At 50.5% G+C, this 57671-nt stretch carries 57 protein-coding genes and 3 pseudogenes (1 of these 60 running past the window's edge); 52 read left to right on the top strand and 8 right to left on the bottom strand.

Going from position 1 to position 57671, the window contains the following annotated elements:
• The 5 genes and pseudogenes from DS743_RS04030 to DS743_RS04010 all read left to right on the top strand — a co-directional run.
• Nucleotides 1-64, top strand: the end of a protein-coding gene (locus DS743_RS04030; protein ID WP_003616592.1) for a TetR/AcrR family transcriptional regulator. The gene continues 485 nt to the left of window position 1, outside the view; 64 of the gene's 549 nt are visible here — the last part of the coding sequence; the start codon falls outside the window, past its left edge; its stop codon occupies nt 62-64.
• 127 nt (nt 65-191) lie between these two features.
• A complete protein-coding gene (locus DS743_RS04025; protein WP_002879531.1) occupies nt 192-731 on the top strand; it encodes an NAD(P)H-dependent oxidoreductase in 540 nt (179 codons plus the stop codon).
• Between the two features lie 15 nt (nt 732-746).
• Nucleotides 747-1295, top strand: a complete 549-nt coding sequence (locus tag DS743_RS04020; protein WP_002879530.1) for an NADPH-dependent FMN reductase — start codon at nt 747-749, stop codon at nt 1293-1295.
• A gap of 93 nt (nt 1296-1388) precedes the next feature.
• Nucleotides 1389-2172, top strand: a pseudogene (locus DS743_RS04015) (tyrosine-protein phosphatase).
• An 11-nt stretch (nt 2173-2183) separates the two neighbouring features.
• The gene (locus tag DS743_RS04010) at nt 2184-3143 is read left to right on the top strand and encodes an FAD:protein FMN transferase (protein ID WP_035184958.1); all 960 of its coding nucleotides are present in this window, start codon (nt 2184-2186) and stop codon (nt 3141-3143) included.
• A 45-nt stretch (nt 3144-3188) separates the two neighbouring features.
• Here DS743_RS04010 and DS743_RS04005 read toward each other — a convergent pair whose 3' ends face one another.
• Nucleotides 3189-3713: a CvpA family protein gene (locus DS743_RS04005; protein ID WP_013440258.1), complete on the bottom strand. Its 525-nt coding sequence runs from the start codon at nt 3711-3713 to the stop codon at nt 3189-3191.
• A gap of 171 nt (nt 3714-3884) precedes the next feature.
• On the opposite strand from DS743_RS04005, the gene rsmG reads away from it, so the two are divergent.
• The 23 genes from rsmG (at nt 3885) to DS743_RS03890 (ending at nt 27690) form a co-directional block, all read left to right on the top strand.
• Nucleotides 3885-4604, top strand: coding sequence for a 16S rRNA (guanine(527)-N(7))-methyltransferase RsmG (gene rsmG / locus DS743_RS04000; protein ID WP_072544288.1), 720 nt, complete (start codon nt 3885-3887; stop codon nt 4602-4604).
• An 18-nt stretch (nt 4605-4622) separates the two neighbouring features.
• The gene (gene noc / locus DS743_RS03995) at nt 4623-5447 is read left to right on the top strand and encodes a nucleoid occlusion protein (RefSeq protein ID WP_013440256.1); all 825 of its coding nucleotides are present in this window, start codon (nt 4623-4625) and stop codon (nt 5445-5447) included.
• A 1-nt stretch (nt 5448) separates the two neighbouring features.
• Nucleotides 5449-6228, top strand: a complete 780-nt coding sequence (locus DS743_RS03990; protein ID WP_035184964.1) for a ParA family protein — start codon at nt 5449-5451, stop codon at nt 6226-6228.
• Nucleotides 6206-7096: a ParB/RepB/Spo0J family partition protein gene (locus DS743_RS03985; RefSeq protein ID WP_003613278.1), complete on the top strand. Its 891-nt coding sequence runs from the start codon at nt 6206-6208 to the stop codon at nt 7094-7096. Before DS743_RS03990 ends, DS743_RS03985 begins: the two co-directional genes overlap by 23 nt.
• The gene (locus tag DS743_RS03980; protein ID WP_013440255.1) at nt 7089-7352 is read left to right on the top strand and encodes a DUF951 domain-containing protein; all 264 of its coding nucleotides are present in this window, start codon (nt 7089-7091) and stop codon (nt 7350-7352) included. Before DS743_RS03985 ends, DS743_RS03980 begins: the two co-directional genes overlap by 8 nt.
• A 76-nt stretch (nt 7353-7428) precedes the next feature.
• The gene (ychF, locus tag DS743_RS03975; RefSeq protein ID WP_002879521.1) at nt 7429-8529 is read left to right on the top strand and encodes a redox-regulated ATPase YchF; all 1101 of its coding nucleotides are present in this window, start codon (nt 7429-7431) and stop codon (nt 8527-8529) included.
• A gap of 14 nt (nt 8530-8543) precedes the next feature.
• A complete protein-coding gene (locus DS743_RS03970; RefSeq protein ID WP_035184967.1) occupies nt 8544-9323 on the top strand; it encodes a DUF1129 domain-containing protein in 780 nt (259 codons plus the stop codon).
• A gap of 130 nt (nt 9324-9453) precedes the next feature.
• Complete coding sequence (locus DS743_RS03965) at nt 9454-11181, top strand: ABC transporter ATP-binding protein (RefSeq protein ID WP_035184970.1); 1728 nt, start codon at nt 9454-9456, stop codon at nt 11179-11181.
• 10 nt (nt 11182-11191) lie between these two features.
• Nucleotides 11192-13036 (top strand): ABC transporter ATP-binding protein, encoded by a 1845-nt coding sequence (locus tag DS743_RS03960; RefSeq protein ID WP_035184974.1) that lies wholly within the window; start codon nt 11192-11194, stop codon nt 13034-13036.
• Nucleotides 13037-13164: 128 nt separating this feature from the next.
• Nucleotides 13165-13851, top strand: coding sequence for a response regulator transcription factor CroR (gene croR, locus DS743_RS03955; protein WP_035184976.1), 687 nt, complete (start codon nt 13165-13167; stop codon nt 13849-13851).
• A complete protein-coding gene (locus tag DS743_RS03950; RefSeq protein WP_035184979.1) occupies nt 13841-15049 on the top strand; it encodes a sensor histidine kinase in 1209 nt (402 codons plus the stop codon). Before croR ends, DS743_RS03950 begins: the two co-directional genes overlap by 11 nt.
• Before the next feature lie 36 nt (nt 15050-15085).
• Complete coding sequence (locus DS743_RS03945; protein ID WP_035184981.1) at nt 15086-16636, top strand: UDP-N-acetylmuramoyl-L-alanyl-D-glutamate--2,6-diaminopimelate ligase; 1551 nt, start codon at nt 15086-15088, stop codon at nt 16634-16636.
• Between the two features lie 13 nt (nt 16637-16649).
• Nucleotides 16650-17399, top strand: coding sequence for an aspartate/glutamate racemase family protein (locus tag DS743_RS03940; protein ID WP_003613284.1), 750 nt, complete (start codon nt 16650-16652; stop codon nt 17397-17399).
• A 162-nt stretch (nt 17400-17561) separates the two neighbouring features.
• Nucleotides 17562-18311, top strand: coding sequence for a DeoR/GlpR family DNA-binding transcription regulator (locus tag DS743_RS03935; protein ID WP_035184988.1), 750 nt, complete (start codon nt 17562-17564; stop codon nt 18309-18311).
• Nucleotides 18311-19225 carry a 1-phosphofructokinase gene (gene pfkB, locus DS743_RS03930; protein ID WP_002879506.1) on the top strand — a complete coding sequence of 305 codons (915 nt, stop codon included), beginning with the start codon at nt 18311-18313 and terminating at the stop codon, nt 19223-19225. The genes DS743_RS03935 and pfkB overlap by 1 nt, the downstream gene beginning before the upstream one ends.
• A 48-nt stretch (nt 19226-19273) precedes the next feature.
• The gene (locus DS743_RS03925; RefSeq protein ID WP_035184990.1) at nt 19274-21244 is read left to right on the top strand and encodes a PTS fructose transporter subunit IIABC; all 1971 of its coding nucleotides are present in this window, start codon (nt 19274-19276) and stop codon (nt 21242-21244) included.
• A 265-nt stretch (nt 21245-21509) separates the two neighbouring features.
• Nucleotides 21510-22274: an HAD hydrolase family protein gene (locus tag DS743_RS03920; protein ID WP_035184992.1), complete on the top strand. Its 765-nt coding sequence runs from the start codon at nt 21510-21512 to the stop codon at nt 22272-22274.
• Between the two features lie 25 nt (nt 22275-22299).
• Nucleotides 22300-22953 carry a metal ABC transporter ATP-binding protein gene (locus DS743_RS03915; RefSeq protein ID WP_035171662.1) on the top strand — a complete coding sequence of 218 codons (654 nt, stop codon included), beginning with the start codon at nt 22300-22302 and terminating at the stop codon, nt 22951-22953.
• Entirely contained in the window at nt 22953-23750 is a 798-nt protein-coding gene (locus DS743_RS03910; RefSeq protein WP_035184994.1) for a metal ABC transporter permease, read from the top strand. Before DS743_RS03915 ends, DS743_RS03910 begins: the two co-directional genes overlap by 1 nt.
• A 136-nt stretch (nt 23751-23886) precedes the next feature.
• Nucleotides 23887-24219, top strand: a complete 333-nt coding sequence (locus tag DS743_RS03905; RefSeq protein ID WP_072544324.1) for a zinc-ribbon domain-containing protein — start codon at nt 23887-23889, stop codon at nt 24217-24219.
• Nucleotides 24137-24541 carry a DUF3804 family protein gene (locus DS743_RS03900; protein WP_035184996.1) on the top strand — a complete coding sequence of 135 codons (405 nt, stop codon included), beginning with the start codon at nt 24137-24139 and terminating at the stop codon, nt 24539-24541. The genes DS743_RS03905 and DS743_RS03900 overlap by 83 nt, the downstream gene beginning before the upstream one ends.
• A gap of 253 nt (nt 24542-24794) precedes the next feature.
• Nucleotides 24795-26333: an L-lactate permease gene (locus DS743_RS03895; protein WP_035184999.1), complete on the top strand. Its 1539-nt coding sequence runs from the start codon at nt 24795-24797 to the stop codon at nt 26331-26333.
• Between the two features lie 130 nt (nt 26334-26463).
• Nucleotides 26464-27690, top strand: coding sequence for a (S)-2-hydroxy-acid oxidase (locus DS743_RS03890; RefSeq protein ID WP_003613205.1), 1227 nt, complete (start codon nt 26464-26466; stop codon nt 27688-27690).
• Between the two features lie 69 nt (nt 27691-27759).
• On the opposite strand, the gene pepF is transcribed toward DS743_RS03890, so the two are convergent.
• Both pepF and DS743_RS03880 read right to left on the bottom strand, forming a co-directional pair.
• On the bottom strand, nt 27760-29562 hold the full coding sequence (gene pepF, locus DS743_RS03885; RefSeq protein WP_035185001.1) for an oligoendopeptidase F: 1803 nt from the start codon (nt 29560-29562) through the stop codon (nt 27760-27762).
• 321 nt (nt 29563-29883) lie between these two features.
• The gene (locus tag DS743_RS03880) at nt 29884-31182 is read right to left on the bottom strand and encodes an RNA-guided endonuclease InsQ/TnpB family protein (RefSeq protein ID WP_035185003.1); all 1299 of its coding nucleotides are present in this window, start codon (nt 31180-31182) and stop codon (nt 29884-29886) included.
• 339 nt (nt 31183-31521) lie between these two features.
• On the opposite strand from DS743_RS03880, the gene DS743_RS03875 reads away from it, so the two are divergent.
• The 5 genes from DS743_RS03875 to DS743_RS03855 all read left to right on the top strand — a co-directional run bounded on the left by DS743_RS03875 (nt 31522) and on the right by DS743_RS03855 (nt 36018).
• Entirely contained in the window at nt 31522-32661 is a 1140-nt protein-coding gene (locus DS743_RS03875; protein WP_035185006.1) for an LCP family glycopolymer transferase, read from the top strand.
• 118 nt (nt 32662-32779) lie between these two features.
• Complete coding sequence (locus tag DS743_RS03870) at nt 32780-33157, top strand: hypothetical protein (protein ID WP_035185007.1); 378 nt, start codon at nt 32780-32782, stop codon at nt 33155-33157.
• 14 nt (nt 33158-33171) lie between these two features.
• Entirely contained in the window at nt 33172-34716 is a 1545-nt protein-coding gene (locus DS743_RS03865; protein WP_003613219.1) for an ABC-F family ATP-binding cassette domain-containing protein, read from the top strand.
• Nucleotides 34717-34768: 52 nt separating this feature from the next.
• A complete protein-coding gene (locus DS743_RS03860; protein ID WP_035185009.1) occupies nt 34769-35524 on the top strand; it encodes a threonine/serine exporter family protein in 756 nt (251 codons plus the stop codon).
• Between the two features lie 2 nt (nt 35525-35526).
• Complete coding sequence (locus tag DS743_RS03855; protein ID WP_013440234.1) at nt 35527-36018, top strand: threonine/serine exporter family protein; 492 nt, start codon at nt 35527-35529, stop codon at nt 36016-36018.
• 225 nt (nt 36019-36243) lie between these two features.
• On the opposite strand, the gene DS743_RS03850 is transcribed toward DS743_RS03855, so the two are convergent.
• Entirely contained in the window at nt 36244-36678 is a 435-nt protein-coding gene (locus tag DS743_RS03850) for a hypothetical protein (protein ID WP_258316538.1), read from the bottom strand.
• A 489-nt stretch (nt 36679-37167) separates the two neighbouring features.
• On the opposite strand from DS743_RS03850, the gene DS743_RS03845 reads away from it, so the two are divergent.
• Both DS743_RS03845 and DS743_RS03840 read left to right on the top strand, forming a co-directional pair.
• Nucleotides 37168-37683, top strand: coding sequence for a hypothetical protein (locus DS743_RS03845; protein ID WP_002879488.1), 516 nt, complete (start codon nt 37168-37170; stop codon nt 37681-37683).
• A 2-nt stretch (nt 37684-37685) separates the two neighbouring features.
• A complete protein-coding gene (locus tag DS743_RS03840; RefSeq protein ID WP_072544289.1) occupies nt 37686-38312 on the top strand; it encodes an LVIS_2131 family protein in 627 nt (208 codons plus the stop codon).
• 50 nt (nt 38313-38362) lie between these two features.
• Here the strand turns inward: DS743_RS03840 and DS743_RS03835 are convergent, their stop codons facing one another.
• Together DS743_RS03835 and DS743_RS03830 are read right to left on the bottom strand one after the other, a co-directional pair.
• Nucleotides 38363-39901: an O-antigen ligase family protein gene (locus DS743_RS03835; RefSeq protein ID WP_035185013.1), complete on the bottom strand. Its 1539-nt coding sequence runs from the start codon at nt 39899-39901 to the stop codon at nt 38363-38365.
• 63 nt (nt 39902-39964) lie between these two features.
• Entirely contained in the window at nt 39965-40294 is a 330-nt protein-coding gene (locus DS743_RS03830; protein WP_002879482.1) for a DUF2187 family protein, read from the bottom strand.
• 89 nt (nt 40295-40383) lie between these two features.
• Here DS743_RS03830 and DS743_RS03825 point away from each other — a divergent pair, with 89 nt between their 5' ends.
• The 8 genes from DS743_RS03825 (at nt 40384) to DS743_RS03790 (ending at nt 47223) form a co-directional block, all read left to right on the top strand.
• Entirely contained in the window at nt 40384-40926 is a 543-nt protein-coding gene (locus DS743_RS03825; RefSeq protein WP_002879481.1) for a guanylate kinase, read from the top strand.
• Nucleotides 40927-41050: 124 nt separating this feature from the next.
• On the top strand, nt 41051-41536 hold the full coding sequence (locus tag DS743_RS03820) for a C40 family peptidase (RefSeq protein ID WP_141372451.1): 486 nt from the start codon (nt 41051-41053) through the stop codon (nt 41534-41536).
• A gap of 284 nt (nt 41537-41820) precedes the next feature.
• Nucleotides 41821-42867, top strand: a complete 1047-nt coding sequence (locus DS743_RS03815; RefSeq protein ID WP_035185015.1) for a 2-hydroxyacid dehydrogenase — start codon at nt 41821-41823, stop codon at nt 42865-42867.
• Between the two features lie 169 nt (nt 42868-43036).
• Nucleotides 43037-43510 (top strand): C40 family peptidase, encoded by a 474-nt coding sequence (locus DS743_RS03810; RefSeq protein WP_035185016.1) that lies wholly within the window; start codon nt 43037-43039, stop codon nt 43508-43510.
• A gap of 187 nt (nt 43511-43697) precedes the next feature.
• Nucleotides 43698-44480 carry a C40 family peptidase gene (locus tag DS743_RS03805; RefSeq protein WP_035185018.1) on the top strand — a complete coding sequence of 261 codons (783 nt, stop codon included), beginning with the start codon at nt 43698-43700 and terminating at the stop codon, nt 44478-44480.
• Between the two features lie 153 nt (nt 44481-44633).
• Nucleotides 44634-45347, top strand: coding sequence for a C40 family peptidase (locus DS743_RS03800; RefSeq protein WP_035185021.1), 714 nt, complete (start codon nt 44634-44636; stop codon nt 45345-45347).
• Nucleotides 45348-45639: 292 nt separating this feature from the next.
• Nucleotides 45640-46398: a C40 family peptidase gene (locus DS743_RS03795; protein ID WP_035185024.1), complete on the top strand. Its 759-nt coding sequence runs from the start codon at nt 45640-45642 to the stop codon at nt 46396-46398.
• A 45-nt stretch (nt 46399-46443) separates the two neighbouring features.
• Nucleotides 46444-47223 (top strand): C40 family peptidase, encoded by a 780-nt coding sequence (locus DS743_RS03790; RefSeq protein WP_035185027.1) that lies wholly within the window; start codon nt 46444-46446, stop codon nt 47221-47223.
• 48 nt (nt 47224-47271) lie between these two features.
• Here DS743_RS03790 and hflX read toward each other — a convergent pair whose 3' ends face one another.
• The gene (gene hflX, locus DS743_RS03785) at nt 47272-48552 is read right to left on the bottom strand and encodes a GTPase HflX (RefSeq protein WP_035185030.1); all 1281 of its coding nucleotides are present in this window, start codon (nt 48550-48552) and stop codon (nt 47272-47274) included.
• A gap of 327 nt (nt 48553-48879) precedes the next feature.
• Here hflX and DS743_RS03780 point away from each other — a divergent pair, with 327 nt between their 5' ends.
• The 9 genes and pseudogenes from DS743_RS03780 (at nt 48880) to DS743_RS03740 (ending at nt 57303) form a co-directional block, all read left to right on the top strand.
• Complete coding sequence (locus DS743_RS03780; protein ID WP_035185032.1) at nt 48880-49914, top strand: LCP family protein; 1035 nt, start codon at nt 48880-48882, stop codon at nt 49912-49914.
• Nucleotides 49914-50801, top strand: a complete 888-nt coding sequence (locus DS743_RS03775; RefSeq protein ID WP_035185034.1) for a YveK family protein — start codon at nt 49914-49916, stop codon at nt 50799-50801. Before DS743_RS03780 ends, DS743_RS03775 begins: the two co-directional genes overlap by 1 nt.
• A gap of 9 nt (nt 50802-50810) precedes the next feature.
• Nucleotides 50811-51587 carry a CpsD/CapB family tyrosine-protein kinase gene (locus DS743_RS03770; protein WP_035185036.1) on the top strand — a complete coding sequence of 259 codons (777 nt, stop codon included), beginning with the start codon at nt 50811-50813 and terminating at the stop codon, nt 51585-51587.
• A gap of 3 nt (nt 51588-51590) precedes the next feature.
• Complete coding sequence (locus DS743_RS03765) at nt 51591-52367, top strand: tyrosine-protein phosphatase (RefSeq protein ID WP_035185039.1); 777 nt, start codon at nt 51591-51593, stop codon at nt 52365-52367.
• 30 nt (nt 52368-52397) lie between these two features.
• A pseudogene (locus DS743_RS03760) lies at nt 52398-53074 on the top strand (sugar transferase).
• Nucleotides 53075-53126: 52 nt separating this feature from the next.
• Nucleotides 53127-53915, top strand: a complete 789-nt coding sequence (locus tag DS743_RS03755; protein ID WP_035185044.1) for a glycosyltransferase family 2 protein — start codon at nt 53127-53129, stop codon at nt 53913-53915.
• Between the two features lie 260 nt (nt 53916-54175).
• Nucleotides 54176-55108, top strand: coding sequence for a glycosyltransferase family 2 protein (locus DS743_RS03750; RefSeq protein WP_035185047.1), 933 nt, complete (start codon nt 54176-54178; stop codon nt 55106-55108).
• An 18-nt stretch (nt 55109-55126) separates the two neighbouring features.
• On the top strand, nt 55127-56209 hold the full coding sequence (locus DS743_RS03745) for an EpsG family protein (protein WP_035185050.1): 1083 nt from the start codon (nt 55127-55129) through the stop codon (nt 56207-56209).
• A 14-nt stretch (nt 56210-56223) separates the two neighbouring features.
• Nucleotides 56224-57303, top strand: coding sequence for a glycosyltransferase family 4 protein (locus tag DS743_RS03740; protein WP_072544291.1), 1080 nt, complete (start codon nt 56224-56226; stop codon nt 57301-57303).
• 158 nt (nt 57304-57461) lie between these two features.
• On the opposite strand, the pseudogene DS743_RS09270 reads toward DS743_RS03740, so the two are convergent.
• Nucleotides 57462-57671 (bottom strand): annotated as a pseudogene (locus DS743_RS09270) (IS4 family transposase); the annotation flags it as partial.

The raw sequence follows: 57671 nt of genomic DNA, 5'->3' as shown, positions 1-57671 counted from the left end.
CTATGACCAGGACAACTTCGTCCGGATCATCAAACGGCAGCTGGAAAGCCTTTTTGACCGCTGATCCATTTAAAAAATCAAACTATCAATCGGGCATTTCTATCCTTGTAATTTATTCACAAAAGCCCTGCTGAAATCCCTTTAATTTGGGTATAATAGGGAAGTAATGGAAAATCTGAAAGGTGGTTTTTATGAAAGTTTTAGCTCTTAACGGATCTAACGCTGACAAGTCTTACAACGAAATGCTGCTGAAGTTCATTGCCAAGCACTTCGCTGATAAGTATGATTTTGAATTCGCGACCGTGAAGGGGTTGCCGATGTTTAAGGAAGGCCAGGAAGACCCGGCTGACGTGGCCAAATTGAGTGACCAAGTTGCCGCTGCTGACCTGGTTTTGATCGGGTCACCGGAACAACAGCACTCAGTAACCAGCGCTTTGAAGAGCGCCCTGGAATGGCTGTCAACCAACACTCACCCCTTCAACGGCAAGCCAGTCGTTATCGTGTCAACTTCACCGCTGGCCCAAGGGGCTGCCCGGTCACAGACCAAGCTGAAGACGATTTTGGCTTCCCCAGGCCTGCGCCCGGTTGTCTTCAACGACGATGAATTCATGATGGGCGGGGCAGCTACTGCCTTTGACGAAAACGGCGATTTGAAGATTCCCGGTACCGTTGACTTCCTGGAACACTTCTTTGACGAAGTCGACGCCTGGTACGCACAAATCACGAAGTAAGTGGGGGATTGCCAAATGAAATTATTAGCTATTGTCGGAACTAATGCCGATTTTTCTTTCAATCGTCTGCTCTGCCAGTTCATCGCCAAGCGCTTTGGCGATAAGGCGGAAATCGAAGTCGCTGAAATTGGCGACCTGCCAGCCTTCTACAAGGAAGGGCAAGCTGATGCCCGCGTTGCGGCATGGCGGGAAAAGGTTGACCAGGCTGACGGCTTGATCATCGCTACTCCAGAATACGACCACGCTATTCCAGCTGCTTTGAAGAGCGCTTTGGAATGGCTGGGCAGCCACGCTGGCAGCAAGGTTATGGCCTACAAGCCAGTCTGCGTTGTAGGCGTGTCCTTGGGCGGCCAAGGCGCTTCCCGCGCCCAGGAAGATGCCCGGGAAATCCTGCTGTCTCCGGACATGACGGCCAACGTTTTGCCAGGCAACGAATTGCTGATCGGCCAGGCTTACAGCAGCTTTGACAAGGAAAGCGGCGACCTGGTTGACGAAGCTTCAATCGCTCAGCTGGACAAGGTTATGGAAGCCTTCTTTGCTTTCGTTACCCAAGCCAAGAAGTAATGTAAAAGAAAAACTGCAAAATAAGGCGGATAGCTTGGCGCTTCCGCCTTGTTTTGTTTTAAAATTGTAGGGAGAAGTGAAGGAGGAGAAAAGATGGCAGAGGAGCTTTTACCCTTGAAAACAGTCCGCAATCCCCGGGACCTTGGCGGCTATACCGGCTTTGCCGGCAGGAAGATCAAGGCCGGACTTTTGCTGCGGACCGGGACGGTCGCAGCGATCAGTGAAGAAGATGGCAATTATTTGCGGGCTCGCGGGGTGAAAACCATCATCGACCTCCGTTCTCCGCAAGAATGCCGCAAGCGGCCGGATAAAAAGATAGCCGGGATCCAGAACGTCAATATCCCCGTTAACAGCCGGGACCAGACCAAGGCCGGAGCCAGCCTGGCGGAATTAGCCAGGCAGTACGGCCTAGACCCCCTGGCGGGCTTCCGCCCATATGGTGGAGAGCTACCGGCTGATGGTGACGGAAGAGCACGCCCAGGCGGCTTTTGGCCAGGTTTTAGCCTATCTGGCTGAAACTGAAGGCGGAACTATTTATCATTGCTCGGAAGGCAAGGACAGGACGGGCCTGGTGACTGTCTTTTTGCTGACAGTTTTGGGGGTTGACCCGGAAACCATCCGCCAGGACTATCTTTTATCCGCTCCCTACCTTAACGACTACCGGGCCAAAAGGGACAAGGAAGCCCGGGAAAACGGGGAAAGCCTGGTGCAGCGGGCCAACCTTAGGTCTCTGGGCACGGTCAACAATGAGTACTTAGACAGCGCCTTGATCACCATCGACCAGGAATATGGCGGCATGGAAGCCTTTTTGACTCGGCAATTGGGCGTAACGCCCGTCCTTCGTGACCAGCTCCGGGCCAAGTATCTAGAAGAGTAAGGATTTAAAAAATGGGAATCATCAAATACATATCAACTGACCAAGTCATGGCCCAGCACAAGGCCATGGGGACCCACATCAGCCTGCAGATCTACGGGGCAAGGGAAGACCCGGAAAAGATCCTGGACCAGACCAAGGTCCTAATCGACCACTTTGAAGACCTGCTGACGGTCAACCGCAAGCCGGACCACCCCCGCTACGGCCTGTCCGAAGTAACCCGGGTCAACGCCCAGGCGGGCAAGGAGGCCGTGCAAGTTTCCAGCAGCGTTTACGGCTTGATCAAGCTGGCCGTTGAGACCAGCCGGGAAAACTTCGGCTTCAACGCCTTAATCGGCCCCCTGGTTAAGCTCTGGTCCATCGGCTTTCAGGATGCCCGCGTGCCAGGTGACGCGGAAATCCAGGAGAAAATGAAGCTGATCGACCCCTGGATGGTCGAATTAAATGACGATGACCACACGGTCTTTTTGAAGCAGGAAGGCATGGAGCTGGACCTGGGCGGGATCGCCAAGGGCTGGACGGCCGACCGGATCAGGGACCTCTGGCGGGCTTACGGGGTCGAAGCCGGCATCATCAACCTGGGCGGCAATGTCCTCTTCGTCAACCCTTGCCCGAAGCGGGCCAACGGGATGTGGACGGTAGGCGTCCAGGATCCTTTGAAGCCGCGGGGAGAAAACATCACGGCCATGATGATCCCGGAATGCTCCGTGGTCACCAGCGGGACTTACGAGCGCTTTTTGGAAGTGGACGGGCACAAGTACCACCACTTGATCGACTCCCGGACCGGCTACCCGGTGGAAACCAACATCGCCGGGGTGACGACCTTCACCAAGAATTCCGTTGACGCGGAAATCGAGTGCAAGCGCTGCTTCTTTGCCGGCCAGCCAATTGCCAACTGGGTCAATGACCGCCGCTTAGGCGCCATTTACGTGTATAACGATGAACGGGTGGAAAAAGTCGGCCTGGATTACTAAAGTAAAGCAAAAGCAGCCTCACCTTCTGGTGAAGCTGCTTTTTCCTTAGGCCGTGGTCCGGCTGACGCTGAAGAGAGTCTTGAAGACCCCGGTCGACAGACCTGGCGTGTCGTTGACGATGAAACTGAGCAGCTGTGAATCGCTGATCAGCTGGCTCAGCTGGCTGATGCCGACTGAGTTGAGGATGGACAAGACCACGTACATGAAGAAGTAGGAGGCCACGAAAGAAACGATGGCCCCGGCCATGTGGTCCAAAGTGGCCGTGAAACCAGTCTTGGTCTCCTGGGCGGGTAGCCAGGCCTTGAAGATCTTGGATATCTGCTTGAGGATGAAGAAGAGGGCGAAGAAGGCCCCGAAGCGGCAGGCATGCAGGACCAGGCTGGAGTCGCCCGCCTGCCCCTGGACGAACTGGGTGTAGATCAGGTCGCCGACCGGATTTTGCAGCATGATGGCCAGCATGAAGACCAGACCGGCGAAGATCAAATTGACGATCCGCTTGGAGAAACCCACATGGTAGCCTTTGTAGGTCTGCCAGGCGATGTAGAGAATGACGAAAATAACTAAGAGCATCTTTATATCCTTATATCCTTTATTTTTAGCTGTAATTTTCCATGGATTCTTTTTGACCTTCAAGCAAAAATAATCCATAATTGTTAAGATAGTTTGTGTAACATTTTTTTGCGCAAGATTGCTTTTTGCGTTACATTTAAGGGTGTGAAACACGGTTTCACAGGTGAAAGAATGAATCCTGAACTTTTTGCAGAAACATTGTCAAAATATAATTTTAAGTTGTCTCCTGTCCAAGAGCAACAATTTAAAACATATTTTAAGGAATTGGTCCGGGTCAATGAACACGTCAACCTTACCCGGATCACGGACGAAGACGAGGTCTACCTCAAGCACTTCTACGACAGCGTGACTCCGCTCCTGATCTGGCCAGAGGTCTTTGCAGAAGGAGCCAAGCTCTGCGATGTCGGGGCCGGAGCCGGCTTTCCGTCACTGCCGATCAAGATCCTCCGCCCGGACCTGGAAGTCACCATCGTTGACTCTTTAGGCAAGCGGCTGAACTTCTTGTCTGACTTGCTGGAGAAGCTTGGCATCGAAGGCGTGAACCTGGTGCACGGCCGGGCTGAAGATGTGGGGCAAAACCCGGACTACCGGGAGAAGTTTGACCTGGTAACTGCCCGGGCCGTGGCCAGAATGAGCGTTTTGAGCGAATACTGCCTGCCCCTGGCCAAAGTCGGCGGCAAGTTCCTGGCTTTAAAGGGGCCGCGGGCTAACGAAGAATTGGAAGACGCCAAGAGTGCCCTAGAGAAATTGGGCGGCGAAGCTGTCTTCAGCCGGGTCATCACCCTGCCAGGCCGCGCTGAAGAGCGGACCCTTGTCCTGGTTGACAAGGTCAGGGCAACTCCGGGCAAGTACCCGCGCCAGGCAGGCACGCCAAACCGGAAACCCTTGTAGTTTTTTGGAGGTGCCCAAATGGCTTTTGGTTTTTTTCATCGAAATGAAATTCCCCAAAACAAGCAGGTCCAGGACCTGCCTTTAGCGGAAATCCATCCGAACCGCTACCAGCCAAGAAGGACTTTTAGCGATGATTCTATCCAGCAACTCGCCCAGACCTTGCAAGAAGAAGGGCTCTTGCAGCCGATCATCGTCCGCCAGGACCAGGGCGGCTACGAAATCATTGCCGGCGAGCGCCGCTTCCGGGCGGCCAAGAGCCTGGGCTGGGAAAAGATCCCGGCTATCGTGAACAATCTCGATGACCAGCAGACCGCTTCTTTGGCCTTAATCGAAAACCTGCAAAGGGAAAACCTGAATCCGATCGATGAGGCCCAGGCTTATGAGCAGCTGATGCAGCTCAACGACTTGACCCAGACCCAGCTGGCCCAGGATATTGGCAAGTCCCAGTCCTACGTGGCTAACAAGCTCCGCCTGCTCAAGCTGGCTGAACCTGTGCAAGAGTATCTGGCCAAAGGCGGGCTCAGCGCCCGCCATGGCCGGGCCATTTTGGGCTTAAGCGAAGAGGACCAGGTTAAATTGGCTGAAGAGATTGTCGAAAAAGGTCTCAGCGTGAAAGAGACGGAAGAGCGGGCGGCCAAGCTGGCCAATCCTAAGCCAGCCGTTAAGAAGAAGGCGGTGGTCCGCTATGGCCGGGACATGCAGCTGCAGATCAACACGATCAAGCAGGCGGTTAAACTGGCCAAGGAGTCCGGCGTGAAAGTCAAGGTTACCGAGGCGAAGAGCCCGGATGAGTACCAGATTACTATCGTGATGAAGAATCAGAGAAAGAAGAGGGAGGACTAGCATGGGCAGCGTCATCGCAGTCGCCAACCAGAAGGGTGGCGTTGGCAAAACCACGACGACCATCAATTTGGCCGCTTCCATTGCTAAAAGAGGCTACAAGGTATTGATTGTCGACATTGACACGCAGGGCAATGCCACCTCAGGCTTGGGGATTGAGAAGTCGACCATCGAGTATGATATCTACAATGTTCTGATCGATGAAATCCCGATCGCCTCAGCCATCAAGCCGACTAGCAGCAAGAAGCTGGACATCGTGCCGGCCACGATCAATCTGGCCGGGGCGGAAACCGAGCTGATCAGCATGATGGCCCGGGAAACCCGCTTGAAGGGGGCCATTGAAGACTTGGGCGATAAGTACGACTTCGTCTTTATCGACTGTCCTCCTTCTTTGGGGCAGTTGTCCATCAATGCCTTTACGGCCAGCCAGTCGATTTTGATTCCGGTCCAAAGCGAATACTACGCTATGGAAGGATTGAGCCAGCTGCTCAACACCATCCGCTTAGTCCAGAAGCACTTTAACAAGGACCTGGGCGTGGAGGGGGTCTTGCTGACCATGCTGGATGCCCGGACCAACCTGGGGGCCGACGTGGTCCAGCAGGTCAAGGAATATTTCGGCGACCGGGTCTACAAGACGATCATCCCGCGGATCACCAAGCTGGCTGAAGCTCCAAGCTACGGGGAGGCAATCACGGAATACGCGCCAAGTTCGCGCGGGGCCAAGGTTTATGATGACTTAGCAAAAGAGGTGCTGAAGGCTCATGGCAAGAGACTCAAGAAATAAGAAACAGGAAAAGAAGGGCGGCCTGGGCCGGGGCTTGGGGGCGCTTTTTGAAGAAGAACCCCAGGTAAAGCCGGCCGAAGAAATCGAAGACCTGCCTTTGGCAGAAGTCCGGCCCAACCCTTACCAGCCGCGGAAGAATTTTGATGAAAAGAAGCTGGCCGAACTGGCTGAATCCATCAAGGAAAACGGGGTCCTGCAGCCGATCATCGTCCGCCGGTCAGTCGGCGGCTACGAGATCATCGCCGGTGAGCGCCGCTGCCGGGCTTCCGAATTAGCCGGCCAGGCCACCATCCCGGCCATCATCCGCCAGTTTGATGAAAGCCAGATGATGGAAGTGGCAATCTTGGAAAACCTGCAGCGGGAAGACCTGACTCCTTTGGAAGAAGCCCAGGCTTATGAAATGCTGCAAAAGAACCTGGGCTTGACCCAGGAAGAGGTTTCCAAGAAGATGGGCAAGTCCCGCCCTTACATCACTAACTACCTCCGTCTGCTCACCCTGCCGCAGAAGACCAAGGGCCTTTTGCAAAGAGGGGAATTGTCCATGGGCCAGGCCAGAACCCTTCTGGGCTTAAAGGACAAGGACAGGATCGATGAACTGGCCAAGCGGGTGGTTAAGGAAGGGATGCCGGTCCGCAAGGTCGAGGCGCTGGTCGCCAAGATGAACGAGCGCGGGCAGAAGCAGAAGAAAAAGAATGCCGGCAAGTCAGCCTTCGTGCGGGCCAGCGAAAGCCAGCTGGCCGCCAAGTTCGGCTCGCCGGTAAGCATTACGGAAAACAAGACGGGGAAGGGGCACTTGTCAATTGACTTTGCTTCCCCGGATGAACTGAACCGGATTCTGGATTTGTTAGGTGTGAATCTCGATGACTAAAAACATTACTTTTGACTTGGCGGATACGGTTGAAATGAAGAAGCCCCACGCTTGCCAGACCAACAACTGGGAGGTCCTGCGCCTGGGCGCCGACATCCGCTTGAAATGCATGGGCTGCGGGCACGTGGTCATGATGCCGCGGGCTTATTTCAACAAGAAGGTCAAGAAGGTCCTGGCCAAGAGCAATGATCCCGTCAACTTGAAGAACGATTTTTACGTGGCCAAGGAAGACATCGCCCGGCCAAATTTCGGCTAGGCATTGACTAATCTGGCCAAAAGGCCAAGAATTAAACACGCAAGCAAGAAAAAACAAGAAAGAGGAATTAAAAAATATGGCTTTAACTGCTGGTATCGTCGGTTTGCCAAACGTCGGCAAGTCAACTCTTTTTAACGCAATTACCAAGGCGGGCGCGGAAATGGCTAACTACCCATTCGCGACCATTGAACCGAACGTGGGGATGGTTGAAGTGCCGGACAAGCGCCTGGCCAGAATCCAAGAACTGATCCCGGCCAAGAAGGTTGTCCACACGACTTTTGAATTCACCGACATTGCCGGTTTGGTCAAGGGGGCTTCCAAGGGTGAAGGCCTGGGCAACAAGTTCCTGGAAAACATCCGCCAGACCGACGCTATCGTACACGTGGTCCGGGCTTTTGACGATGAAAACATCACTTCCGTCTCCGGCAAGGTTGACCCGGAAGAAGACATCGACACCATCAACCTGGAACTGATCTACGCTGACCTGGACTCAGTTGACCGCCGGATCGGCAAGGTGCAGAAGATGGCCCAGCAAAAGGACAAGGAAGCCATGGCTGAATACAATGTCCTGCAAAAGATCAAGCCAGTTCTGGAAGCCGGCGACCCGGTCCGGTCCATCAAGTTCACTGATGACGAAGCCAAGATCGTCAAGGGCCTCTTCCTCCTGACTTCCAAGCCGGTCATCTACGTGGCCAACATCGCGGAAGAATCCATGGCTGATCCGGAAAGCGACAAGTACTACCAAATCGTCAAGGCCCACGCCGACAAGGAAGGGGCTGGCTGCCTGGGCATCTCCGCGGCTATCGAAGAAGAAATTGCCGGCCTGGACGATGAAGAAAAGGCAGAAATGCTGGCGGCTGAAGGGGTTGAAGAATCCGGTTTGGACCGCTTGATCCGAGCTGCCTACCACCTGCTGGGCCTCAGAACCTTCTTTACGGCCGGGGGCAAGGAAACCCGGGCCTGGACCTTCCACCAGGGCATGAAGGCGCCGCAAGTTGCCGGTGTCATCCACTCCGACTTTGAACGGGGCTTCATCCGGGCCGAAGTCGTTTCCTTCGAAGACCTGGACAAGTACGAAAGCATGCAGAAGATCAAGGAAGCCGGCAGAGTCCGCCTGGAAGGCAAGGAATACGAAGTCCAGGACGGCGACATCATCGAATTTAGATTTAACGTATAAGGCAGGAGACAGAAGTGAGCGAAGAAAAGCAAGTTAAGAACGCTTCTCAAGCCGAGCTGCAAAAGCAGGGGCAGGCAGAAGCCAAGACGGAAAGCATCAAGCAGGAGAACCCGGAAGAACTCCGGGGGAAATTGTCCAACAAGAACAAGGACTACATCTACCGCTTGAAGAAGGAACTGGTTGCCGGCGGCATGAGCGAAGGCGACGCTGACGCCCAGATCGACGGCCTTTTGCCGGAAATCTACGACGCCCAGATCAAGGGGCAGCCGGCCAACGTTTTGTTTGGCGCCGCGCCTAAGCTGAAGGCCAGCCAGATCCTGCACCCGGTCGTTAAGCCGGAAAGGGTGCCGGACAAGCTGGTAGCCCTGGACGGGGCCCTCTTCTACACGGCCATGCTGACGGTTCTGTTTGGGGTCTTGCAATTGTTCACGGACAACAGCAAGTCCACTTCCTCCGGTTCCGGGATCCTGACCTTGATCGTGATGGGTCTGGCCATGGGCTGGTACTTCACCAAATACAACACCTGGATGCAGCCTGACCCGAAGACCGGCAAGCCGGCCTGGGGCAAGGTGATCTGGGGCCTTCTGGGGTCACTTTTGATCATCATGCTGATCGTCTTTGTCCTCTCAATTCCGGCCCTGTCCGTCATCAACCCGGTTCTGCCAGGCTGGGCTGACATCCTGGTGGCCGCAGCCGCTTACGGGATTCGCTGGCTGGTTCGCCGTCACTACGGGATTGAAGGGACTTCTCTCAGCCCGGATAAGCTGACCATGAAGAAAAAAGTAAATCAATAGCGTGCTTTTTAATCCTAATGGGTGTAAAATAAGCTGATAAGTATAAAACAAATAGATGCTGAGCATCTATTTGTTTTTGTTTGACGATTTTTTTATAAAAAGCGATGAGCAGTAAAGAGGGAGGTCATTAATGCTTAAAACTTTATTGAAGTCCGTCCGCCAGTACAAAAAAGAGACGCTCTTGTCTCCTTTGTGCGTGGTCGTCGAGGTCTTCATTGAAATGTATATCCCATATATCATGGGGCTCTTGATTGACAACGGAATCAACAAGGGGGACATGGACTACGTGCGCAAGATGGGTCTGTTCACCATCCTGATGGCCCTAATCTCCCTGGTCCTGGGGGCCAGTGCCAGCTACTTCTCAGCCCACGCGGCAGCCGGCTTTACCGCCAACCTCCGCCATGACATGTTCTACCACATTCAGGACTTTTCATTTGAAAACATTGACAAGTTCTCCAGCGCGAGTCTGGTGACCCGGCTGACGACCGACACCAACAACATCCAGCAGGCCTACCAGATGAGCATTAGAATGGCCGTCCGGGCCCCGTTCATGATGATCATTTCCCTGTTCATGGCAGTTTCGATCAGCTGGAGACTGACACTGATCTTCCTCGTGGCTGTTCCGATTTTGGCTTTTGCCATGATCTTGATCATTAAGAATGCCCGGCCATACTTCCCGAGAATCTTCCGGGCCTATGACGAACTGAACCGGAAGGTCCGGGAAAACATCCGCGGGATCCGGGAAGTCAAGACCTATGTCCATGAAGAAGAGCAGATCGAGAACTTTAAAAAGTCCACCAGCAAGATCTACAAGCTCTTCAGACGGGCCATGTTCATCATGGCCTTCAACGGCCCGGTCATGACCATGATGATCGACGCTGTCATGCTGGCCCTGTCCTGGTTTGGGGCAAAACTGATCGTGGGCCATCAACTGGCAACCGGCCAGCTGGTTTCCATGTTCTCTTACACCATGTCCATCTTGATGTCCTTGATGATCTTGTCCATGATCTTCACCCAGCTGATGATGGCTCAGTCAAGCGGGCGCCGGGTGGCTGACGTCTTGACGGCCAAGCCAACTATTGTCAACCCGGCCAAGTCACCTTTGACCAGCGTGACCAACGGGGAAGTCGTTTTTGACCACGTTGACTTCAAGTACAACAAGGAAGATGCCCACTATGCCTTAAAGGACATTGACCTGCGGATCAAGTCCGGGGAAACTTTGGGGATTATCGGGGAAACCGGGTCTTCCAAGTCAACCTTGATTTCCATGATTCCTCGCCTTTACGACGTGACCGGCGGGGCAGTCAGAGTCGGCGGCCACAACGTGCGCTCTTACGACCTTAAGACCCTGCGCGACAATGTGGCGGTCGTTTTGCAAAAGAACGTCCTCTTCACCGGCACTATCAAGGACAACCTCAAGTGGGGGAATGAAAAGGCCAGCGACGAGGAAATCGTCTGGGCAGCCAAGATTGCCCAGGCTGACGGCTTTATCCGGGAAATGCCGGACGGCTATGACACCATGGTCGAACAAGGCGGCAACAATGTTTCCGGGGGGCAAAAGCAGCGGATCACGATCGCTCGGGCCCTGTTGAAGAAGCCGAAGATCCTGATCCTGGACGACTCCACCAGTGCCGTCGACACCAAGACTGAACGGGAAATCCGGGAAGCCTTGAAGCGGGACCTGCCGGAAACGACCAAGATCATCATTTCCCAGCGGATCGTCTCCATCAAGGATGCCGACCGGATCGTGGTCATGAACCACGGGAAGATCGAAGACGTCGGAACCCACGATGAATTGATCAAGCGCAACGACTTGTACTCATCCATCGCCAAGTTCCAAGAAGAAAACAGCAAGTAGGTGATAATCGATGACTAAAAAACAAGCTCAGCAACCATCACAAATGCAGACCTTGACCCGCCTGCTGAAATACGTCTACCGGGTTAGCCCGGCGGCTTTGATCGTTTCCCTGGTCTCCGTGATCATCAGCGCGGCGGCTTCCGTTGTCGGCTCCTTGTTCATTGAACAGGTTATCGACCGCTACATCACGCCCATGCTCAAGCAAAAGAGCCCGGACTTTGGCCCCTTGGCTCACGCTGTTTTGCTCATGGCCGGCGTTTACGCCATCGGTCTGGTCGCCAACTACCTTTTCACCTTGCTGATGATGGTCTTGTCCCAGCAGGTGCAAAAGCAAATCAGAAATGAAATGTTTACCCACATGCAGCGGCTGCCGATAGCCTTTTTTGACCAGAACGAATACGGCGACATCATGTCCCGCTACACTAACGACATCGACACCTTGATGCAGATGATCTCCCAGGCCCTGCCGATGTTTGCTAACTCTGTCTTTTCAGTAGTCTTCGTTTTGGCGGGGATGTTCTATCTCAGCTGGCAATTGACCCTGGTTTCCCTGGTAGTGGTTCTCCTGTCCTTAGGCGTTGTCCGCTACTTGACCGGCAAGTCCAGCTACTACTTTGACCAGCAGCAGAAGACTATGGGGATGGTCAACGGCTACAACGAAGAAATGCTTAACGGCTTGAAGGTCATCAAGGTCTTCTCCCATGAACCGGAAGTCAAGGCCGACTTTGACCGCTACAATGACCAGCTGCGGATTGCCTCAGGTAAGGCCAACACCTATGCCACCATCTTGTTCCCAATCATGGGCAATATCGGCAACCTGCTCTATGTCTTGATCGCCTTGATCGGCGGGGCGGCAATCTTAGCCGGCAACATTCCGCTGACCTTGGGGGCTCTGGCTTCCTTCATGCAGCTGTCCAAGGCCTTCATCATGCCGATCGCCCAGATTTCCCAGCAGCTGAACGCCATCGTTCTGGCTATTGCCGGGGCCCGGCGGATTTTCCAGGTCCTGGATGAAAAAGTTGAAGTCGACGACGGCCAGGTAACTATCGAAGAAAAGCCGGGCGTCAAGAATGCCTGGCAGTGGAAGCTGCCGACCGAAAACGGCTTTAAGTACGTGCCAGTCAAGGGTCACATCGTTTTTGACCACGTCAGCTTCGGCTATGTACCAGGCAAGCAGATCCTGCACGACATTTCCCTTGAAGCCAAGCCTGGCATGAAGGTGGCCCTGGTCGGGGAAACGGGGGCCGGGAAGACTACCATTTCCAGCATGATCAACCGCTTCTATGAAATTAATTCCGGAACGATCACTTACGACGGGATCGATATCAAGGACATCAAGAAGGATGACCTCCGCAAGTCTGTCTCCATCGTCTTGCAGGAAACTCACATGTTTACCGGCAACATCATGGAAAACATCCGCTTCGGCCGGCCTGACGCTTCAGATGACGACGTCTACCAGGCAGCCCGCCTGGCCCGGGCCGACGAGTTCATCCATGACCTGGATGATGGCTATGAAACGGTGATCGACGGGGGCGGCGGTGACCTCTCTCAAGGGCAGCTGCAGCTGCTCTCCATTGCCCGGGCCATGATCGCTGACAAGCCGGTTATGATCCTGGACGAAGCCACCAGTTCCATCGACACCCGGACTGAGCGCCTGGTGCAAGCCGGGATGGACAACCTTTTGGCTGGCCGGACCAGCTTCGTCATCGCCCACCGTCTGTCCACCATCGTCAACTCCGACTTGATCATAGTCCTGGACCACGGCCGGATCCTGGAAGCCGGCAACCACGACCAGCTTCTGGCCAAGCAGGGCTACTACTACGAGCTCTACACCGGCAAAAAAGAAATCCAATAAGAGCGAATCTTATGTTTTGCTAAAATCCAAGTCAGAGCGTACGTCAAAGTACGCTCTTTTTGGTATATTGGTTAAAATAAAAGGTACAATACAGGATAGATAAGTTTGGAATAGAAGAGGTTTTGCAAATGAAAATTCTCGTTGTCGATGATGACCACGAAATCGTGGAACTCTTAAGCATTTATTTGAAGAACGAAGGCTATGAGCCGATTGCCGCCTACAATGGCAAGGAAGCTTTGACCAAGCTCTCAACCACGCCAGATATCGCCTTGATGATTCTGGACGTGATGATGCCTAACCTGTCAGGCATCGATGTGGTCAAGGAAGTTCGCAAGGATTCTGACATTCCGATCATCATCGTCAGCGCCAAGACCGGCGATATGGATAAGATCCAGGGCTTGATCACCGGGGCCGACGACTACGTGTCCAAGCCTTTCAACCCCCTGGAAGTCATGGCCCGGGTCCGGTCCCTTTTGCGTCGCAGCCGGAAGCAGGTCAAGGAAGAGGAGCCTGACGTTTTGGAAGTCGGGCCTCTGATCATCAACAAGGACTCCCATGAGGTCAAGACGGTTGAAGGCAAGGAAATCCAACTGACAGCCCTGGAATTCGGCATTCTTTACCTTTTGGCCAGCCACCCCAACCGGGTCTTCTCAGCTGATGAGATCTTCGAGCGGGTTTGGCAGCAAGAGTCCATTGTCAGCGCCAAGACGGTCATGGTTCACGTTTCCCACTTGCGGGACAAGATCCAGAAGGCCACCGACGGCGAAGACGTCATCAAGACTGTATGGGGTGTAGGTTACAAGGTTGAAGCCTAAGCAAGACAAAGAAAAACAAGTCGTCCAGGGCAAGCGGCCCCGGGTCAAGCTGACCGCGGCTGAGAAGAGCGAGCTTTTTGCTGAAGGCGTGGTGACGGTCATCATCATGCTGCTCTTGAACATGTCCGTCATCATCCTCTACCATTTGGCGGTCCTGCAGGACAAGAGCCTGGTCAACGGCATTTATTTTTTGAAAAAGACCATGACGATCGGACCGGGCTACCATATCTGGTCCTGGGAAAGAATCGGGATAATTTTGATGGGGATCGCTGACGTCATCGTCTTGTACTGGCGCTTAATCCGCCGCTACCACCAAATGCAGCTGCGGCACATCATTTCCGAATTGCACTATATTGCCAACGGCCACTTTGACCACCGGATTTCCTTCAGCGTCAACAACGACATGCAGAAGGTGATCGATTCCATCAACTCCCTGGTCGACTCAACCATGGGGGCGATCAATGAAGAAAAGGCGATCGAGCAGTCGAAAGACGAACTGATCACCAATGTTTCCCACGATATCCGGACCCCTTTGACCAGCATCATCGGCTACCTGGGCCTGCTGAAGAACGGGGCCGTGACCAGCCAGGAGGACATGCTCAAGTACATCAATATCGCCTATGACAAGGCTGAGCAGATGAGGTCCCTGGCCAATGACCTTTTCGAGTACACCACCTTGAAGTCGACCAAGACCAAGCTGAACGTGACCCCGATCAATATCAAGGGCATGATGGAGCAGGTGGCGGCCGGCTTTGAGCTAGAAGCGGAGAAGAAGGGCATTGCCTTTAGCGTCAAGGCCCGGCCGGATGATTTGATCGTCAACGCCGACGTGGAAAAGCTGGTCCGGGTCTACAACAACTTGATCTCCAATGCCTTAAAGTACGCGGCTGGGGCCAGCCGGATCAACCTGGTGGCCAACCTGATCAACCACGAGCAGGTTGAGCTGCGGGTTGAGAATAACGGGAAACCGATTCCCAAGGACAAATTGAAGAAGATTTTTGACCGCTTCTACCGGGTGGAAAGCTCGCGCAATACCAAGACCGGGGGCACGGGCTTAGGCCTGTCCATCGTCCAGGGGGCCGTCGAGCTGCACGGGGGGACGATCCGCTGTGAATCAAACAAGGATTGGACCAGTTTCATCATTCTCTTGCCCCGGGATCCCCAGGCAAATAACTTTGCTCTTAGACCTGTGGTATAATTTGAATTGAATCTTAATTGACAGTGAGGAGTAAAAATGAGCATCTCATTAAACACCTGTATTTTAATCTTAAAAGAACACCACCTACTCAAGTCCAGTGCCGTCCAGGACACTGTCCAGACCAGAATGGAGGCTGTTTCTTATGACTCACGCGATGTCCAGAACAACAGCCTCTTCTTCTGCAAGGGGGCGGGCTTCCGGCCAACCTACCTGACCATGGCCAAGGAAAACGGGGCAATTGCCTACGTGGCTGAGCAGCCATACCCGGAAGGCACGGGGATGCACGCCTTGATCGTCCGCAACGTGTCCAAGGCGATGGCTCTTTTGTCAGCTGCCTTCTACCGCTTCCCGCAAGACGACCTCTTCCTGGTTGGCTTTACCGGGACCAAGGGCAAGACCACTTCCGCCTACTTCTTAAAGGGGATGCTGGACCAGCTTAACGGGGGCCGGACTGCTCTTTTGTCCTCAGTCGACAACATCCTCGGGCCGGCTCCGGAAGACACCTTCAAGTCCAGCCTGACCACGCCGGAATCACTGGACTTGTTCAGAGACATGCGGCGGGCAGTTGACAACGGCATGACCCACATGGTTATGGAAGTGTCATCCCAAGCCTACAAGAAGAACCGGGTCTTTGGCCTGACCTACGACCTGGGCTTTTTCCTGAACATCAGCCCGGACCACATCGGGGTCAACGAGCACCCGAACTTTGAGGACTACCTCCACTGCAAGCTGCAGCTTTTGGTTAACTCCCGCAAGTGCATCATCAACGCGGAAACCGACCGTTTCGCTGATGTTTACGCGGCAGCAACGACCACGACCAACCCGGACAGCATCTACCTGTTTGCCCGGGACGGCTTTGAAAACCCGGATCTGAAGAAGCCGATCGACTTCCGCTACAAGTCCGTGGAAACTGACCTGGCTGAAACCAAGTTCACCTTGACTACGGCTTCAAGCAAGGCCCACAAGCTGCCAATCTCTGGTGAATACACTCTGCAGATGATCGGCGACTTCAACGAAACCAACGCTACCGGCGCCATCATCGGGGCTGGCTTAGCCGGGATGAGCTATGAAGACTGCGCCAAGGGGATCCGGCACGTGACCATCCCAGGCCGGATGGAAACCGTCACGACCCAAAAGCACGGCTTGATTGTGGTGGACTATGCCCACAACAAGGCCTCGATGCTGGCCTTGATGCGGTTCATGCGCCGGGAATTCACCAACCCCCGGATTATCGTCGTGGTCGGCGCGCCTGGGGACAAGGGAATTTCCCGCCGGCCGGGCTTCAGTGAAAGCTTGACGGCGGAAGCTGACAAGGCCTACCTGACCACGGACGACCCTGGCTTTGAAAATGCCCAGGACATCTGCGAGGAAATCGATGCCGGGATCGACCACTCCAAGTGTGAAACGGTTATCGAACTGGACCGGGAGAAGGCCATCAAGGAAGCCATTTCCGAAGCTGGCCCGAACGACGTGGTCCTGCTCTGCGGCAAGGGGGCTGACGCCTTCCAGAAGATCCGCGGGGTAGACACCCCATATGCCGGCGATATTGTTATCGCCCGGCAGGTGGTCCAGGAATTAGAAAAGTAAGGATTGATATTTAGTGAAGCATTTCTTTAGCATTATTGGCGGGATGGGGACCATTGCGACCGAAAGCTATGTCCGCTTGATCAACCACCGGGTCAAGATCAGCAAGGACCAGGACTACTTGAACTACATCTTGGTCAATGATGCCCAGGTGCCAGATCGGACGGCCTACATCAAGGACCACAGCCAGCCGAATTTTTTCAATGCGCTTAAAGAAGATGTTTTAGGCCAGGCCAAGCTGGGGCCGGACTTCATGGTCATGCCCTGCAACACGGCCCACTACTTTTATGACGACCTGGCGGCCTTGACCGACATTCCCTTCCTGCACATGATGCGGATTGCCGTGCACCAATATGTCGACCAGTTCCCAAACAGTCCCAAGATCGGCTTGATCGCGACTGAAGGGTCAATTTACGACCACCTTTATGAAGACGAGATCCACCGGGTGGGACGGGAAGTCGAATTCGGCGGTCCCGAGATCCAGCCGATGGTGACGGAATTGATCTACCGGGACATCAAGGAGAAGGGGATCGTCGACAAGGAGCTCTACCATGAGATCCTCCGCAAGATGCACGACGAATATGGCTGCGACGTGATCCTGCTGGGCTGCACGGAACTTTCCTTAGCCCAGGAGCAGGCGCCGGACCACCCCTACCAGGTTATCGACCCCCAGTCGATCATCGCTGACGTGTCGATCGAACTGGCTCTGGCGATCAGGAACGGGCAAGATCCCCGCCAGGCCTGCCAGAAATATCTATATGACTAAATAAAAGAACAGGGTTTCCTGGTCTTTTTTGCTTGCCTGGCTAATTTTAAGTATGTTTTGGTCAAAAAAAGTCAATTTTTTAGGAAAATCGCTCATTTTTGACGGAAAATGATTGCTTTTGACTGAGAAAGCCTTCACAATAGATAACGAGGTAAGATAAAGATGCTGACGGAAGAGCGGCAACAAATGATTGCCCATTATGTAGACGAACATCAGATTTGCCGCGTAACGGAACTTTGCCGCTTGACCTCGACATCCGAGTCGACGATCAGACGCGATCTGAGTGAAATGGAAGACCGGGGCCTGCTTAAACGAGTCCACGGCGGAGCGCAGAGCCTGCAGACTTTTGGCCAGGATGTGGCCCAGCAGATCCGCTTCAATCTGAACAAGGATGACAAGCTGGCTATTGCCCGCCTGGCCGCCAGGAAGGTCCGCCCGCACGACTATCTCTTTTTAGACGCGGGGACGACCATTTATGAAATGGTTCCCTTTTTAAAAGAGATCAGCGGCCTGCACGTGGTGACCAACGGGCTGGAAACGGCCCTGGCCTTGACTGACGCTGGAATTGACTGCTGCCTTTTAGGCGGCCATGTCAAGCGGCAGACCCACGCGGCCATTGGCGCGACCACTGTCTCCCGCTTGCAGGAGCTGAACTTCAACGCGGCTTTCATTGGGGCCAACGCCCTGAGCCCGGCCGGCTTTTTAACCACGCCGGACACTGAGGAAGCTGCCGTGAAAAGGACGGCTATCCAGCAAAGCCAGCAGGCTTTCGTTTTAATCGACCGCAGCAAATTTAACGCGGTAACTTTTGCCGAATTCGCCAAGACCGACCAGGTGACCATCATCAGCCGCCTGGAGGCTGGCGACCGGGAGAAATTGCCAGTAAATATTCAACTTGAGGAGGCTAAATAATGATTTACACCGTGACTGTCAACCCAGCTTTGGACTACGTTCTGCAACTGCCAGAAGTCAAGGACGGGGAGACCAACCGGTCAAGCGACACCCAGTTCTTAGCTGGGGGCAAGGGGATCAACGTTTCCCAGATTCTTAACCAATTAGGCGTGGACAACACTGCCTGGGGCTTTGTCGGCGGCTTTACCGGCGAAGAATTGATCCGCCAATTGAACGTCAAGAAGATCAGCAGCGACTTCGTAAGAATCAGCGACGACACCCGGGTGAACGTTAAGATCCACGCCCAGGAAGAAACTGAAATAAACGCGGCTGGCCCGGACATTACCGACCAGGAAGTCGCAGCCTTCAAGTCCCGCCTGGACGACCTGGAAGCAGGCGATGTCGTTGTTTTGAGCGGCAGCCTGGCTCCAAGCCTGCCAACGGACTTCTACGAAAGCCTTCTGCCGCTGATCCGGGAAAAGGGGGCGGAATTCGTCGTTGACACGACTGGCGAAGCCCTGCTGCGTACTTTGAAGTTCAATCCATTGGTTATCAAGCCAAACCACCACGAACTGGCTGACCTCTTTGACACCAGCTTCTCATCAACTGCCGACATGCTGGAAGCAGCCAAGAAGCTGCAGAAGCTGGGCGCGCAAAACGTCATGATCTCCATGGCTGGCGAAGGTGCTTACCTGGTAACTGCTGACCACGTCTACCACGCCAACGCGGCCACGGGCACGGCGGTCAACTCCGTTGGCGCCGGGGACTCCATGATTGCCGGTTTCGTCGGCACCTGGTTTGAAAAGCACGACGCGGCTGAAGGCCTCCGGGTCGGCAGCGCCTGCGGCGGGGCAACGGCTTTCACTGAAGACATCGCGGTTAAGAGCCAAATCGACGCCGTTTTGCCGCAAATCAAGATCGACGTCGTTGAATAAAGGGAATAAGAAGTAACAAAGTATTTTTTAGTAACTGAGGAGAACAAGATGCGGATTAAAGACATTTTGAGCCCAGAGTCGATGATTATGGACTTGCAGGCTACCACCAAGGAAGAAGCCATCAACGAAATGGCCGACTTGGAAGTAGCTACGGGCGTCGTCAACAACAAGGAAAAGTTCGTTGAATCCATCTGGGCCCGGGAAAAGGAATCCACTACCGGGATCGGCGGCGGGATTGCCATGCCTCACGCCAGAAACGAATACATTAATAAGGCTCGGGTGCTTTTTGCCAAGAGTGAAAAGGGCGTGGACTTCGACTCATTAGACCAGCAGCCAGTCTACCTCTTCTTCATGATCACTGCCCCAGCCGGTGCGGACAACACCCACTTGCAAGCCCTGGCTAAGCTGAGCAGCCTCTTGATCAACCCTGACCTGGTTGAAAAGCTGAAGGCAGCTAAGACGGCTGACGAAGTTATCGACCTCTTCAGCCAGGCAGAAGCTGACAAGGACAAGGAAGACGCTGAACGCGAAGCCGAGCTGGCCGCTAAGAAGGAAGCAGAAGCTAAGGCAGCTAGTGACGAAAAGCCATTGATCGTCGGCGTTACTGCCTGCATCAACGGGATCGCCCACACTTACATGGCTGAAGAAGCCCTGATCAAGGCCGGTGAAAAGCGCGGCGTTGAAGTCCGGATTGAAACCAACGGTTCAGAAGGCGTTAAGCACGAACTGACTGCTGACGAAATCAAGCGGGCTAAGGGTGTTATCATCGCTTCCGACAAGCAGGTCAAGATGGCCCGCTTTGACGGCAAGCAACTGGTCAAGCACCCAGTTGTTGACGGGATCAACAAGCCAGACGAACTGATTGACGAGATCCTGTCCGGCAAGGGCAGCGTTTACCATGCAGAAGCTGGTGAAGCCAGTGAAAGCTCAGCTGCAAGCGACGGCAGCGTATGGTCAACCATCTACCGGCACTTGATGAACGGTATTTCCCACATGCTTCCGTTCGTTATCGGTGGCGGTATCTTGATGGCTATCTCCTTCCTGGTTGAACAATACATGGGTGGCGCCAAGAGCCCGGCCTTCATCTTCTTGAACAGTGCTGGTAACCTGGCCTTCGCCTTCATGGTTCCGGTTCTGGCCGGCTACATCGCTGAATCAATCGGTGACCTGCCAGCCTTGATGCCAGGTTTCGTCGGTGGTTTCATGGCCTCAATCGCCAACTCTTCCTTGGGTGGCTCTTACGCTGTTAACGCCGACGTCAAGGCTGCTTCACCAGCCGGCTTCCTGGGCGGGATTGCCATCGGTTTCATCGCCGGTTACCTGATCTTGGGCCTCAAGAAGCTCTTCGTTAAGCTGCCGAAGAACGTTGAAGGTATGAAGCCAATGTTGCTCTACCCAATCTTTGGTCTGCTCTTCGTAGCCTTGATCATGTACTACATCATCAACCCGGTCTTCGGTGCCTTGAACGGGGTTATCACCAACTTCTTGAACGGCATGGGCACTGGCAACCTGGTTCTCTTGACCACGATCCTGGCCGGCATGATGAGTATCGACATGGGTGGTCCTTTCAACAAGGCCGCTTACGTCTTCGCTTCAGGTGCCTTCGCCAACGACCCGACTTCCAAGACCTCAGCTATCTTGATGGCTGCCGTTATGGTTGGTGGTATGGTAGCACCATTCGCGACTGCTATCGCGACTACTTTCTTCAAGAACAAGTTTACCGAAGATGAACGCCGGGCCGGTGTTTCCAACTGGATCCTGGGCTTCTCCTTCATCACTGAAGGGGCTATCCCATTCGCCAGTGCTGACCCGCTGCACGTTATCGTCTCATCAATCGTCGGCAGTGCTGTCGGCGGGGCCCTGGTAGGTCTGTGGCACGTCGGCGTGCCAGCACCTCACGGTGGTTTCTGGGTTATCGCTTTGTCCAGCAACTGGCTGGGCTACCTGGGCGCCGTAGCTGTCGGCTCAATCGTAGCTGCTTTGATGATGGGCTTCTGGAAGAAACCAATTGAAAAGTAAACAAATAAGTTAAAATGCAAAACAGGAGGGGATTAAGTCCCTCCTGTTTTTGTGTTTAGCCCTAAATTTTCTTTTTAGAAAAAATACTGGCATTCTCCTGGAAGATTTGTTATATTCTACTATTACAGATTTTTTAAATGCGGACAAAAAGCAAGTAATAGCGGGCAAAATTCTGTAAGATAGATAGTGGAAAAAGCAAAAGAAAGCAAAAGTTTTATACTTACTGAAAAATGAGACGATTTATTACGAGAATGGAGCAGAAAAGATGATCAAGTTAATCGCGACCGACATGGATGGTACCTGGCTCAACTCCAAGAAGGAGTACGACCTGGACAAGTTCAAGCAAATCATGGACCTAGCCAGGGAAAAGGGGGTCAAGTTCGTCATCGCCAGCGGCAACCAGTATGAAAACCTGGTTACCCGTTTTCCAAAAGAATACCTCAGCCAGCTCTACTTCGTGGCTGAAAACGGGGCCTATGTCTTGAAGGGGCGGGAAATCCTCAACATCGTGGACTTAAACAGCGATGAACTGGCCACGATCCACGAGATCAAGGAAAAGTACGGCCAGGACCACCCGACTGTCTTGGCCGGGGTGAATAGCGCCTACACCTTGCAGAGCTACGGGGAAGAGTTTTACAACTACCTCCACCTTTTTTACCAGGAACTGAAAGCCGTGGACGACTACGAAAGCGTCAAGGACCGGATCTTCAAGTTCACTGTGGCGACCGGGGAAGGGGAATCATCAGCCTTTGCTCAGCAGCTCAAGCGGGAATTCCCGAGCCTGGACATGGTGGCTGGCAGCGACTCAGCCGTTGACATCAGCAAGCTGGGCATGAACAAGGCGGTAGGCCTCAAGCTTTTGGGCAAGCGCTACGGGGGCAACGACGTGGCCATGCTCCAATACGTGGGCCAGAGCTACGCGACAGCTACGGCTTTGCCGGAAGCCAAGCGGGCGGCTAACGGGATCATCGGCTCAAGCGATGAAAGTGCAGTCCAGGACAAGGTCCTGGACTTGCTGAAGAAGCTATAGAGAGACTGAGACTAGAGGTAAGTAAATGAGTAAAGCTTTGCAGGTCGTGGACTTGAGCATGAAGTTCGACGACCAGGAGATTTTTAAAAAGCTCAATTTCAGCTTGGAGACCGGGTCCATGACGGCTCTTTTGGGTCCTAACGGGGCCGGGAAGACCACCCTGGTCAGAATACTGATAGGGATGCTGAGCCCCAGCCACGGCTATTTTGAGCTGGCTGACGACGTAAAGGTGGGCTATGTGCCCCAGTTCCGCAATATCGACCCGGACTATCCCTTGTCGATCAAGTCCTTTATCGAATTAAACACGCCTTTTTGGAAGAGCCAGAAGGTTAAGGACCAGGTCAACCATATTTTGCAGGAGACCCACTTGAAAGGCCTGGCGGACACCAGGATGGGGGAGGCTTCCGGCGGGCAGAAGCAGCGGGCCTACCTGGCCCAGGCCCTCTTGGACCAGCCGAACTTCATCATTTTGGATGAAGCCACGGCCAGCCTGGACCCTAAGGCCAAGGAAGAATTGATGAGCCTGATCGCCCACCTCAACCATGAACACAAGATGACGGTCTTGTTCGTCACCCACGACATTCCTTTGGCCAAGCGCTATATGAAGGACTATCTTTACTTAAGCGACGGGACGGTCAGCCAGGGGAAGATGGAAGATTTTAAGGAGAGTTTCAACTGATGTTTGTCTACGAATTCATGCGCAATGCTTTTTGGGCGGCCACCTTTATCGCGATTACCTGCGGGGTGGTGGGCGTCTATGTCGTGGCCCGCAATTTCAGTTTCCTGGCCCACACCCTGTCGGAAATTGGCTTTGCCGGGGCGGCTTTTGCCATTTTGATGGGACTGAAGCCTTTGACGGGGATGCTGATTTTTGCCCTCCTGGGTTCAATCGGGGTCGGGGAATTGTCCATGCAGACTGAGCAGAAGGAGTCGTCGATTTCCGCGATTTCCGCCTTCTTCGTCGGCCTGGGGATCCTCTTTTTGTCCCTGTCCAGCTCAGCCAGCAGCTACGCGACCAACATTTTGTTCGGATCCATTATCGGGGTGTCCAGATCCAGCGTCTATCAGCTAGTCGGCCTGTCAGTGGTTGTCTTATTGATCATTTTTGCCATCCAGCGGCCCCTAAACTATGATTCCTTTGACCATATCGGGGCAGCGGCCCACCACATCAATACCGGCTTTGTCGGGGTGGTCTTCCTGGTGGCTTTGGCCATGGCGGTTTCCATCGGCTCCCAGGTGGTCGGGTCCATGCTGGTCTTTGTCCTTTTGACCATGCCGTCATCAACGGCCCGTTATTTGGGCAAGTCGATTCCGAGCATGCTGGCCTGGTCGGTCGGCCTGGCCCTGTTGGGGGTCTGGGCCGGGCTGTGCCTGGGCTACATCACCAACTGGCCGGTAACCTTTTTCATTTCGGTAATTGAGGTAACGGCTTACCTGCTGGTTTACTTCACCCAAGCCATAAAGAAGCGGGCGTAGTCAAATATGGAATTTTAGGAGCTCTTGAGCTCCTTTTCTTTTACCTAAAATTGTATTTTTCTATGCAATACTGGGCTTGAGAGCATTTTTTGCCAGTTAAGCATACAGAGTTTTTATCAAAAAGGGGGAAGTAAAAATGATCTACTGCGCTAACTGCGGCGCCAAAAACCAGGCCAATGCTACTTTCTGTGCCAATTGCGGGGCAAAGTTAGTTAAGCCGGCACAATCAAGCCAGCCAACTCAGCAAGTTCAACCCGTTAAGCCAGCTAAAACAGGCAAAAGGCGGGCCGACCTCAAGCAGGTCCGGAAGTGGAAGAAGCAAATCTTGATCGCCGCGGCTGTCTTGCTGGTCCTTTTGGCCGGCTACGGCTATGGCAAGGCATACTATGCCAAGGATAAGCAAATCGTGCAGCCTCTCCAGGAATACTACAAGGCCAACCCAGACCAAGGCAAGCAGCGAAGATGCTGAAGACCTTCTCCAGGACATTTGGGATGACAACGACAGCAAAGACTGGGTCAACGGCAGCAGCAATACCGGCTACCTCAGCATCAAAAAGCTGCACGACAACTGGGACGACTCTGACTCAGTAGCTAACTACAACGAAGTCGTCAGCGTCCTGTCCACCAGCCCGGCCGGCAGCGGCAAGACTTACGTCAACTACACGGTCACCCACAAATTCTCTTACACCGGTGACAAGGATGACACCAGCACTTACCAAAACGGGATCATCAGCCAGGACAGTGACGGCGACTACGTTTTGGAAAAATTAGGTACGCCTAAAGCTAAATAGCAAAATTTTTTAAATCTTTTTTGACGATCAATAGAGGCAACCTTGTTAACAAACAAGTTTGTGAAAAAATATATAGAGCCCCGCAATAGCGGGGCTTTTTTGGATCCTTCTTTTAGCAAACAAAAATATTGTGAAATAAGTTCAAGTACAAGCGCTAATATATCAACGTTTTAAAGCAAAATTCACATGACTTTTTAAGCGCTTTCATGTACAATAATCCTTGTGAAAAATACTTATAGAAGGAGTTATCTGAATGTGGGTTAAATTCATTTTTGCCTTGATCCCGATCGTCTGGCTGATCATCTCTCTGACAGCCTTGAAGATGCCTGCGGCCAAGGCAGCCGTTATTTCTCTTATCCTGGCAATCATTTTGGCCATTACTGCCTTCCAGTTGCCAGTCGTTGACACTTTGACCGGGACCTTGGAAGGGATCCTGGGCGGCCTGTTCCCGATTGTCTACATCATCGTGGCCGCCATGTTCACCTCCAAGGTAACTTTTAAATCCGGCGCCATGCAAAAAATCCAGGACATGCTCTGTGGTCTGACGACCGACAAGCGGGTCCTGGTCCTCTTGATCGCCTGGGGCTTCGGGGGCTTCCTGGAAGCCATCGCCGGCTTCGGGACCGCTGTTGCCATCCCGGCCAGCATCTTGATGACCTTCGGGATCAACCCGATTGAAGCTTCCGTTATCTGCCTGGTGGCAAACACCACCCCAACTGCCTTCGGGGCGGTCGGCCTGCCAGTCATCACCTTGGCCCAGACTGCCGGCCTGGACGTGATGAACACGGCCTTCGTGGTATCTCTGCAGCTGAGCGTTTTGATCCTGGTCATCCCTTACATCTTGGTTGGCCTGGTCGGCGGGGGCGTCAAGACTATCAAGGGGGTAGGCTTCATTACCTTCATGTCTGGTCTGGCTTTTGCCTTGCCGCAAATCTTAGTGGCTAAGTACGTTGGGGCGGAATTGCCAGCCATCGCTGGTTCCATCGTCTGCATCCTGGTTACGGCCCTCTTGGCCAAGCGGCACAAGGACGTGCCGGAATACTCCGCTTCTACCGGGGACATTGCCAAGCACTCAGCTGGTGAACTGCTGCAAGCCTGCGCGCCATTCATCTTAGTTTTCGTCTTCGTTTTGGCCGCTTCATCATTGTTCCCAGCCGTTAACAGCCTGCTCAACTCCGCGACTTTGAAGTTCCAGATTTACACTGGCAAAAATGCTGGTCAGTTCAGCCTCAACTGGCTGTCTTCACCAGGGACCTTGATCTTGTTGGCTACCTTCATCGGGGCCATGATCCAGGGCTTGAGCGTTAAGGAAACTTTTGGCATCCTCTGGAACCTGATTAAGGGGATCGGCAAGACGGCGGTGACTATTTCCGCTATCGTGGCCCTGGCTAAGGTTATGGGCTATGCCGGCATGACCAGTGCCATCGCGGTTGTTTTGGTCAAGGTCATGGGTCCGGTTTACCCATTGATCGCGCCAATCATCGGTGCCCTGGGGACTTTCGTGACTGGGTCAGACACCAGTTCCAACATCCTTTTCGCCAAATTGCAGGCCTCAGCTGCCCGAAGCCTGGGCGTGAGTCAGACTTGGGTCGTGGCCAACAACATGGTCGGGGCTACTGCCGGGAAGATGATTTCCCCGCAATCCATCACGGTTGCGTCTACCGCTATCGGCCAGGAAGGCAGCGAAGGCACGATCTTGAAGCAGGCCTTCAAGTGGTGCGGGATCTACACTGCAATCATCTGTATCTTCCTGTACCTGGTCGGCTTGGCTACGGGCCAGCTGCACTTCTAGTACTTCTAATTTTTTTGAGCAGATTCTAAAAAGCAAAAGATTGGCCCAAAAGTAAGCGATTAAATGCTATGATAATCCTTGTAAGTTAACAGTAATTAATAGTAATTTTTTAATGATTGAGGAGATTTCCATGACACATTACATCAAGGGCTTCCCGCAAAGCGAAGCAGATGAAGACTTAAAATTTGTTAACGTTGATGAGCTTGAAGAAAAGGCCAAGGAAGTAATGCCGGAAGGGGCTTACTACTACGTAGCCTCAGGTTCAGAATATGAATGGACTTGGAGAAACAACACTACTGCCTTCAACCACTACCAGATTGTTCCCCGGGCCTTGACCGGGATGGACAACCCGTCAACTGAAACTGAATTCCTGGGCATGAAGCTGAAGACGCCGATCATGATCTCACCAATCGCTTGTCATGGGATCTCCCACGCTGACGCTGAAGTTGCTACCCAAAAGGGGGCAGCTTTGGCTGGAGCCATGTTTACTTCCAGCACTTACGGCAACAAGCCGGTTGAAGAAATCGCTGCCGCTGCGCCAGATGCTCCGCGGATGTTCCAGCTTTACCTTTCAAAGAACTGGGACTTCAACAAGATGGTCTTTGACGCGATCAACGCTGCTGGCTACAAGGCAATCCTGTTGACGGTTGACGCTTTGGTATCAGGCTACCGGGAAGCCAACCTGCGGACCAACTTTGCCTTCCCGGTACCGCTGGACTTCTTCACCCGTTTCCAAGGCGCCAAGGGCGAAGGGCAAACGGTTGCGCAAATGTACGCTTCCAGCGCCCAGAACATCGGTCCGGATGACATCAAGCGGATCAAGGAAATGTCCGGCTTGCCAGTCATCGTTAAGGGTGTCAACTGTGCTGAAGACGTTGAAGTTGCTTTGACTGCCGGCGCAGACGGCGTTTACGTGACTAACCACGGTGGCCGGGAAATCGACGGTGCTCCTGCAACTATTGACGTATTGCCAGAAGTTGTTGAAGCAGTCAACGGCCGCTGCCCGGTTATCTTCGACGGTGGTGTCCGCCGGGGCTCCCATGTCTTCAAGGCTTTGGCTTTAGGGGCTGACCTAGTTGGTATTGGCCGTCCTTACCTTTACGGCCTGGCTTTGGGTGGCCCGCACGGGGTTGCTTCAGTCATCAACGAATTGAACGATGAATTGAAGATCGACATGCAACTGACTGGCTGCAAGACGATTGAAGACGTTAAGCACGCCCGCTTGACTGACTTCCAGTACGCTGGCGACACTAAGCCATCCAGCACTGACCCGCGGGTGCGCAAGCCATACCCAGTTACCGCGGTCAACCAAATCAAGTCTGAACCAGACGCGGCTACTGGTGCTTCACACCACTAAGATTGAACATGTGTCAAGTTTAATAGCAAAAAACGAAGCTACTCACTTTGAGCAGCTTCGTTTTCTTTTCTACAATTTTTTGATTAAGTCAGTAAATTCGTCCAGTCTTTCCGCAAAGACCTTGAAGGCATCTTCCAGGTAGTCGGACTTGGTCATGTCGACGCCGGCCTTCTGCATGATGTTGATCGGGTAGTCGCTGGAGCCGGACTTAAGGAAGTCCAGGTACTTCTCCTTGTCTTCCTGGCTGCCGTAAGTAATCTTGTTAGCCAGGGCAGTTGCCGCGGCAAAGCCGGTCGCGTACTGGTAGACGTAGAAGTTGTAATAGAAGTGAGGAATCCGGGCCCATTCCAGGTCGATGTCGCTGCCCAGGCTGATCGCCGGGCCGTAGTACTGCTGGTTGAGCCGGTCGTAGAAGCCACACAGGTAGTCAGCCGTCAAGGCTTCACCCGCCTGGTCGCTTTCATGAATGAACTTCTCGAATTCCGCGAACTGGGTCTGCCGGTAGACCGTTCCTTTAAAGGAGCTCAAGTAGTAGTTGAGCAAGAAGGCCCGGGTCTTTGGATCCGTCACCCGATCCAGGAAGTAGTTGGTCAGCAGGTTTTCATTGGTCGTTGAGGCAATTTCCGCGACAAAGATCGGATAGTCCCCGTACACGTATGGCTGGTTTTCCCGGGTGTACATGCTGTGGACTGAGTGGCCGGTCTCGTGGACCAGGGTGTAGAGGGAATCCAGGTCCCCCTGCCAGTTCAAGAGCTCATAGGCGTCGGTGTCATAAGCCCCGCCGGAGTAGGCCCCGCTTTGCTTGTGCATGTTAGCCACGTGGTCGATGCAGCGGTTATTGAAGAGGTAGTCGACGTGTTTGACATAGTCCTTGCCCAAAACCTGCAGGGCCTCTCTGGCCTGGGCCTTGGCTTCAGCGAAAGTGTAGCTGAGGCTTGGCTTGCCCGTGATCGGCACGTACATGTCCCACATTTGCAGGTCGCCCTTCAGGTCCAGGATCTCTTCGCGCAAGTTGACATAGCGGTGGAGGAGGTCCAGGTGCTTGTGGACGCTAGTCAAAAGCTGGTTGTAGACGTCGACAGGGATGTTGTTTTCTGACAGAGCCGCGGCTAAGGCGTCCTGGTAGTGGTGGGTCTGGGCATCAAAGTTGTGGGCCTTGACATTGCCGGCCAAGGTTGAGGCAAAAGTTGACGCGAACTGGCCGTAGACAGCGTAAAGGGCGTCAAAGGCGTCCTCTCTGACTTCCCGGTTCTGGGACTGGATCAAGATGTCGTAGTTGGCTTCCGTCAGTTCCACTGCTTCCCCGTCTTCATCTTCAATGTAAGGGAATTGCAAATCGGAGTTGGTCAAGACGTTGAAGGTGTTGGCCGAAGCTGACAGGGCATCCCCGGCCGCCGATACCAGCTTCTCCTCTTCAGCTGGCAAAACGTGCTCTTCCTGCTTGACGATTTGTTCCAAATAGTGCCGGTAGTTTTCCAGTCTTGGCTCTTCCTTGAAAAAGGCGTCCAGGCCCTCTTTCCCCAAGGCTAAAACAGCCGGCTGAATGAAGGCAACAGCCGCCTGGTATTCAGCGGCCAGGCTCTGGGCGCGGGAATTGAGGGCCAGCTTCTTCTGGTTGCTGGTGTCGACGTCGCTGGCCATGCTGGCATAGACGTAGATCTTGGACAGGCGGCGGTCAACGGCAAAAATCTGGGTCAAGCGGTCATAGAGGACGGCCGCACTCTCCGTAAAGCCGTCTTCCAAGGCCGGCAGGGCCTTGACTTCCTGCTTGACAGCTTTAAAGGCGGCCTCCCAGTCCGCCTCAGTCTTGAAGATCCGGGTCAAGTCCCAGGTCTGTTCTTTGGGAACCTCACTGCGATAAGGGATTTCCATACGATACCTCTTCTTTTTCTCATTACTTTACGTTCTATTTTACGATACTTGATATTCTACTGCTGCAAAAAAACGTGTGCAATGTAGCCAAACCGTAATCTTTGACTACGTATGTCCAAAGACATGAATACAGACATTTTTCTTATTGCCGTCATCACCAGTATTCCGATATCCCAACAAGGGGGTAACCGCATTGACCAGCGCAGGTACCGAAGCACCACTCTTGCAACTTCAGGGAAAGGCTCTCACCAATCCTCGGGTACAGCCAACCCGCATGACTAAGGCCAGGGCCTTAGCCACTAACTCTCCTTTCTTTAAAAATTATAGCGCATGATTTAATTCTGGGTGCTCAGTCAGCGCTAAAAGACTGAGCATCGCATTCTTATCCCGATCTACAACCTTATTGTAGTTTGGGCATTTTTGGTTGTAGCAGACGTACTCATTGTGTTTAGTACCATGCTTCTTGTTTCCGTAAAGGGTGATCTTGTCATCACCTTTTTTGACATTTCCACAAGCCGCACAACGCTGAGTAGACGGATACAGCTTATTTGCCAGAATAAGTTCCTTACCATACCAATCGCACTTGTAGGTCAAGAATTGCTTAAACTTGCCAAACATCGACCGGTGAACACCCTTTGAAGCTACGTGGCTCATCAGCATACCCTTGACTGACAGATTTTCAATCACGATCTTGTCGTAGTTATTGACCAGTTCAGTCGTAAACTTCTGCATCAAGTCGTTTTGGATATTGCTTGCCTTGCGATAGCATGCTTGAAGCTTGGCTTTCGTCTTCAAGTAGTTCTCGCTTTCGCAAGCAGCTTCTCCATTTTTGACTTGCTTTTTGGCAAGCTGCCTTTGATAGTGCTTGATTTTCCCATAAATTTTATCAAGCTTCTTAGGCAATACGTTCATGCGACCTCCCGTGTAATCAAAGTGACCAACATTGACGTCAACCGCGGTAGCTTTACCTTTTTTGTCTGGCAGCTTAATATCTTCAGCCTTGATCTTATACGGGATAGCAACGTAATAACGGCCTTTTTCTTTGAAGTAGCTGACAACGCCAAATTCATCTGACAAAGGCTTTTCACTCAGCTTAAAGCCGCGCCATTGGTCTTTTGGAACGCTACTTTCTTTTGCCCGTTCCAAATAAAGAATTCCATCTTTGATCTTGCTCTGGTCACTTTTGAAGCCTTGTCTGGCTTCCCGCTTTGACCGAAATTTTGGTTTGCCCCAGCCTGGTTGGGCCTTGTCAAAGAAATTGTTCCAAGCCTTACCCAAATCAGAAATTGCCAGTTGCAGAATCCGGGCTGACTGTGTATACTGCCAGTCTTTTTTATCGGCAACTAACATATTACGAACTCTTCGTTCACTCGGTGAAGGCTTGTCTTTAAGCAGCACTTTCTGTTCTTCGGTCAGCTTTTTGGAGTCGGTGGACAAAGAAGATTTAAGTGTTTGTCTTGCCTTATACATTTCATTCCACAAGGCGAGGCCTTGATTCCAGCAATAACGACGGTAGTCACAAGCTTCATCCAAAACTTTTCTCATAGTCTTGTTGGGACGTAGTTCATAGACTCTTGTCTGAATTAATTCTGCCGGTGCTTCTTTTACCTGTTCCGCCATTTGATTTCACCGCCTTTCAGAATTATATCTTTGTTTCGAGGAATATTTTAGCAGGTATTCCTGCTGATTTCCAAACATATGTTTTTGAAGTGTGGGTGAAAGCTGGGATCTATCCTAAAGCAAAGTTCCGGATTTCCCTAAATTAATTGAACTTAGAACCTACCTGTTATCTCTTACATATAATCAAACACATTAAGTACGTTTTTCGCCACTAGTATTGTCCTCTCAAAGCGGCTTTTTGCCAAAAAATAAGATAGTCTAAATATTACCACGCCTGGTTCATTAAATGCCTTTTTCATGCGAAAATAAATAATAGCAAATTACTAAAGGGGGTAGTCCATGGAAGAGCAACACAGCAGAAGACAACAGAAAATTTTTCGTAATGTGACTCTTGTCCAGGCTGGCTTTTTGAAAAAGTCCCGCCGTCCCCTGCCGACCATCATTGGCCTCTTGGTGACCTTTGCCGTCATGATCGCGGTGACCTGGGGGGCGCATGCCTACTTCTCCCTGCATTCAGCCTTCGTGAGCATGAACGGCAATAACGGCAGCACGGCAACCAGTGCCCGGATCGCGGCCAAGAAGCCGATCTCGATTCTGGTTTTAGGGGTCGACCAGGGGCTTGAGGGGAGAAATGACAAGGGGAACTCGGACACCATCATCCTGGTGACCGTCAACCCAACGACCAAGAAGGCGACCATGACTTCGATTCCCCGGGATACCTTGACGGAAATTCTGGGTGAAACGAGCAGCACTAGCTACTACATGTTCAAGGTCAACTCGGCCTACCAGTTTGGGGGCAGCAGCGGGTCGGTCAAGACGGTTTCGGCCATGCTCAACGTGCCGATCAACTATTATGTGGAAGTTAACATGAAGGCCTTGAAGGGCCTGGTCAACGCTTTAGGCGGGGTTGACGTCAACGTGCCGTTCAGCTTCAGCTATGACTGGTGTGACTTTAAGAAGGGCAAGCAGCACCTGGATGGCCGCCATGCCATCGCTTATGCCCGTATGCGCTATGACGACCCCCGGGGGGACTACGGCCGGCAGCTGCGGCAGCGGCAGATCATCCAGGCCGTGGTAAAGAAGGGCTTGTCCGTCAACGGTTTAGCTAACTACCAGAAGCTGCTCAAGGTTTTTGCCAAGTACGTCAAGACCAATTTGACTTTTGGCGACATGACCAGCCTGGCCATCAACTACAGAGGCGCGGCCAGCAACATCTCCAGCGGCTACATCCAGGGCCACGACGCGACGATTTCCGGAACCAGCTTCCAGATAGCGTCAACTGAAGAATTGCAGAAGTGGTCCAACAAGCTGAGAAAGAGCCTGGGCCTGTCCACGCAGACTTTGACCAACCAGGAAACCCGGCAGAACAGTCTGAACGAGACCTATAACGGGGTCGACTTCTCCAGCAATGAGACCATCACCAACTACACGATTTATCAAGCCAACTCAATTACGCCAAGAAGCAGTGATTCTTGGTAGTGCTGACAATCATGCCTCTAGCTTAGCTAGGGGTATTTTTTCCCTTTCAGCAATAATTTTCCTACTATCCAGGGGGCAAAATACGTTAAGATAGTTGATAGAATTAGGAGGAATTTTCGTGAAAAAACTCTATTATCCATACATCTACGGCGGGATTGCCGGCGTAATGACTTTCATCGCCATGTTCTACATCTGCCGGCACTCTTTCGCCTTAACCAATACCCAGTCCCTGGTCTGGGGCATCATCGGCGCCATCCTGGTCTTCGTGAGCTCGTCTTACACCGAATACGCGATTGCCGAAATCCAGCGGATCTCTGACAAGTATCACCTGGATGAGGAATTCCTCTCCGGCTTAACCAAGCTCAGTCCCAGCTACTTCCGGGTGGCTGACGACCACCTGCACTTGACCGCCCCGCGCTATCTCTGGCCGCGGATCCTCAAGACCCTGCAGAAGTACGACCATGAGCGCAAGCAGGCGGAAAACTTTCACCTGTAAGAAAGGAAAAAATTTTGAGTTTACTGACCGTCAGCGGCTTGACCCAGGGCTTTGCGGAAAAGACCCTCTATGAAGACGCCAATTTCGTTTTAAACAAGGAAGACCACATGGGGGTCACCGGCCAAAACGGGGTCGGCAAGTCCACCTTGATCAAAATCCTGACCGGGGAAATCCTCCCCGATGAAGGGTCAGTCAAGTGGCAAAACAAGCTCTCCGTCGGCTACCTGGACCAGTACGCCAAACTGACGCCCGGTCTGACCATGCGGGACTTTTTAAAAACTGCCTTTGACCAGCTCTACCAAGATGAAGCCCGGTTGAACCAGCTTTACATCGATTATAGCGAAAGCGGCGATGAGTCCCTTTTAACTAAAGCCGGGCGCCTGCAGACCTACCTGGAAGAAAACAACTTCTACGACCTGGACACAGAAATCGACCGGGTGGCTAGCGGCTTAGGCCTGGCTGAACTGGGCTTTGACCGGGACGTCTCCCAGCTTTCCGGGGGCCAGCGGTCCAAGCTGATCCTGGCCAAGCTCCTCTTAGAGCAGCCCCAGGTCCTGGTCCTGGACGAACCAACCAACTACTTAGACGTCGGCCACATCGACTGGCTGGTCGACTACTTGAATGATTTTACCGGCGCTTTTATCGTTGTCAGCCACGACTACGACTTTTTAGGCCGGATAACCAACTGTATTATCGACATCGACTTCGGGACCATCACCCGCTATACCGGTACATTAAAGCAAGCCATGCGGCAAAAGGAAGCCAACCGGCAGACTTATATGAAGGCCTATGCCAACCAGCAGCGGCAGATTGCCAAGACTGAAGCCTATATCAGAAAAAATAAAGCCGGCACCCGGGCCAAAAGTGCCCGGTCCCGGCAAAAGCAGCTGGACAGAATGGAAATTCTGACCCCTCCGCAAAACGGCAAGAAGGCCAAATTTGACTTTCCATACGTGGAAACGGCCTCTAACTTGCTTTTGCAGACGCAGGACCTGGTGATCGGCTACGACCAGGCTTTGGTTAAGGAAGCCTTCAACTTCTCCGTTGGCAATGGGGAAAAGGTCGCCATCACCGGTTTTAACGGGATCGGCAAGACCACCCTGCTGAAGACCCTCTTGGGGCAGATTCCGCCGATCTATGGGGGCTTTGACCTGTCGGCTACGGCTAAGCTGGCCTACTTCAAGCAGGACTTGACCTGGCCCAACCAGAATATGACGCCTCTGCAGTACTTAGAGAGTGAATTTGACCAGAAGAAGCCCAAGGAATTGCGGCAGGCTTTAGCCCGGATGGGGCTGACCGCCCAATTGGTCATGAGTCCACTTAAGGAACTGTCCGGGGGCGAGCAGGAGAAGGTGAAGCTGGCTGAGATGCAGTTTGAGCCGGCCAACCTGCTTTTCCTTGACGAACCGACCAACCACCTGGACAATGAAACTAAGGACAGCCTGCGGAAGGCCATCGTCAACTTCCCGGGCGGAGTCATCATCGTCAGTCACGAACGGGACTTTTTCAGAGGTGACTGGGTCGACAAGGTCGTCGATATTGAAGCCATGAATAATTGATTTAGCTGCCTTTAGGCAGGCTCGCGGTGAAAAAATGAGCACAGACGCGTACATGAAAAGAGTCGTTCATACTTGTTTGAAGGCTGGCCGCCTCATGCTGGCCGGCGGTAGCGAAATGTACCGGGTGGAGGACACCATGCGCCGGATCGCTGTCAACGCCGGCATCAAGGAGGTCAATGTTTTTGCCATGCCAACCGGCCTCTTCGTCAGCCTGGATGATGGGGAATGCAGCACGGTGACGGAACTGGAAACCGTAAAGAAGCGGGCCATCAACCTGGAACTGGTCGACCAGGTCAATGAATTCTCCCGGGAATTCGCCGACAAGCGGATTGACCTGGAGGAGCTGGAAGAGAAGCTGCGGGAAATCGAAGAGAACATCCCGACTTTTCCTTTATGGCTGCAGGTCATCGGGGCCGGGATCTTGAGTGCCACCTTGATGGTTCTCTTTTTGGATGTCTATGACTGGATCGACTTCCCGGTTGCCGGGCTGATCGGGGCCAGCGGCTATTTGATGGACTCCTGGCTTAAGGGCCACACCAAGGTCCGCTTTCTGGCGGAAATGATCGCGGCCATGGAGATGGGGCTACTCACCATTATCATTAATGGGATTTTTCCGGCCTGCAGTGTAAACAATATTTTGACTGGGGCCTTGATGACTCTGGTGCCCGGCCTGGCCTTGACCAACGCCTCGAGAGACTTGTTTATGGGCGACTGGGTGTCAGGGATCGTGCGCATGTGTGAGGCGGCGATGACGGCGATTGCCCTGGGCGGCGGCGTCGGGATCGTGATTAGATTTTTAGGAGCTTAGTCATGCTGGGGATGCAGGTTAGTTTCAACATCTGGGACGTCTTGATCAACTTGGTCTTTTCATACATTGCCACGGTGGGCTTTGCCTTGACGGTGAATATTCCCCACCGGGTGATTCACTGGAGCGGGATCTGCGGTTGCGCGGGCTGGATGGTCTACTGGCTGGTGACGGAGGCTTCTGGCGGGCGGATGATTTCCAACACCCTGGGGGCCTTTGCCGTGGGCTTGGTCGCGGTGGTTTTGGCTAAGTGGAAAAAGTGTCCCGTCACCCTTTTCAGCGTACCGGGCATGGTGCCGCTGGTGCCGGGAGCGCCGGCTTATATGGTGGTCAGACAGCTGATTGATGGCAAGTATATTGCTGCCCAGCAGATGATGATGCGGGTGGCTATCGTGACTGTGTCGATCGCTTTGGGCTTCTTGCTGTCAACCCTGTTCCAGGAAGCTTGGAACAAGTACATCAAGCGGCTCAAGCTGCGGGAGAAGTTGAAAAAGTAGCTTTACAAGGCCTGGGAAAGAGCGTATAATATACTATCGACGAGTCGAGGAAAACGCAAAGGTGCGTATTTTAAGATAGAGGGCATCAGGCCTTTGGCCAGACGCGGGAAGCGTCGATGCTGACACACCCTTGATGTGAACGAGAAGGAGTCACATTTGCCGTTTGGCAAGTGCCTTGAGTTGAGAAAGCCGCTAGAAGCAAGTACGCTTCTGGCGGCTTTTTTGTCATTTCACGCTATAATTGCTTTCCTCTTGCCCAATCGAATCAGAAACGGTTACCTTCCAGCCTACCCCGCTCCGGCGGACCGTGACTTCCTTGTAATAAGGGAGGTTGGCGTCGCCCTTGTCGATCTTCTTGCCAGCTTTTGCAAAAAGATCCTGGTTCTGTTTAACTGTCCGCTTGGTTGAGAAGCTGCTGACGTAGGTGGTTCCCATGCCGAAATGGCTGTCAGCCTTGACCTGATTCAAGTAGTAGATGTCGCTGTAGCCATGCTGGGGCAGGGTCTTGTTCAGAACTTCAGTTACCACGCCTTCTTGGGTCGATTTGTAGATCTCGTTGGCCGTAAACAATACGGAGAAGAGGATAAAGAGCCAGATTGGCGAGGTCAGAATTAGGGTGATGATCTTGTGCTCATGGTAGAGCTGCTTGCTTGCCTTCATTTTTTCTTCCTCCTGATAAAAAACGACAAACATCTTCTTCTTCCAATTATAATCTCCTTATCAAAAAAATCAGCATATTCCAACAAAAAGCACGTGAAAAATTCACATGCTAGAGAGATTATTCATTAGAACCCTGGATAAAACCCTAAACGACCTCTTCTGGCCAGAATAGCTGGCTAATAATTCAGCTATAGCCGAAGATTTTTTCACTGAGATCGCACATCATGAGAGATTCTTGAGGATGGATATGGTAAAATAGCAGAGTAATAGAGAACTTGCCGCGCGGCAGGCTCTATTTCCCGGAGCGGCGGTGTTTTCCCCATGTTATCGCCGCCCCGGAGGTTATAAATCAGTCGAGTGCTGGTGACAACCTACATTTCCTATTAATCCTAATGAGAACCGGCCCCCCTGGCCGGCTCTTTTTTTCGCTTGCACCCGGGGACTTTTTTAGTTAATGTAGATACAGACATAATTGGACGGTGACAAAAAATGCAGATCAACCTGAAAGACTTAACTAAAGCAATCGAAGAACAGACCTACCTGTCTGACATGGAGACCATCAAGTATTCCGAAGTCTCCCGGAGCAAGAAGAAGCTGCGTGAACACGCCTTGACCATGGTCCAGGAAGTGGCCACGGCCTTGAAGAAAGACCGGCTCATGCAGGTCCAGCTGGTTTTGGAAGGGAAGAACCCTATCACTTTTGCCCTGGAAACCAACATCATCAACCTGCCCCTGGCCAACTACAAGAAGCTGATCAACTTCTTTGACGAAGAAGAAGCCCAGCCGGTCAAGGTTTACTTTGAAACGGCCAGCGAATACCTGAACGCTTCCCACTTCCGGATCGACCTCTTCATGGATGGCGACGAATTAGTAGCCGATGTTGAAGGGGCAGCCGACCGCCTGGCTGACGCCATGAGCGAGAAGATCAAGCAGGTCAAGGAAGGCGAAGCAGCCGCCAAGGAAGCTGCCAAAGAAGCCAAGGCCAAGACGAAGAAAGAGGCATAATTATGTGGAGCTGGAACGTACTGGGGGTGGCCCTCTGGGTGGGAGCCATCGTTTACCTGGTCTTTATCGTGCAAAATATCCGGCGCCGGCGGCTGAAGATGATCATCCAGCGCCGGCATAAATTTGAATGGGGCAACTCCCTGATCAGCCTGCTGGAAGTCGCCAGCTTCTGCCTTTTGGCCGGCTGGCTCTTAGCCGTCAGCCTCTTTGACGACCCGAACTTGACGGATACTTCCCGGATTACTTCATCCGTGACCTACAAGCCCCTGGTCCTGCAGCCTAGCGCCAGCCAGAGCTACTATGTCCAGGTCAAGTCCACCAAGAACCGGGATTTGAGCCAGCAGTATATTTTTTACCTGAAGGGGAAAAAGTATACCGTGCCCAGCTACCTGGCTACGGTCTCTTATAAAAAGGATCCGATCAACGTGACGGCCTCGGCTCTGCCATTCAGCCGCAAGGAGCTAAAGAAGGAAGATTCCCGCTACCAGCAGGCCTACGTGGCTATCTACACGGCCAAGTACAAGAACACCGCGGCTAACGGGATCGGCCTCCATGTTGGCCACCAGGCCAAGCGCTTCTACCTGATCCGGGTGCCGGACAGTTCCTTTATTGACAAGGAAAGCAAGTAAGAATTAAACAAAGTAAAAATCGTCTTCTAATTAAAGAAGACGATTTTTTCTTACTTTTTCTCAAATCTGACGATTCGGAGTCCTCTGCTTCGGCCTTTTTCTTCCTTGATGTAAGCCAGGAGGCCGCCGTCGAGGAAGGCTAAAAGCAGGTTAGAGGTCGGGAAGTCCAGGACATTGCCCGACATGTAGCTGGCCCCCAGTATCAGGGCGCTAGCGATCAAGAGGCTGGTTAAGTAAAAGGTCCGGCAGGCTTTTTCCTTCAGCCACTCAAAGGCCCCATAGAGGATGATGGCCGGGTAAAAGGCCAGGTAAAGGAAGGCGCCGACTAGCCCCAGAGAGTAGTACTGGGCCGTGAAGTCCCGCTCCAGGTTGAAGATGTTGGTCTGCCGCATATAGCCGATCCCCAGCCACTTGTCCAAAGGATCATTGTCATACTTGACCACTTGCTTAAGCATGGCCTCTTCGACCTTGCGGTTGGCTAAACGGACGCTGGCCGGCTCTTTAAGCAGGTCGATCCAGAACTGCGGGTCGTACTTATATGGGTAGGACTTGGTAATGAAGCGCTTGTTTAAGGCGTACTTCTGGTAATATTTGGCCAAAAAGTCCTTTTCAAACTCTTTCAGCTTGTCCGGGTCATTCTTGTACTTGGCCAGGCCCGCCTTCAAGAGCGCGTTTTCCTGGTCGATCTTGGAGTCATGGCTGTTTGCCCAGTAGATCTCGTACTTGTAGCGCTGGACAGCCGGGGAGACCTGCCAGCAGACCCCGGTGATCCCGGCTAAGGCCAAAAGGGTGACCAGGCCGCCTTTAGAAAACTTGACGTTTTTTAAGCAAAACAGGTGGACCAGCCAGGCAATCAAGCTGACGGCCAGGGTTCCGGCTAAGCCGTAGAGGGCGACCTTAGTGCCGACTTCCAGCATAGCCAAAGTCTGGCTGAGGGCCAAAAGGCCGGTCTGCCAAGAGAAGCGCTCAAGAAGCAGGTAGAAGACGACCGGGGCCAGCATCAAGAGGATGGCGCTCAAGGTGTTGGTAAAGTAGAAGAAACCCTTGGAGGCGCTGTGGGAGTAGCCGTAAAGCGGCCCCATGAACCAGGTGAAGATGTTGCCGGAGATCACCCCAGTTTCGTAGGACTTCAAAGAGACCACGAAGAGGTTGCTCAAGACGATCGTGCCGGTGAAGAGGCCGCTGACCCAGGCGAAGGCTTTTAACAAGAAGTCCTGGCTGATTTCCAGTTTCTTGGTCACCCAGATCAAGGCCAGGGGCAGGAGCATTCTGAAGAGGTAAAAAATCTCCCCGAAATTCGAGTAGCCATAATCGTTTGGGCTGAGGCTCTTGAAGTTCTGCATGTGCCAGAGGTGGAAGATCCCGTAGAGGGTCAAGAGGGCCAGGTAGGCCCAGAGCCAGGCCGGAGGCAGCTGCTTTTGCCCCCAGACAAGCAGGCCCACCAAGACGATGACACCGGCGATCCGGATGATGGTCGGGATGGTGAAGGGCAGGATGGTGGCCAGCTTCCCCCGGTAGAAGAAGTCCAAATCCAGGAAGGGCTGGAGGAGGATGAACCAGTAGAGCAGGATTTTAGTTTTTTCTTTCATGTTGTCAACTCGCTTTCTCTACTATCTTAACAAAAAACTCCGCGGGATAACCGCGGAGTTCTCTTACTTGCTCTTCTTGGCCGGAGCCTTCTTTTCCTTCTTATCCTTGTCGTCAGCCTTCATGGTCGGGGCCATCTTTTCGATGGTCACGTTGTTGGTGGAGAGGGCCTTGGCCTTCTTGGCTGCCCGGGCCGGCTTCATGTTCTTGAAGTTGACGACCAGCTTGTAGTTGAGGTCGCTGACGGCAGCAGCATCAACGTCGTCAAAGGAAGTGATAGCCAGGAGGGCGGAGTTTTCATAGATCTTTTCCACCGTGCCTTGGAACTGCTTCTTCAGTTCTTCTTCTGACTTGGCGTTAACGACGGCACCTAATTCAACATCGGCTTTCTTCATGGCAATCTCCTTAATTCGCAAATGTTTAAAATTTCAACTAGGCTATGATATAGTATAGAGCGAAAATTTTCAAGTTAGGAGATCCTTTTTTGGCTAAAAAAATTATCTTGATTGCCGGTCCCAGCGGGGCGGGCAAGACGACTATATCTGAATATCTGACCGACCGCTACCAGATCCCCCGGGTGATTACCCATACCACCCGGCCAAAGCGGCCTGGGGAAAGCGGGTCAGCTTATTATTTTGAAGACGATGATTCTTTTGCCCAGCTGCACTTCTTTGAACATGTCAAATACGGGGACTACCAGTACGGGTCAAGTAAAGAAGGGCTGGAAAGAGCCTGGGCCAAGAACGACCTGGTCAGCTTGATCGTGGATATCAAGGGGGCCCGGTCCTACCTGGAAGCTTTAGGCGACCAGGTTTACTTCCTTTATGTGACTTGCAGCCTGGATACCTTGGCGCAAAGAATGGCTGACCGGGGTGATGCAAGTGACCAGATCAAGAAGCGGCTGACCGGCAGCGAGTTGAACGAATTGCCGGAAGATTTGGCAAAATACGCCCATGTCCTAGTCAATGACGACCTGCAAGCGACCTATGCCAGCTTGGACAGTTTGGTGAGAAAATTACAAAATTAAGCTTTTCCTCATAGATTGTAAAAAAGGCGTGACCTTTTTGAAACAGAATTGAAATATTTCTCCTGTAAGATGTTAAACATCAAGTTAAGAAAAACATCAAGTTAAGGAAAGGAAGTAAATCATTTTGAAGTTCAAGAAGTCATTAGCCAAAGTAGTCGCAGCCGTCTCCCTGGCCTTCGCCGGTTTCGTTGCCGTAAATACTGTTAACACTCAAAACAACACTGTCCAAGCTGCTTCTAAGACCAGCCAGTGCAACAAGGTCGTCTCCCTGGCCAAGAAGCAAGTCGGCAAGCGTTACGTTTACAGGGCAACCGGTCCTAACGCCTTTGACTGCTCAGGCTTGACTTCATACGTTTACAGCCACGCCATTGGCAAGTACATCAGCCGGACTACTTACAGCCAAGTTTACCAAGGCAAGACTGTTAAGGTTTCAACTGCCAGCTTGAAGAAGGGTGACCTCCTCTTCTGGGGTTCCAAGTCCTCCCCATACCACGTGGGCATCTACGTTGGGGGTGGCCAATACGTGCACGCCGCTACGCCAAGCCAGGGTGTCCGTAAGCAATACCTGAGCTCCTACTTCTGGCCATCAACTGCCAAGCGGATTATCTAATTAGCAAACTTCAAAATGATCAAATCAGCGTCCTTGAGGCACCCGCCTCAGGGGCGTTTTTCTTTGCCTTTTTGGCCTGTAGATTAAAAGCAAAAGCTGGACTTTTAAGGGAAGGATTTACGGAAAGAAAAGTCTGTTAGCCCTTACCTGGCCTGGAAAGGCGGGAGAAAATTAAATAGTTAAGAAGTTGAACTAAAGGGTTGTAAATGAGAAGGCAATTAAATAAAATAGGGGGCAATTATTGAAAGAAATAAAGTGAAGTCCTAGAAAAGAAGGTATTCAAGATGAGAATTGCATGTTACGGCGTTAGGCCGCTTGAAAGAAGTTATTTTGAAAAACTGAACAAGTATGACTACGACTTGAAGCTCATTACTGAATACTTGAACCGGGAAAACGTAGTACAAGCAGAAGACTGCGACGCCGTCCTGGTCCGGGGCAACTGCCTCTGTGACCGGACCAACCTGGAACAGTTTAAGAACTACGGGATCTGCTGGGTCTTCACCCGGTCAGTCGGCGTGGACCACTTCGACCTGGAAGCCGCTAAGGACTTGGGCATCTCCGTTGCCCGGGTGCCAAACTACTCCCCATACGCGGTAGCCAACCTGGCCTTTACCCTGGGCTTGACTTTGTCAAGACACGTTGGTGAAGCTGCCCATCATGTCCATGAACAGGACTTTGGGATGCATCCGGACTACTTCGCTACGGAATTCAACCGCTTGAAGGTCGGCATCTACGGGGCCGGCAAGATCGGGGCAGTTGAAGGCAAGATGTGGCAGGCTTTGGGCGCTGAAGTTTATGCCTATGACCCATTCCCATCTGACTTCGCCAAGCAGTACTGCACTTTTGTAACAGAAGACGAACTGCTGGCAACTTGTGACATCGTTTCCGTTCACGTGCCATACTTCCCAGGCGAGAACGACAAGCTGATGAACGCTGAATTCATCGCTAAGATGAAGGAAGGGGCAGTCTTGGTCAACACGGCCCGGGGCGAACTGGCTGATGAAGCAGCCATCGCCGCTGCTGTCTCCAGTAACCACCTGTCTGGCTACGGCGCTGATGTGGTTTCCAATGAAAAGAAGATCATGGGCCACAAGTTTGACTGTGAAAGCGACGTGCCGGACCAGGAAGTCCAGTCCTTGATGGACCTTTACCCGCGGGTTCTCTTGACTCCGCACATGGGCTCCTTTACTGAACCAGCCCTGGAAGACATGATCTCCTTGTCATTTAACAATTTCCATAACATGGCCACTGAGGGGGCAGTTGATGCCCGCAATGAAGTCGTGGCTGCACCGGAAAGCTCTACTTTCGCATCTGAGAAGCTGCGGGCTTAATAAATTAAGGTTCTGGCTCTTTGCCAGGGCATTTTTTTACGGAAAAATTGCAGGATGTTAAAAAACTGCAAAGGCTTATTAAAGAAACTGCAAACGGTCTGTAAAGTTCTTGTAACACTCATCGGCTATGATATAAGCATCGAGAAAAGAGAAAGAGAGTTACAACGTAATGAAGCAGTTTAAGCAGATCTTAGTAAAATTGACCTTAGCCCTGGCCCTGGTTGTGCCAATCGCCGTGCAGGCAAACAGCCACCAGGCCCAGGCAGCAAGCGTGACGACCAAGCGGAACAAGGTCGTCTCCCTGGCCAAGAAGCAAGTTGGCAAGCGCTATGTTTACGGCGCTACCGGTCCTTACAGCTTTGACTGCTCAGGTTTGACCCAGTACGTTTTCAAGAGGGCGATCAAGAAGTCCATTACCCGGACCACCTACACCCAGGTAAAGAAGGGCAAGACCGTTAGGGTTTCAACTGCCAGCTTGAAGAAGGGCGACCTGCTCTTCTGGGGCTCCAAGTCTTCCCCATACCACGTTGGGATTTACGTGGGCGGCGGCCAGTACGTGCACGCGGCTACTCCAAGCCAAGGTGTCCGCAAGCAGTACTTGAGCTCCTACTTCTGGCCATCAACCGCCAAGCGGGTTATCTAGTTTATCATTACCTGCTAAAATTACGATAATAACGATAAAAAAGAAGGTCAGCGCGGCAAAAAGCGCTGGCCTTTTTAAATCGGACTTAATTTTAACAATCTAGTATTCTTTTTGTAACATTCTTGTAACATCGGTAACTTATTATAGAACTTGTGTAAAAAATCAGAATAGAAAAGGATATCAAGTTTTGAAGTTCAAGAGTTTATTAGTCAAAGTTTTAATGGCCCTGGCCCTGGTCGCACCTGTTGCCGCAAGCGCCCAAGCTCCGGCCGCCCAGGCAGCTACTGTTAAGGCTGTTAACAAGCAGGTTGTGGTCAACTACGTGTCTGGCTACAGCGTTAAGGCCTGGAAGAATTACAAGGTTAAGCTTGGCGCGGCCAACGACACTGGCATCAGCTTCAAGCACGGGACTACTTTGACGGTGATCGGCGAAGTTAAGTACAAGAAGCAAACCTGGTACAAGATCGCTGACAACGAATGGATTCTGGCTTCTTACACTTTGAGTCCTAAAGCCTGGGCCAAGAAGGCAGCAGCAGCCAAGAAGGCCGCTGCCAAGGCAGCTAAGAAGGCTGCGGCAGCCAAGAAGGTATCTAAGAGCAAGCAGACCAAGCAAAACAAGGTTGTTGCTTTGGCCAAGGCCCAAGTGGGCAAGCCTTACGTTTGGGGCGCCACTGGTCCTTACAGCTTTGACTGCTCCGGCTTGACCAGCTACGTTTACAGCCGAGCTCTGGGCAAGTACATTACCCGGACCACTTACACGCAAGTGCACCAAGGCAAGACGGTTGCTGTTTCTACGGCAACTTTGAAGAAGGGGGACCTGCTTTTCTGGGGTTCCAAGTCTTCACCGTACCACGTGGGGATTTACGTGGGCGGCGGCAAGTTTGTTCACGCGGCTACTCCAAGCCAGGGCGTGATCAAGCAGAGCCTGAGCTACTACTTCTGGCCATCAACTGCCAAGCGCTTGATTTAATTGAGAAATATCCTTTATATAGGACGCCAGTTGGCGTCCTTTTTCTTTTGCCTTTTGCTATTAAAAAACAACTGTATTTTTTCTGTAACCTTTCTGTAACACAACTTGCTTACACTAGAAAAAGCGGATTCAATTTAGGAGAAAACAGTTATAATGAAGCGGAAATTCAGTTTAGTCCTTTTACTGCTGGCAGCTTGGCTGGGCGGGGCGCAGCCGGCCTACGCGGCAACGGACAGGCAGGACAGCAATATTACGATCGTGAAGAAGACCCGGGTAGCCTACAATAAGGGTAACAAGGTCAACACCTGGACTACTTACGGGGCCGGCAAGAAATTGGTTGGCCAGGTTAAGTCCGGCTACAAGTTCACGGCCACGGGTCAAGCCCAGTACAAGGGGCGGACCTGGTACCGGATCAAGGACAACAAGTGGATTCTGGGGACTAACACAGTCACGACTAAGAAGTACGCTTCAATTAAGGCTAAGGCTGCTAAGACGGCTAAGCAAAAGAAGGTAGTTGCTTTGGCAAACGCGCAAGTCGGCAAGGCTTATGTCTGGGGGGCAACTGGTCCTTACAGTTTTGACTGCTCAGGCTTGACCATGTACGCGTACAAGAAGGCAACAGGCTTGACATTGCCGCACTACTCAGTCAGCCAGCTCTACTACGGCAAGGCGGTATCAACTAAGAAGCTGGTCAAGGGGGACCTGCTCTTCTTTGGTTCTAAGTCAGCTCCAAGCCACGTGGGGATTTACGTGGGCGGCGGTAAGTTCGTCCACGCTTCCAGCCCAACGGTTGGGGTAATCAAGTCTAAGGTCAGCACGAACCGCTCCAGTGCTTTCTACCCATCCAGCGCGCGGAGAGTAATTTAAGCCGCGTTCTTATCTTACATTTTTCCGCTAGTCTAAGTAGAATGAGCTTGAGCCGGTGACGGCCAATTAAAAGTTTACACGTTTTAATTAGCCGTCGTTACGACGGTTTTTTTGTTCCAACGGGACAAACTACAGCGATTATTCAACACTTGCATATTTCCAGCGGGGAGGGCGACAGCGCCTTCCCCGTTTTTGTAATATTTTTGTAATCATTAGGGGGCTTGCGGGCCAGGGGGGCGAACGCTTATCATTAACATTAGGTATAAGTTTTGCTTCCGCTGGAGGAAAAAATATGGGTAATGCAAGATGGATTAAATTCATGGGCGTGGCGGCGCTCTTTTTCGGAGGACTGGGCCTAGGCGGCCAGCCAGCAAACGCGCAAGTCAAGGGTCACATTTCCAAGGTCCAGGTAGTCAAGAAGGCTCCGGTTTGGACCAACTACAAGAAGGGCAAGAAGACCCACAAGTACCTTAAGAAGGGTACGGTCAAGAAGGTTAAGGCCTCAGCTACTGACAAGAAGCACAAGGTTTGGCTGAAGATTGGGAATAAAAAGTGGATTGCCAGCAAGTACACGGTTGTCTTAACAACGACCAAACAGACTGCAGCCAAGAAACCGGCCAACCCAGTCTTAAACACCAATCAATTGACGCAAGCTGCTTTGTCCCAGGCTCCCGTTGGTTCATCTTGGCGGCAAAATGCCGTAGTAGCCTTAGCCAAGGCGCAAGTCGGCAAGGCTTACGTCTGGGGCGCGACCGGTCCAAGCAGCTTTGACTGCTCCGGCTTAGTCCAATGGGTTTACAAGACCTCGATTGGGCAAACCGTTTCCCGGACTACCTATACCCAGGTTGAGGAAGGCGTAGCTGTGCCGGTATCAACGGCCAGCCTACAGCCGGGGGACCTCCTCTTCTGGGGGGATGTGGCAGCGCCATATCACGTTGCAATTTATGTCGGTAATGGTCAATATGTTTCCGCCGCTGATGAGCAGCAAGGGGTTATCTTGGCAACCATTAGCAGTTACTTCTGGCCATCAACGGCCCGGCGGATTCTCTAGTTTCCGTGTTAAAATAGAGTTAGCGGTGTAAGGGAGGAAATGAGCATGAAGAAGTCTAATATGATCAAGTTCTCTGCTGCAGCGCTGACTTTCTTAGGAATCTCAGCGACAGGGGTCAAGCCGGTCAAGCAGCCGGCCCAGGCCGCCAGCAAGCGGATCAAAGTTATTAGTAAGCAATATGTCACTGTCTGGGCCAACTACCAGAAAGGGCGGCATGTTGCGACTCATTTAAAGAAGGGCAGCAGCCATTTTGTCTACCAGACGGCAACTGACTCCATGGGCAATCTGTGGTACCGGATTGGCAAGAAGGAATGGGTCATGGCCAAGTACTTTAACCAGGTCAAGTCTGCCAAGAAGGCCGTGAAGGCCAAGAAGACCAAGGCTAAATCTAAGAAGACGGTTAAGAAGGCCCGCAGTGCTGCCAGTTTGGCAGCCTCTTGGTTTGCCCCGATGGGGTCTAAGGCCCGGGCTAAGGCAGTCGTGTCTTTGGCTAAGCAGCAGGTCGGCAAGGCCTATGTCAAGGGTTCCAAGGGCCCGAAGGCCTTTGACAATGCCAGTTTGGTTGCCTATGTCTACAAGCAGGCAGCTGGCGTCAATACAGGTTCCAGCACCAAGAGCCAGGTCAAGAAGGGGATCGCGGTTGATCCAAGTTCTGGCTTCGCGGAAGGAGACCTGCTCTTTTGGGGTTCCAAGAATAAACCATATAATGTAGCCATTTACGTGGGGGACGGGAAGTACGTTACCGCTGCTGGAGACCAGCAGGGGGTTGTACAAGCGAGCCTGTCCACCTACTTCTGGCCTAGTCGGGCAAGAAGAGTTCTATAGCAATAGGAAAGCCAGGCTCTAGAGATAGAGTCTGGCTTTTTATGCGGTCTAAATTTGGTAGGCGCTAAAACGTGCCCGGTCTTGGGGCGACAGGCGGGCGGAAACTTCGATTCCGTCAGCTTGGTAGTCTTCCTTTAAGACCCGGGAGTGCTGGTGCAGGTAGGCCAGGTCTTTGCCGGCTGTTAGCGGCAGGCGGAGGTCAGTGATCTGGTAATTGCTGAAGAGGCGGGTCGTGATCAGCTTGGCCAGGGCCTGGATGGAAGCTGGGTCAACCGCACTGTAAAGAAGGTCGCCCCCTTCAATCTGCGGGTAGTTACGGTCTGTCAAGTCAGCCTTGTTGTAGGCTGTGATCATTGGCAGGTCCTTGACGCCGATTTCGTCTAAGACTTCCAGAGTGGTCTTGATCATCTGGTTCATATTCGGGTCAGCAGCGTCAACGACATTGATCAAGAGGTCAGCGTCTTTGGCTTCCTGCAGGGTCGCCTTGAAAGAGTCGACCAGCTTGTGGGGGAGCTTGGAGACAAAGCCAACGGTATCAGACAGGATAAAGGAGAAGCCGTCCAGGTCGATCCTGCGGACTGAGGTGTCCAGGGTCGCAAAGAGCATGTCTTTGGCCATGACCTGTTTATCTTCATTGCCAGCCCCAAAGGCCTCAAGCAGGCCGTTCATGGTGGTAGACTTGCCGGCGTTGGTGTAGCCGACCAGGGCGACCTTAGGCAGCTGGCTCTGGTTGCGGCGGGCAGCCTTGATTTCTTCCTGGCCGGAGATTTCCTTTAATTCATGTTTGATAGCGGAGATCTGCTTGCCGATGTTCCGCCGGTTCATTTCCAGTTTGGATTCCCCGGCCCCGCGGTTGGCGAAGCCCCCGCCGGTGGAACCGCCGCTGCCGTGCTGCTGGTCGAGATTGTTTTCAGACGGGTGCAGACGGGGCAGTTCGTACTGGAGGCGCGCTAATTGGACCTGCAGCTTGGCTTGCTTGGTCCGGGCCCGGGAAGAGAAGATTTCCAGGATGAGTTCGGTCCGGTCGATGACGCGGAGTTTGGTCATGTGTTCCAGGTTGCGGATTTGGACTGGGGTCAGTTCATCGTTGACGATGAGGACGGAGGCCCCGAGTCCTTGGGCCAGGTCTTTGATTTCAGCTACCTTACCCTTGCCCAGGTAGCTGGAGGCAACGATGTTTTCCGCTTTCTGCTGGCTGGAGCCGACAACGGTGAAATTATTGGCTTCTGCTAAATTGGCCAGTTCGGTCATGGAGTAGTCAAAGTTGGGATCATCAAGATTGACGCCGGCTAAGTAGGCCTTGACTGAGTGAGTTTGATTGTCGATCATCTATAACTTTCTTTCTATATTGCTAGATAACGAATTTGTACATCTATTTATTATCTATTGTAAAGAAGCGGAGAAAAAAAGCACTGAATTTGCCTAAATTTAGGTGGAAATTGCTAAAACAGACAAATGTTAAGGAGATTTGATCCATGGAAATAAATTGGAAACGATTTAAACTTTTTTGGGAATGAGATGTGATGTATAATAGAACAATATCATGGATTGCGCGTGCTATAGTAGCAATGCTTATCCAACAAGAGCAATTATGTTCTAGGAAAAATAGAGATAAAAAATTGGTATGGGATATAAGGAGAATAAGAAAAGATAATTATGAACGAACCTGATCAAAGTCGTGTTCATCACCACCACCATCACCGCCGCCGTAAGCGCCATATCGGCCGCTGGATCGCGGGAATTGTTGGGGTCTTGCTGCTGGCAGCATTATTAGTAATCGGTTATGCTTATAAGAATGCTAGGGATGCAGCGACGACGATGTACACGCCGGTCTCAAAGTCTACCAAGTCAAACAAGAACCGGTCCAGCTTAGACAAGATCCTGGATGCCAAGAAGCCAGTAAACCTCTTGATTCTAGGAACTGACACCGGGGCTGAAGGACGGAGCGTGAAGAATTATCAGGGTTTGACTGACTTGATGATGTTCGTCACGGTCAACCCAAGCAAGAAGCAGACGCGGGTAACCACGATTGCCCGGGACTCCAAGGTCAACTTGCCGGACTATCCGGAGGTTTCACCGATCAAGCTGAACAGCGCCTACTCTTTGGGTGGGGTTAGCGAGACGATCAAGACTTTGGATAAGTACTACAGCGTGCCAATCGATGGTTATGTCCTGGTCAACTGGGAAAGTACCATGAAGATCATCACCAAGATGGGCGGGGTGGATGTCATCTCTCCATTGACCTTTGACAATATGGGCTACTCCTTTAAGAAGGGGCAGATGTACCACATCTCTGGCAAGAAGGCTTTGGCCTTTGTTCAGCTCCGCCACGGTGACCCGCGGCAAGACTACGGCCGCCAGGAGCGTGAACGGCTGGTGATGATGGCTGCAATTAAGAAGAGCGTGTCATACAAGACCATCTTAAACAGCTCATTCATGCAATCTTTGGGTGACAGCATGCAGACTGATCTAAGTTTGAACGACATGATTAAGTTGGCCATGAATTACCAAGGGGCAACTGACAATGTTAAGTCAGACTACGCTCAAGGGAAGAGTAGCAGCGTTAACAATCAAAGATTCGGCAACATGGAAGTTGAAATCATGTCTACTAAGGAAAGACAGCGGATTTCCAATAATATCCGGCAGACTTTAGAAATTAAGAATGTCAACGTTTATAAGGAGGATAACTAGTGAGCGCTGAACAACAGAATAATGAAGAAGTAACCATTGACCTGCGCAGGCTCTTTATCTTAATCAGAAAGCACATTATTAGCATTTTGATTTGGATGATTGGTCTGGGCTTGATCGCTTATGGGGTTTCAGAATATGTTCTGGTGCCAAAGTACACTGCTAGCACACAACTCTTGGTCAACCGGAAGACAGCGGATGCTAACCAGGCTTATGCAAACCAGCAAGCCGACATTAACGCCGTTACTACTTACAAGGACATTATCACTAGTAACGTTATTTTAAAGGGTGCATCCAAGTACCTGGCTAACCCAGTAACTCTTGTTAAGAAGGCAACTCCAGCCAAGAAGGCTGTTTACAAGACTAATGATGATGGTACTAGAACCCTGGTTAAGAAGGCGGTTAAGGCTAAGCCAGCGGTTTACAAGCGGGAAAGCAAGAGTTACTCAGTCTCAGCCAGTGAATTGGCTAGTGCGGTTTCGGTAACCACTACGAGTTCTTCCCAGGTCTTCACCTTGTCAGCTACGGCTGAAACGCCGGCCAAGGCCCAGGCAATTGCTAATGCAGTTGCCAAGGAATTTAAGGAACAGATTCCTAAGATCATGGATGTCAACAACGTGACGATTGTTGCAGAAGCACCTAAGGGAACCAAGTCTTTCCCAAATGTAAAAATGATTACTGCTGTTGGCGTTTTAGCTGGTTTGGTAATCAGTTTGTTGATCATCATCATCAAGGACTTGTCAGATACGACTGTTCGTGAAGATTCATTCATGACCAACGAACTTGGTTTGACCAACTTGGGTGAAATCGCACATATCACGATGCCAAAGGACTGGACCTTTACGGCTAAGACGGCTGAAAAGCGCGGCAGTTCCAGAAGACGGGTTTAGGAGGTTAGCATGGCATTCGGTCGAAAGAAGCATTTAAACAACGATACGATGAAGAACGGGGTCAAGCTGATTACTTTGGCCAACCCGCAAAGCGTTATTTCAGAACAGTTCAGAAACATCCGAACCAATATCAATTTTATGAACGTTGATAAGGAAGTAAAGACAATTGTCTTTACTTCAGCCATGGCCAACGCCGGCAAGTCGACGGTCAGTGCTAATGTAGCCATTACCATGGCGCAAGCCGGCAAGAAGACGATCTTGATCGATGCGGACTTGCGCCGGCCAACTATGCACGCCACTTTTAACGTATCTAATAGCAATGGCTTGACAACTTTGTTGACTAGCCGGTCTATGGAAATGGACGCAAACAGAGTGATCCGGAAAAGTGGCGTAGAGAACTTGTCAATCTTGACGGCAGGTCCGATTCCGCCAAACCCGTCAGAACTTCTGTCTTCCAAGCATATGTTGGATTTGATTGTTGAAGATTTAAAGCAAGAATATGATATGGTCGTGCTTGACTTAGCACCGATCTTGGAAGCGGGCGAAACCCAGCAACTGACCAGTTCTTTGGACGGGACGATCTTGGTTGTGCGCCAGGCACATTCACAGAAGTCAGCGGTTAAGCGGGCAGTTGAGCTGCTTAAGCTGACTAAGTCACCAATCTTGGGTTATGTTATGAACGATGTTGATGCCGATGGGGATGACGGCTATGGATATGGTTATGGATACGGTTATGGTTATGGCGAAGAAAAGGAGAAGAAGGGTCTCTTTGGGAGAAAGAAGTAGCTCATGCCGGTAGTTGATTTACACTGTCACATCTTGCCAGGGATCGACGATGGTTCAAAGTCTTGGGAGGCTTCACTTAAGCTTGCCAGAGCTGCGGTTGCGGATGGTGTAACCCATGCCTTGTGTACTCCACACACATTAAATGGCCGCTACACCAACCACAAGCATGATGTGATCAAGTTGACGGAAGAGTTTCAAGATCGGATTGACCAAGCGGGTATTCCGCTGACGGTCTTTCCAGGACATGAGGTCAGATTGTCAGGTGGCTTAACTGAAGCCCTTGATAATGATGACATCCTCTTCTGCGATGAAGAGGGACACTACATGCTCTTGGAATTGCCAAGCAATGAAGTGCCACATTACACCAAGAACATGGTGTACGAACTGACCAGAAGAGGGATTACGCCAATCATTGTTCACCCAGAACGGAATAAAGAAATTCTGGCAAATCCGCAGAAGCTGCAAGAATTCTTGGAAATGGGAGTTTTGGTGCAGATTACTGCCAGCTCATATACCGGCTTGTTTGGCAAAGAAATTGAAGAATGTAGCCGGGAGTTTATCAAGGCTGGACAATGTGCCTTCTTTGCCAGTGATGCTCATGATTTGCCAAGACGGCAATGCCAATTAGGTGAGGCGCTAGACAAGTTGGCGAAAGAATTTGGTAAAGATAAGAAACAGAAGTACTTGGACAATGCGCAAGCGGTAATCAATGGCGATCCGGTTTACTTGAACTGGCAACCATTGCCGAAGAAGCGCAAGAAGTTCTTAGGTCTGTTTTAAAGTAGAAATTTGGATGAAGGAGAGGAAAAAATGGATATGGGATATAGCAGCAGTCCAGCATATGTTAAACAGTCCAAAGTCAAGGGCCGCCCTCTCTACCATGGGATCAAGCGTCTCTTTGACTTTCTGGCTTCTTCAATTGCCTTGATTCTATTGTCGCCACTTTTTTGTGGCTGGCAATCAAGATTCATGGTGAAGATGGCGGACCAGTCTTTTACTCACAAATCAGAATTGGCAAGGACGAAAAGCCATTCCGGATCTACAAGTTCCGGTCTATGGTGGTCAATGCTGAGAAGCTGAAGAAAGAACTGCTGGAGCAAAACGAAGTCGAAGGGGCCATGTTTAAGATGCATGATGACCCGCGGATCACTAAGATTGGCAAGTTCATCAGAGCTCATAGCTTGGATGAATTACCACAGCTTTGGAATGTGCTGATTGGGAATATGTCACTGGTGGGCCCCCGGCCGCCGTTGCCAGATGAGGTTGAACAGTATACTGACTATGACAAGCAGAGATTGCTGGTTAAGCCGGGATGCAGTGGCCTTTGGCAAGCAACCAGCCGGAATGCGGCAGATTTTGCGGAAATGGTGCAGCTCGATATTGAGTACATCAACCGGAGTGGCGTCTTCTTTGATCTGTGGATCATTTTCAAGACAATCGGTGTTATTTTCCACCCGAACGGGATGTACGAAGAGAATAACCATTAGTTTTTTACAACACTAAAAATAATCTATTCTTTTTATGCGGGGTAAGTATTTAATGTCAGAGGAATTAAGTGTCTGTATTGTTGCATATCATAATTATAATGATATTAAGCGGGCAATTGAGACAATGGAAAATTATACGCCCGCAAAGCTCACTAAAAAGGTGTATATAGTTGATAACGGAAATACTTCAGAGTGGGAGAAGGAAAACAAAGAGTTCTTAAAGGTGATAGAGCAATATCCTGATGTTGAATACATTGATGCTTATAAGAACTTAGGCTTTGGTAAAGGTAACAATGCAGTTTTGCCTTTTCTTAAATCAAAATATCACTGTATCATGAACCCTGACATTGTATTTAAGGAAGATGCTTTCACTCCAATTATTAAGTACATGGACGATAATCTAGGAGTAGGAATGGTGATTCCTAACATTATTGATACTAGTGGACAACGTCAAAAGGTTTATCGTTTGGAATTAACCGTTTTTGATATGTTTATACGTATGTTTGCGAAGGGGCTGTTTCCCAAGCGCGCTGCTAAACATACGATGCAGGATGCAGATTATTCAAAACCTTTCCAAGTTCCATTTGGACAGGGGAGCTTTTTAGTGATCCGTACTGAGCTGTTTAGGCAAATCAACGGTTTTGATGATAACTTCTTCATGTATGTTGAAGATGCAGATTTGTGCAAGCGGGTTAACAATGTTTCAAAGTTGATGTATTACCCCAATGCAACAGTAATCCATAAGTGGGAACAAGGTTCACATAAGAATAAGACATTGTTTAAATATCATGTAAATTCAATGAAGTACTATTTCCACAAATGGGGATATAAGTGGTTCTGATTGCTCTTACCCTAGTTGTCTTATATCTATGTAATTGGAAAAATGGTAATTGTAAGGGAAAGGCTTCTTTAGTAAAACTTGGCTCAACTGGCAGACTATGGAGTGAAGTAATGTCACATATGGAATGTTATGGAGTTGAGTTAAAGTATGAAGATAAAGCCTAATTAGGTTATGATTGGAAGATATTCTTCCTCAATCTAATTAGCATTTTTAAGCAAGATGGTGCGTTTTAAAAAATTCTCAGGGTAAGGGGGAATTAGATGGCTATTGAATGTAAGACTAAAATTGCAATTCTGATGGCTACATACAATGGTGAGGAATACGTTGGGGAACAATTAGACTCAATTCTTAATCAAACATTTAAAGACTGGACTTTGTATGTCCATGATGATGGTTCTAGTGATGGTACGATGGGAGTAGTTAAACGCTACGCTAGCCAATATCCTAACAAAATAGTAGTGATTGATGGGCCAAGCACTGGTGGTGCTAAAACCAACTTCTTTTATTTGATGAATGAAGTTGTTGCAGATTACATCATGTTTTCTGACCAAGATGATTTTTGGCTTCCTCAGAAAATTGAAAAAACCTACAAAAAGTGTTTGGAGTTGGAGGACAGTCATACAGACGAGCCTATAGCTATCTTCACAGACTTAAAAGTAGTTGATAAAGATTTGAATGTGCTCAGTGAAAAGATGAGTAGTTATCAAACCCTTAAGATGGATAATACGGACATCAATAAGTTGATGATTCAAAATGTTGTAACAGGTTGTACGATGATGATTAATCGTATCTGTCGTGACATGTCTCTGAAGTGTAAAGATTATAACCGGGTAATTATGCACGACTGGTGGTGTGCATTAGTGGCCAGTTATTTTGGTAGGATAGGCTATGTTGGTGAATCTTTAATTGAGTACAGACAACATGGTGACAATAGTGTGGGAGCTAAAAACATCAATAGTATTGGTTATATTGGCAATAAACTATCCAAGATTAATGATATTAAGGAGTCACTCATAGCTACAGAGGACCAAATCGATTTGTTTGCTAAAACGTATTATATTAATAATACGTTGTTAAATGAGTATGCGAGATTGAATGAAAAAGGGAAGATATCGCGTTGTATTTTTAGGATTAAAAACCATATTTGGAAAAGTGGATTCACAAGAAATGTAGGTTTGCTAATCTTTGGATAAGAGGAAGGATACTATCTCGTGGTGATTTTGTATTGGCTATTGATCATAGGTGCTGTTTTTATAAAAAAGCCAAAAGTTTTTCCGTTTTTTGTGATTGCTTTTTTAGTATGGATCAATTACAACAATATAAAAATACCTGACTTTTTGTCGTATAATAATTTGTATCAAGCCGCTTCACCGGTCCAATACGAAAATTTTGGTAAAGGGTGGTACTTTCTCAATAACATAGGTAGAAATTTAGGGTTGACGTATAATCAGTATAAAATGTGGTCTCTAATTCTAATAGGAATTATCCTTTTTATAGTTTCGCGCATTTTAATTGGAGAGACTTCGAATTTAATGTGGGGACTCTATCTACTGTATCCAGCATTGGTAGATGTGATTCAACTTAGATTTTATACTGCTCTCGCGATTACATTGCTAGCCATACCATTCATTCTCAAAAAGAAATTGTGGTCTACATTAGTAGCTATATGTATAATTTTATTCGCATCGAAAGTTCACTCGTCTGCATATTTCTATTTATTGCTAATCTTTTGTCCGCTAGCAGGGAAAGATCCCAAGAAATTTAGAAATTTATTATTCGCTTTTACCGCAGTCGCTATTGTTTTTAGAAGTCTCACTTCAACTATAGTAAATAATTTTTTGAACGAAAGAACTTTAACATATGTGGATCCAAATTCGACTGCTACTGCACATGGGACGTTATTGATTCCACTTTATATAGTTGATATATTACTTGTTTTCTTGACAAATAATTACATTGCAAATATCGTAGTCGGCAATTCAATATTTTCAACAGAAGATATAAATTATATGTCTTTTGTACGAAACGCTAGTGCTTTGATGTTCGTTTTGATTCCAATAAGTTTAATCAGTGGTGAATTCTTTAGAGTATTTAGAATCATGTATATTCTAACTTATATTTCAATTGCTATTTTGGCAAAACCAAATAGAAAATATATGTCTAAAAGTTTTTTATTTGGTTCATCACCCGTTTATTTTAAGGCAGAATATATCGGAATAGCGTTTGTAATAGTAATGTTTGCCATTAATATTTTGTATCTGCTACCAAGTGCTTATAGTAGTTTTTTTAGATAGGATTGGTGAGTTTGATGTCAAAAGTAAAGAATATAGCTTTTGTTGTACCATTTTTACCAAAAAGAGCATCCGGAGGTGTACTTGTAATATTACAGTACGCTGAAAGATTGGCTGCGCTTGGCAATACTGTTACATTGTATTTCCAAGCTAATGATACTTTGCGAAAGTTGAAAATACCAATGTTTGTTAGAAAAAAAGTGACGGAATATAGACTAACATATGCTCCAGACAATTGGTACCCTTTGAATAAAAAAATAAAAAAGGTGGCGATTCAGTCATTAAAAGATGTAAAAAAACATGATGCAATAATTGCGACTGGGTTACGCACATCTTTTTTTGTAAAAAAGTTGCCAGCAGAGTGTGGAAAAAAGTTTTATTTCATACAAGATTTCGAAAATTGGGGAGGGTTTACAGATAAAGATGTCTTAGACTCATACCGATTAGGCCTTGATAATATAGTCATATCAAACTGGCTATCGGAAATTGTGACGAAAGTTAGTGCCAAAAGGCCTAAACTGATAAAAGATGGAATCGATACCGAGCTATTTAAAGTCGTATTCCCTGTTGACAAGCGCAATACGCATTCTGTTATTCTTCAATATAGAGGCGATTCAGAACCAATTAAAGGGGGAAAATATGCTTTAGACGTTGTGAGGAAACTAAAAGATAAGTACCCTGATCTTAAGGTAAAGATTGTTAGTCGTGAGCCAAAAACGAACAAAATCCCTGATTGGTGTGAATATCTTTACAATTTACCTCTAAAAGATGTGGTTGTAGCCAACAATCAAGCATCAGTTTTTATTTGTACGAGCATTGAAGAGGGGTTTGGACTACCTGGCCTTGAAGCTATGGCTTGTGGATGTGTTCTTTGTACTACAGATTATCGTGGGGGACGAGAATATGCAGTTCATAGACAAAATTCAATGGTTTCCCCGGTTAAAGATGTAGATGCCATGGTAAAAAATATTTCTGAAGTATTTAGCGATAATAAATTAAGAAAAAAATTATCCATAAATGGAATTAGAACAGCAAATAATATGTCATTAAAAAAGTCGTGTGATAAATTTGCTCAGTATATTCTTGAGAACATATAGATATAAAAAAAGGCTGACAATTTAGTTAGACAGCTTCATTCCAAAATAGGTAATAAAAAAGAAGACTTATTCCTAATAATGTTAATAACTTAAACTTCCCACACCAAAAAGAACTATGAAGTCTTGAAAACGCAATAGTTTAGCCAGTAAATATTCAATTAAGCTGTTAGTGATGGCGATAATGCCTCTTGCATGTACTTCGGGAGGCGGGAAATGAAAGCGTTGGTGAACCTTTCCATCAGCTCTTCTGTCGGTTGGAAGATCTCTTCGCACTCTCGAACATGGCTTCCACTAGGATTTGTAGGGAGTGATTGAAAGTGATGTCCGCAAGCTCGTCTACCATGCAATAAAACATACTAATCTGGTGT

The sequence above is a fragment of the Lactobacillus leichmannii genome (assembly GCF_024701915.1).
GTDB classification, from domain to species: domain Bacteria; phylum Bacillota; class Bacilli; order Lactobacillales; family Lactobacillaceae; genus Lactobacillus; species Lactobacillus delbrueckii.
This window is presented reverse-complemented; position numbering and strand designations above follow the sequence as displayed.

Coding starts and splice junctions, on each gene's coding strand:
- DS743_RS04025 (WP_002879531.1), top strand. CDS start 192: ATGAAAGTTTTAGCTCTTAACGGATCTAACGCTGACAAGTCTTACAAC.
- DS743_RS04020 (WP_002879530.1), top strand. CDS start 747: ATGAAATTATTAGCTATTGTCGGAACTAATGCCGATTTTTCTTTCAAT.
- DS743_RS04010 (WP_035184958.1), top strand. CDS start 2,184: ATGGGAATCATCAAATACATATCAACTGACCAAGTCATGGCCCAGCAC.
- DS743_RS04005 (WP_013440258.1), bottom strand. CDS start 3,713: ATGCTCTTAGTTATTTTCGTCATTCTCTACATCGCCTGGCAGACCTAC.
- rsmG (WP_072544288.1), top strand. CDS start 3,885: ATGAATCCTGAACTTTTTGCAGAAACATTGTCAAAATATAATTTTAAG.
- noc (WP_013440256.1), top strand. CDS start 4,623: ATGGCTTTTGGTTTTTTTCATCGAAATGAAATTCCCCAAAACAAGCAG.
- DS743_RS03990 (WP_035184964.1), top strand. CDS start 5,449: ATGGGCAGCGTCATCGCAGTCGCCAACCAGAAGGGTGGCGTTGGCAAA.
- DS743_RS03985 (WP_003613278.1), top strand. CDS start 6,206: ATGGCAAGAGACTCAAGAAATAAGAAACAGGAAAAGAAGGGCGGCCTG.
- DS743_RS03980 (WP_013440255.1), top strand. CDS start 7,089: ATGACTAAAAACATTACTTTTGACTTGGCGGATACGGTTGAAATGAAG.
- ychF (WP_002879521.1), top strand. CDS start 7,429: ATGGCTTTAACTGCTGGTATCGTCGGTTTGCCAAACGTCGGCAAGTCA.
- DS743_RS03965 (WP_035184970.1), top strand. CDS start 9,454: ATGCTTAAAACTTTATTGAAGTCCGTCCGCCAGTACAAAAAAGAGACG.
- DS743_RS03960 (WP_035184974.1), top strand. CDS start 11,192: ATGACTAAAAAACAAGCTCAGCAACCATCACAAATGCAGACCTTGACC.
- croR (WP_035184976.1), top strand. CDS start 13,165: ATGAAAATTCTCGTTGTCGATGATGACCACGAAATCGTGGAACTCTTA.
- DS743_RS03945 (WP_035184981.1), top strand. CDS start 15,086: ATGAGCATCTCATTAAACACCTGTATTTTAATCTTAAAAGAACACCAC.
- DS743_RS03935 (WP_035184988.1), top strand. CDS start 17,562: ATGCTGACGGAAGAGCGGCAACAAATGATTGCCCATTATGTAGACGAA.
- pfkB (WP_002879506.1), top strand. CDS start 18,311: ATGATTTACACCGTGACTGTCAACCCAGCTTTGGACTACGTTCTGCAA.
- DS743_RS03925 (WP_035184990.1), top strand. CDS start 19,274: ATGCGGATTAAAGACATTTTGAGCCCAGAGTCGATGATTATGGACTTG.
- DS743_RS03920 (WP_035184992.1), top strand. CDS start 21,510: ATGATCAAGTTAATCGCGACCGACATGGATGGTACCTGGCTCAACTCC.
- DS743_RS03915 (WP_035171662.1), top strand. CDS start 22,300: ATGAGTAAAGCTTTGCAGGTCGTGGACTTGAGCATGAAGTTCGACGAC.
- DS743_RS03910 (WP_035184994.1), top strand. CDS start 22,953: ATGTTTGTCTACGAATTCATGCGCAATGCTTTTTGGGCGGCCACCTTT.
- DS743_RS03905 (WP_072544324.1), top strand. CDS start 23,887: ATGATCTACTGCGCTAACTGCGGCGCCAAAAACCAGGCCAATGCTACT.
- DS743_RS03900 (WP_035184996.1), top strand. CDS start 24,137: ATGCCAAGGATAAGCAAATCGTGCAGCCTCTCCAGGAATACTACAAGG.
- DS743_RS03895 (WP_035184999.1), top strand. CDS start 24,795: ATGTGGGTTAAATTCATTTTTGCCTTGATCCCGATCGTCTGGCTGATC.
- DS743_RS03890 (WP_003613205.1), top strand. CDS start 26,464: ATGACACATTACATCAAGGGCTTCCCGCAAAGCGAAGCAGATGAAGAC.
- pepF (WP_035185001.1), bottom strand. CDS start 29,562: ATGGAAATCCCTTATCGCAGTGAGGTTCCCAAAGAACAGACCTGGGAC.
- DS743_RS03880 (WP_035185003.1), bottom strand. CDS start 31,182: ATGGCGGAACAGGTAAAAGAAGCACCGGCAGAATTAATTCAGACAAGA.
- DS743_RS03875 (WP_035185006.1), top strand. CDS start 31,522: ATGGAAGAGCAACACAGCAGAAGACAACAGAAAATTTTTCGTAATGTG.
- DS743_RS03860 (WP_035185009.1), top strand. CDS start 34,769: ATGAAAAGAGTCGTTCATACTTGTTTGAAGGCTGGCCGCCTCATGCTG.
- DS743_RS03855 (WP_013440234.1), top strand. CDS start 35,527: ATGCTGGGGATGCAGGTTAGTTTCAACATCTGGGACGTCTTGATCAAC.
- DS743_RS03850 (WP_258316538.1), bottom strand. CDS start 36,678: ATGAAGGCAAGCAAGCAGCTCTACCATGAGCACAAGATCATCACCCTA.
- DS743_RS03845 (WP_002879488.1), top strand. CDS start 37,168: ATGCAGATCAACCTGAAAGACTTAACTAAAGCAATCGAAGAACAGACC.
- DS743_RS03840 (WP_072544289.1), top strand. CDS start 37,686: ATGTGGAGCTGGAACGTACTGGGGGTGGCCCTCTGGGTGGGAGCCATC.
- DS743_RS03835 (WP_035185013.1), bottom strand. CDS start 39,901: ATGAAAGAAAAAACTAAAATCCTGCTCTACTGGTTCATCCTCCTCCAG.
- DS743_RS03830 (WP_002879482.1), bottom strand. CDS start 40,294: ATGAAGAAAGCCGATGTTGAATTAGGTGCCGTCGTTAACGCCAAGTCA.
- DS743_RS03815 (WP_035185015.1), top strand. CDS start 41,821: ATGAGAATTGCATGTTACGGCGTTAGGCCGCTTGAAAGAAGTTATTTT.
- DS743_RS03810 (WP_035185016.1), top strand. CDS start 43,037: ATGAAGCAGTTTAAGCAGATCTTAGTAAAATTGACCTTAGCCCTGGCC.
- DS743_RS03800 (WP_035185021.1), top strand. CDS start 44,634: ATGAAGCGGAAATTCAGTTTAGTCCTTTTACTGCTGGCAGCTTGGCTG.
- DS743_RS03795 (WP_035185024.1), top strand. CDS start 45,640: ATGGGTAATGCAAGATGGATTAAATTCATGGGCGTGGCGGCGCTCTTT.
- DS743_RS03790 (WP_035185027.1), top strand. CDS start 46,444: ATGAAGAAGTCTAATATGATCAAGTTCTCTGCTGCAGCGCTGACTTTC.
- hflX (WP_035185030.1), bottom strand. CDS start 48,552: ATGATCGACAATCAAACTCACTCAGTCAAGGCCTACTTAGCCGGCGTC.
- DS743_RS03780 (WP_035185032.1), top strand. CDS start 48,880: ATGAACGAACCTGATCAAAGTCGTGTTCATCACCACCACCATCACCGC.
- DS743_RS03770 (WP_035185036.1), top strand. CDS start 50,811: ATGGCATTCGGTCGAAAGAAGCATTTAAACAACGATACGATGAAGAAC.
- DS743_RS03765 (WP_035185039.1), top strand. CDS start 51,591: ATGCCGGTAGTTGATTTACACTGTCACATCTTGCCAGGGATCGACGAT.
- DS743_RS03755 (WP_035185044.1), top strand. CDS start 53,127: ATGTCAGAGGAATTAAGTGTCTGTATTGTTGCATATCATAATTATAAT.
- DS743_RS03750 (WP_035185047.1), top strand. CDS start 54,176: ATGGCTATTGAATGTAAGACTAAAATTGCAATTCTGATGGCTACATAC.
- DS743_RS03740 (WP_072544291.1), top strand. CDS start 56,224: ATGTCAAAAGTAAAGAATATAGCTTTTGTTGTACCATTTTTACCAAAA.